Source organism: Pseudomonas sp. AC169 (genome assembly GCF_979258515.1).
In genome coordinates this window covers 6560241-6616363 of record NZ_OZ409866.1, presented here as the reverse complement: position 1 = coordinate 6616363, position 56123 = coordinate 6560241, and the positions used below count along the sequence as shown (strand labels likewise).

Here is a 56123-nt window from a genome sequence, read left to right as displayed (position 1 = left end):
CGGCCGGCGACCGGCAAGCACCACGGTGTAACCGTCGGCCAGCAAGCCAAGCGCTACGGAGCGGCCGATGCCGCTACCGGCGCCGGTGACCAGCGCGACTTTCAAAGGTTGAGGGATGGACATCTTATTGTTCTCCTGTCTTCAAATCACTGAGGTATGCAGGGCGTTCAGGCTCGTGGGCCGACGCGCATTTCCAGTTGGCCGATACCGTCGATGCCGGCGTTGATCACATCGCCCGGTTGCAAGCCGTCGACGCCGGCCGGGCTGCCGGTCATGATCAAGTCGCCGGCCCTCAGCGCCACTGACCGGGAGATCCGGCTGATCACTTCAGCAACCGACCAGATCTGGCTGTCGAGACTGTCGCGCTGACGCTCCTCGCCGTTGACGTTCAGCCACAATTCACCCTCGGGATGGCCGGCGCGGGTCACTGGCACGATGGCGGTCATTGGTGCGGCGCCGTCGAACACCTTGGCACCTTCCCACGGCAAACCGTTGCTCTTGGCTGCGCGCTGAACATCACGACGGGTCAAGTCGAGGCCGGCGGCGTAACCCCAGACATAGGCCAACGCCTCGTTTTCAGGAATATCGGCGCCACCTTCGCCGATGGCCACCACCAACTCGATCTCGTGGGCGAAATCCTCGGTCAGCGAAGGGAATGCCACCTCACCGATGGCGTCTACGACGTTGCTCGCCGGTTTCATGAAAAACACCGGTGGCTGGCGCGACTGGCCGACGGCATCTGGCCACGGGTAATTGCGGCCGACACAAAATACCCGGCCGACGGGAAAGCGTTGCTCACTGCCGACAACGGGCAAGGTTACGGGCAGATCCGGCGTGAAGACGTATTCGGTCATGTTCATCCTGTTATGCGTCCTGTTGGTAACGTCAGCGTACGGCGGCAGTCGTTGGTGAAGTTGGACGAAAGCCGCCTGCAGTTGGAGAAAACGGTGCTGTTGGCTTCAGCGCACCTTCAATTCGATGCGGTACAAGCGGCCGAGCAGCAGTGAGTAGGAAAGGGTGCCGATCAGGGCCACGCCGCCGATGAACCAGAAGGCCCAGGCGAATGAACCGGTGGCGTGAACAATCGCGCCAATCACGATCGGCGTGACGATGCCGCCAATGTTGGCGGCCAGGCTGGTGATCCCGCCGGTCAAACCGATCAGCTCTTTGGGCGCCACTTCCGACACGGCGGCCCAAGAAGACGAGGCGATGCCTTGGGCGAAGAAGGCAATGGTCAGCACGGCGATGCAGATCGTGTTCGAGTCGGTGAAGTTCACCAGCACGATGGACATGCCGAGCATCGAGCCGATCACCAGCGGCAACTTGCGAGCGAAGGACATCGAGTAACCACGGCGGATCAACAAGTCCGACACGATGCCGGCGAGGAGGATGCCGACTGTTGCACCGACGAAGGGCAACACGGCGAAGATCCCGGCCTTGATCATGGTCAGCTTGCGTTCTTCAATCAGATAGGTGGGGAACCAGGTCAGGAAGAAGTACAGCGCCGAGGTGCTGGCGAATTTGCCGATGCAAATCGCCCAGATCTGCCGGTAGCTGAACAACTCGGCGATTTGCCGCCAGTTGAAGCGAGTGCGTTCCTGACTGCTTTTGACCAGACCGCCGCCGGCCTCGATGTACTTCAATTCTTCTTTGCTGACCTTCTTGCAGTTCAGCGGATCGCGATACAGGTACAACCACAACACCCCGAACACGATGCCGAGTACGCCGGTGCTGTAGAACACGTGACGCCAGTCGAAGGTGGTCGCCAGCCAGAGCAGGGCGCCGGTAAACAGCGCCGTCCCCAGGTATTGCCCGCAGACGTAGATACTGCTGGCCAGACCGCGCTCCCGTGCCGGGAACCACACCGTGACCGCGCGACTGTTGGCCGGGAACGCCGGTGCTTCCATGGCGCCGACCGCCAATCGCAAGCCGAACAAAGATGCAAATCCTGTGGCAAAGCCCTGACACACGGTCACCGTCGACCAACTGATCAGGGACACCCCGTAAGTGAAGCGCGAACCGAAGCGGTCAGCGATAAACCCGGCAGGGACCAGAGCCAGCGCGTACGTCCAGGCAAATGCCGAGAAAATCAGGCCCATTTCGATCTTGTCCAGACCCAGATCCTTGGCCATGAACGGCGCGGCAATCGAGATGTTGACCCGGTCGATGTAGTTGATGATCGTCGCAATCAGCAGTAGCGAGAGCATGAACCAGCGTCGCCGCGAGGGCAGGCGTTGTGGCACGACGGCGTCCCGGGCAGCGTCTATTACCGGCGGCACGGTGGCTTGGGAAGCATGTGAATTCGACATGAAGAGACCTCGTTATTGTTAGAAGAATCGAGATGTTTTCGCGCAGCCGAAAGCGTTGCCCGCATCGGACAGGGCATGGCAATCGAGACTGAAATGAGCGGCTGCGTCAGACGTTCAGGTACGTCTTCCGGGCGGCGTGATCGGGGAGCAATCGGGCGGGTCAGCGAGGGGCAATAGCAGGATCATGACGTGCACACCTTTGATTGTTTTTGGAAGAGGTTGGGCTGCGTTGGTTGTTACAGTGGTCGTACAACCTCTTCTAATCAACTGCGGTGTTAGATCATTTTTTCCATATGAAAATGGCTTTGATAAACCTGTCCAAGAAAATCAAACGCCAGACTTTTGATTTTATAGATGATGAATATCTCTCAACATACTGAAAATAAGAGCAAAAAAGTTTTTGTTCTTTCATGGTTTTTTTGGACAGGCTAAATGCCACCCTGCGGCGAAATAATTTCGCCTCGACAAAGTCATCGTATGACGTCTTGATGCGTTGGCCGCATGGCTGCAAGATGACGGTCGCCCGTTTACGCCCCAACGTAGCTGTCGAGGATCCTCAGCCGATGTCGTCACCGCACCGCATTCCCACCTATGTCATGCAGCAACGCAGCGAATTGACGGACTTCTACATCCGCGACAAAAAGGGTCGCCGTGCCGAGACCAGTCCGCATCGGCACGAGTATTTCCAGATTCAGATCAACCTTGGTGGCGACACCGTGCAGCACATCGGCAACGTCGAGCGACCGTTCCCGCGCAACACCCTGGCATTCATCCTGCCGCACCGGGTGCATGTGATTCCGCATCCGGCGGACAGCAACTTTATAGTGATCAATTTTTCCCAGACCTTTCTGCTGCCGCATTTGCAGTGCGACCCGATGGATCTCGAAGAAGTGTCGATCCTGCTGGCGCCGGAGTTGTCGCCGTTCCGTTTTCAGGAGCATCTGGATTTCATTCTGGGCGATGAGGATTTCGCCAAGGTCTGCGCCCTGATCGAACAGATGCGCGCGCTGGACGAGAACCGTCAGTTCGGTACGCGCGAGATGCTCAAGGGCTTGCTGTTGCAACTGATCGGCAGCGTTTGTTTTCTATACGCCGAGCCGCTCAAACGCCTGGCTGAAGAGAACGCGGCCGAGGCCAGCCGGCGGGATGCAATGAGCCGGATGTTCGAGTACTTGCGCAAAAACATCGCTGACCCCGATCTCAATCTGATCAAAGTGGCAGCAGCGACTTACCTGTCACCGACGTATCTCACGCACTGGTTGCGCAAGGAGATTGGCAAGACTTTCACCGAACTGGTGCTCGAACGCAGAATGCACGCGGCACGCAATTTCCTGCTCAACAGCACGCGCTCGGTGGGCGAGGTCGCACGCTTGTGCGGCTTCGCGGACGAGGCGTATTTCTCTCGACGTTTTCGACAGATTCATGGCCAGCCGCCCGGGCAATTCCGTCGTCGGCAACTCAATCCCGATACGCCGCAAACGCCGTTGGACACCTGAGCCAGGACCGGGGCGTTTAAGGTTCGAGCATCAAAGGTCGCCAGACGACAGGCGCCGTGCTGAGCATCGTGCCTTGCAATGCAGGCGTGGGCGACGCCTGCTCAGTGTCCTTTTGGTTTTGCACGTCGTGTTGTTCACCGGCGGCAGGCTCTTCGGTGGTGCAGGTTGCGTTATCCATATGTCTTTCGCCAGATGATGACCGATCTGCCGCTATTTGATCCGAACGATGACTTTGCCTTTTGCGCGACCCTGTTCAACGTACTTCAGGGCTTCACTCGTCGACTCGAAGGCAAAGGTGCGGTCCAGCACCGGCGTGATCTCGCCAGCCTCGATCAGGGCGGTGATGTCGTTCAGTTGTGCACCGTTCGCCCGCATGAACAGAAAGCTGTAACGGACATCCTGCTTGCGCGCCTTGCGCCGAATACTCAGGCTCAACAAACTCATGACTTGCCGCAGTGGCCAGGCTAATCCTTGCGCCTTGGCGAACTCTGCGGTTGGCGGGCCTGAAATGGAAATCAGCTGGCCGCCTGGCTTGAGCACCTTCAATGAATGCGCCAGAACATCAGCGCCAAGGCTGTTCAGCACCACATCGTAGTCGCTCAGTTCTTGCTGGAATTGCTGGTGTTTGTAATCAATCACCACGTCTGCGCCCAGCGCCTTCACCCACTCGACATTCGCGGTGCTGGTGGTGGTTGCGACAACAGCACCGAGGTGTTTGGCCAGTTGAATGGCGATGGTTCCGACACCGCCGGAACCGGCGTGAATCAAGATCTTTTGGCCCTTTTGCAAACCGGCGATATCGACCAGCGCTTGCCAGGCTGTCAGGGCAACCAAAGGAACAGCCGCGGCTTGCTCCATGCTGAGGTTGGCGGGCTTCAAGGCCACCGCGTTTTGGTCGACGGCGATTCGCTCGGCAAAGGTGCCGATTCGCTGTTCGGGCACGCGCGCATACACCTCGTCTCCGGGCTTGAATCCCTTGACCTCAGCGCCTGTCTGAATCACCACGCCGGCTAAGTCGTTGCCCAGTACCAAGGGGAATGAATACGGCAGAATCAGTTTGAATTCGCCGCTGCGAATCTTTGAGTCGAGTAGGTTGACGCTGGCAGCATGCACTTCAATCAGCACGTCGTGGCTGCCTGGCACAGGTTCGGGTATCTCGCCGATACCGCCGTTCTGCTTGCCGTAGCGATCGATCAAAAATGCTTTCATGGGGACGGTTCTCACAGTGTTGGGGGAGGGCTGCGTTGCCCGAGCGGATTGCCTCAGCGATCGAGAAACGCCTGCGCCTTACTGACAAAATCAGCGTAGTTCTGGAAGATTGCACCGTGTCCGGCGTCTTCATAAATGATCAATTGCGCGTGGGCAATCCGGTTCGCCAGATCAATCGAGTTGACCGTGGGCACCATGATGTCGTTGTCCCCGTTGACCACCAGTGTCGGAATTTGCAGGCCGCCAAGGTTCTGCGGCGTCTGTTTCCCCCAGGCCTTGATGGCTTTCAACTGACGCAGAAAAGCGCTGGGTGTCGGGCGCTGGTCGCGATCCTTGCGGCGCTCTTTCAAACGGTGCAGAAAATCTGTCGCGGCCCGTCGTCCGTTCGCAGTTGTGGTGAAAAACAAGTAGAACTTGGGATCGCGCAGGGTCAACACGCCCTTGAACATCAGTGGCCAGGAAACCGCACCAACCTTGTCGATACCGACGCCGCCGGCAGGCCCGGTGCCGGTCAGAATCAATCGACGCACCAAGGCGGGGGTTTTGAGCGCGATCTCCTGAGCAACGAATCCGCCGAGGGAAAAACCCAGCAGATCGACGCTGGTGAATTCCAGCGCAGCGATCAGGCTGATAACGTCGTCGGCCATTTGCGCGACGGTCAGGGGCGCGGTGCCGCCTGAGCCACCGACACCGCGATAGTCAATGGCGATCACACGTCGGGTTCGCGCCAGACCATCGACTATCCGTGGATCGAAATCGTCGAGTGTCGCGCCCCAATGATTGAGCAGGATCAGCGGCACCGCCGACTTGAGGCCGAGGTCTCGATAGGCGAAGGCCGTGCCGCCAACCAAAATCGATTGGTTGGCGGCTTTGACGAAAGGCATTGGTTGCATCGGACTCACGCCAGGTAACGCTGCGCGACCGCAGACTGGCGGATTTGCGACAGCAGGCCCTGCCGCGCGGTTTGCAAGGCATCCCAGCGCTCACCTTCATGCAGCGGCGGAATGGTCACCGGCTCGCGACGATCGAAACCGACCAGTGCCGCATCGACCAGATCGGTGACTTCCATGATCTCGCTCAAGGTGTTGATGTCGATGCCCGCGCGATCCCAGATCTCGGTACGCGTAGCGGCCGGCAGCACGGCTTGTACGTAGACGCCCAGTGGCGACAGTTCCAGGCTCAGGCCCTGAGACAGGAACAGGACAAACGCCTTGGTCGCGCCGTAGACCGACATGCCGAACTCCGGGGCCAGTCCGACTACCGAGCCGATATTGATAATGGCGCCGTCACCGGCCTTCGCCAGACGGGGGGCGATGGCGCTGGCGAGCCGCACCAGTGCCGTGGTGTTGAGGGCGACCAGATTGGCCACTTTGTCGGTGCTCTGCTCGATGAAGTTGCCGGACTGCGCGGCACCCGCGTTATTGACGAGGATGCCGATGCGCGCATCGTCGCGCAGGCGTGCTTCGACGGTGTGCAGATCGCTGAGTTGGGTCAGGTCTGCCTGCAGCACGTCCACGGCGACGCTGTGTTCGTTACGCAACTTCGCTGCGAGTGTTTCCAGGCGATCAAGGTCGCGGGCGACCAGCACCAGATCATGCCCGCGTTGGGCAAAGCGTTCGGCGTAAACCGCGCCAATGCCGGTAGAGGCGCCAGTGATCAGAACAGCAGGGTGGGCGTTCATAGGGTCATCTCTTTTCAAAAACATCGTTAACGAGAGGCAGTAAATGCGCTGGTGCTCGGCTTATTGGGCAGCAGCGCTCCATTCAGCCAGGGTCGGATAGTCGATGTAGCCTTCTGCGCCGCCGCCATACAGGGTGGCGGGGTTGAAACCGGCCAACGGTGCACCGGCCGCCAAACGCTCGACCAGATCGGGATTGCCAATGAACGGGCGACCGAAGGCGATCAGGTCGGCCTGGTCTTCGGCGATCCGCGTGTTCGCCAGGTCCAGGTCGTAGCCGTTGTTGGCGATGTAGGTGTTTTTGAAACGCTGGCGCAGCGAGCCGAAATCGAACGGCGTGACATCGCGCGGCCCACCGGTTGCGCCTTCGACTACATGCAGATAAACGATGCCCAGCGCATCGAGTTGCTCGACGATGTAATCGAATTGCCCTTGCGGGTCGCTGCTCGACACCCCGTTGGCCGGCGACACCGGCGAGAGGCGAATGCCGGTGCGATCAGCGCCGATCTCGGCGACGACCGCGGCCGTCACTTCCAGCAACAAGCGCGCACGATTTTCAATCGAGCCGCCGTAGGCATCGGTGCGCACGTTGGCGCCATCCTTGATGAATTGATCGAGCAGATAGCCGTTGGCACCGTGGATTTCCACACCATCAAACCCGGCAGCGATAGCGTTGACCGCTGCCTGACGGAAATCATTGACGATCCCCGGAAGTTCGCTGATATCCAGGGCGCGCGGCGCGGAAACGTCTTCAAAACGGTTGTTGACGAACACTTTGCTCGCCGGGCGTATCGCGGAGGGCGCTACTGGTGCGGCGCCGTTTTCTTGAAGATCAACATGTGAAACACGACCGACATGCCACAGTTGCAGAAAGATCTTCGCGCCTTTTTCGTGAACGGCGGCGGTCACCTTGCGCCAGCCATCGATCTGCGCCTGCGTGTAAATCCCCGGGGTGTCCTGATAGCCCTGGCCCTGTCGGGAGATCTGCGACGCCTCGGAGATCAGCAGGCCTGCGGAAGCGCGCTGACCGTAATAGGTCGCGGCGAATTCACTGGGCACGAAGCCTTCGCCCGCTCGATTGCGGGTCAGCGGCGCGAGAACGATTCGACTCGTCAGCGTCAGGGAGCCAAGCGTGTACGGCGTGAACAGATTTTGATCGGTCATGGGTTGGATCCGTGCCTGTGAATGAGCTGCGATAACTTCTGCAATTAGGATGATGATCGAAATCTAAACTGTCAACGGTTTTGATTATGGCTGACATCTATGTATCATCGACGCATGAATTTCAGCGGAGGTATTGCACGTGAGAGTCACCAAAGCCCAGGCGCAGGCAAACCGCGAGCACATCGTCGAGACCGCATCGGTGCTGTTTCGTGAGCGAGGTTTTGACGGTGTCGGCGTCGCCGATCTCATGGCGGCGGCCGGGTTCACCCACGGCGGTTTCTACAAACACTTTGGCTCGAAAGCCGACCTGATGTCCGAAGCTTCGGCCAACAGTCTTGCGCGATCGTTGGTCGGTGCCGAAACGCTCGATGTTCAGGGCTTTGTCGACGTCTATGTGTCGAGGGAGCATCGGGACGGGCGGGGCAGCGGTTGCACCATGGCCGCTCTGTGCGGAGACGCCGCGCGCCAGTCTGACGACGTGAAAGCAGCGTTTGCCGATGGCATCGAGCGCACGCTGCAGACGCTTGGCGACAAGTACCCGACAGGGCCAGACGCGGCGCCTGACGCGGGGCGAGTGAAAATGATCGACATGCTGGCGCGGGCGGTGGGAGCGATTATTCTATCGCGTGCCTGCCCGGATGATTCCGCGCTGGCCGATGAAATCCTTGCGGTGTGCCACGCTGAAATGACCGCCTCATTGTCGCTTTCTGCCAACAGTGAAGCAGAGGGTGGTTGATCGGTATTGTCCCTTTTGAGTTGACGGTGAAACGCGTTTCAGCCGATTTATCCCGTCCGTGTGCGTCCGTAATCTGTACCCAACTTGAACGCAACAACAAATTCAAAACTCAAAAGGGAAGCAGACCATGACCACTCCAACCTACAACCGCCTCAACAAAGACGACGCCATCGTGCTGCTGGTCGACCACCAGACCGGCCTGATTTCCCTGGTGCAGGACTTCTCGCCGAACGAGTTCAAGAACAACGTGCTGGCCCTGGCTGATCTGGCCAAGTTCTTCGAACTGCCGACCATCCTCACCACCAGTTTCGAACAAGGCCCGAACGGCCCGCTGGTCCCGGAACTGAAAGAGATGTTCCCGGACGCGCCGTACATCGCTCGCCCAGGTCAGATCAACGCCTGGGACAACGAAGACTTCGTGAAGGCAATCAAGGCCACCGGCCGCAAGCAGATCATCATTGCCGGTGTCGTGACCGATGTGTGTGTGGCGTTCCCGACCTTGTCGGCGCTGGCGGAAGGCTTTGATGTGTTTGTGGTGACCGACGCTTCCGGCACCTTCAACACCACCGTGCAACAAGCCGCGTGGAGCCGCATGACTCAGGCCGGCGCACAGATGATGAACTGGTTCTCGGTGGCGTGTGAGCTGCACCGTGACTGGCGCAACGACATTGAAGGCTTGGGCAACCTGCTGTCGCAGCGTATCCCGAACTACCGCAACCTGATGAACGGCTACTCGGCGCTGACCGCTCAGCAGAAGTAAGCCTGCGCGATTGAAACGAAAGCCTGCCCTGAAAAGCAGGCTTTTTTGTTTTTCTGCTGCAGCGCCTATCAGAGAGGCGTTTCTAGACGGTCGATGGCACCCCATCCTTTTCGCCTCTACGGCCTTTGAACGCCAGCGCGAAACACAGCAGAACCACCACCGAAAATCCTGCCGGGAACAGCCATATACTTCTCCAGTCGTGGCTGTTTTGCGCGGTGAAATGGTCAGTGATCTGACCCGCCACCCAGAATCCGATCAGCATGCCCACCCCATAAGTCGCCAAGGTTATCAAGCCTTGAGCTGAGCTACGAAAGCGCTCGGGGGCTTTGGCATCGGTGTAGATCTGCCCACAGACGAAGAAAAAGTCATAACACACACCGTGCAGAGCAATCCCGATCAGCAGCATAAACGCTTGGTCACCATTGTTGCCGTAGGCGAACAATACATAGCGCAAGGCCCAGGCCAGCATGCCGACCAGTAAGGCAATCTTGATGCCGAAACGCTGGATGAACAGCGGTAGCAGCAGCATGAACAACACTTCGGAGACCTGACCCAGAGCCATCTTCGCGGTGGGGTTGGTGACACCGATTTCGGCCAGGAACGGATTGGCATTCTGGTAATAAAACGCCAGCGGAATGCAGATCAGGATGGACGCGAGAAAGAACACCAGATAGCTGCGATCCTTGAGCAAGCCCAATGCGTCCACCCCCAGCATCTGTTTGATGCCTGGCGAGTCGCCCGTCGGCTTCAGCGGCGCTGTGTTCGGCAGGCTGAAGCTGTAGAGTCCCAAGATCAGCGAGGCCACGGCAGACATCAGGAATGTGTTGCGCAATCCGCCCGCAGCGATCGCCTGTTGAGCGTCCCAGGCAAAGCCGAAACTGATCACGATGCCGGCAACGATCCAGCCAATGGTGCCCCACACACGGATACGGGAAAACTCCCGGGCCGGGTCTTTGATCTGTCGGAAGGCCACGGCGTTGACCAAGGCCAGCGTTGGCATGTAGACCAGCATGTACGCCAGCACGTAGGGATAAAAGGCACTGAAATCAGTTGCCCGATAAAGCTGAAAAAGCAGCACCGCGCCCAGCAGGTGCAACACCGCCAAGATGCGTTCGGCATTGAAAAAGCGATCAGCAATCAGACCAACGACAAAAGGCGCAATGATCGCGCCCCACGACTGCGTCGAGAACGCCATTCCCACTTGACCGCCGCTTGCTGCCAGTGTCGTGGTGAGGAAAGTGCCGAGGGTGACGAACCAGCCGCCCCAGATAAAAAACTGCAAAAACATCATGACGCTGAGTCGCGCATTCATTACGTTCATTTCAATCACCGTATTATTTTTATATCGGTAACAGCGTGGTAATCAGGGTTCGCCAAGGCCCAGCAGACGCCGGTTGGATTGCTCGTCAGCGCTCACACTGGCGAAATCGTCGAATGCCTTGCGGGTTCGGCTGATCATGTGTCGTTCGATGAAGGCCGCCCCTTCGGCAGCGCCTTGCGCAGCGTCTTTCAGACAGCATTCCCACTCCAGCACGGCCCAGCCGTTGAAGTCGTATTGAGTCAGTTTGCTGAAGATCGCCTTGAAGTCGATCTGGCCATCGCCCAGTGAACGAAACCGGCCCGGACGATCAACCCAACCCTGATAGCCGCCGTAGACGCCGGATCGCGCGTTGGCGTGAAACTCCGCGTCCTTGACGTGGAACATGCGGATGCGCGCGTGGTAGCGATCGATGAAGCCCAGGTAGTCCATTTGCTGCAGCAACAGATGGCTCGGGTCGTACAGAATCGCCGCGCGCGGATGATGATTCACCGCTTCGAGGAATTGCTCGAAAGAAGCGCCATCGTGCAAGTCTTCGCCGGGGTGGATCTCGTAGCAGAGGTCAACACCGGCCTCCTCGAAGCACTCAAGGATCGGCAACCAGCGTTTCGCCAACTCGGCAAAGCCCTGTTCCACCAGACCGGCAGGGCGTTGCGGCCACGGGTAAACGTACGGCCAGAGCAGGGCGCCGGAAAAGGTCGCGTGGGCGGTCAGCCCCAAGCGCTGACTGGCGCGCGCCGCCAGTTTCAACTCGTTGATCGCCCATTCGGTGCGCGCTTGCGGATTGCCACGCAACGCTGCTGGGGCAAAGTCGTCGAAAAGTGCGTCGAACGCCGGATGCACCGCGACCAGTTGGCCTTGCAGGTGTGTCGACAGCTCGCTGATCACCACGCCAGCCTTGGCGCATATGGCGATGAGTTCGTCGCAGTAATCCTGACTGTCGGCGGCGCGTTCAAGGTCGATGAAGCGCGTGCCGAGGGTCGGTAATTGAATGGCTTTGTAGCCTTGAGAAGCGGCCCATTGCGCGATGTTGGCCAAGGTATCGAAGGGCGCCTCATCGGCGATGAATTGGGCGAGAAAGATGCCGGGGCCGCGCATCCCGATCGGAGGCTGTTGATCAACGCTCATTGGCGGTTGCTCCATTGGCAAGGTCTGGTATTGCAGTCCATTTGGCTTCGCCACAATGATTGGCGATGGCGGACTCGATGAAGGCCATGCCGCGCAGCCCGGTAGTTATGCCGGGAACGCCCGGTGCGTCGGGACCGCTCGCACCGTTGAAAATGGCCTGCGCGAGGTCGCCGTAGAGGTTGGCCATGGCCTCCAGGTAGCCTTCCGGATGTCCGGCGGGCAAGCGCATGCGCCGCGTGGCGTTTGCGCACAGCCAAGGTTGACCAAGGCCCGAGCGCAGCACACGCATCGGTTCATTCAAGGGTCGATGGATCAGACTCGCGGGTTCTTCCTGCCGCCATTCCAGCCCGCCCTTGTCGCCATACAGACGAATCTTCAGCGGGTTCTCTTCGCCGGCGCACACTTGGCTGGCGATCAATACGCCGCTGGCGCCGTCGGCCATTTTGAACAGCATCGAGGCGTCGTCATCCAGTTGGCGACTGCTCAAATGTGACCCGAGCATCGCGCTGATGAACTGAATGGGTTGACCGGCGACAAACTCCGCGAGGGAGAACGCGTGCGTGCCGATGTCACCGATGCAGCCACCGATGCCGGATTGTTCAGGATTGTCGCGCCAGCCCGCCTGTTTGTTGCCTTCGCCAGCCACATCGCTGCTGAGCCAGCCTTGGGGGTATTCGACGAGGACTTTGCGCAATCGTCCGATGACACCGCTGGCGACCATCTCACGTGCCTGCCAGACCATCGCATACCCCAGGTAGGTATGCGCCAAGGCGTAAATCCGCTGGCTGCGTTTGACCACGCGGGCCAGGTCCTGCACCTGCGCCAGATTGAGCGCAGCAGGCTTTTCACTGAATACATGGAAACCCGCACTCAGTGCTGCACTGGCGATAGGGGCGTGCAGATGATTGGGCGTGACGATCACCAGCAGTTCCATGCGCTGATCGTCCGGAAGCGCGTGTTCGGCGGCCAGCATATCTTGCCAGTCGTCATAGCAGCGTTGCGCAGGCAGCCCGAGCGCCGCACCACTGCGTTGATTGTTGTGCGCGTCGCGGCTGAACGCGCCGCAGACCAGTTCGAAGCGTCCATCGAGACCGGCGGCTTGCCGGTGCGCCTGGGCGATGAAGGCGCCTTCACCGCCGCCGACGAAGCCCATTCTTATTTTTCTACCTGCTGCAATCATGGCAATTGTCTCAGTGGATTCATGCGGATCATTGATGATGTAACCGGTTACATCGTCGGCGAAATCTAGGCCTGAAATCAGCGGGTGTCAAACCGTGTCTGACGAATGCCAACGTTTCGGCGTGTGACGCCGTGCGGTAAGCTCGACGGCCGATTTGAGTGAAAGAGCGAGGCAGTCTTGTCCAATATTCGCGAAGTGGCACGGCTGGCGGGTGTCTCGGTGGCAACGGTGTCGAGAACATTGAAGTCCCCCGAGCGTGTGCTGCCCGATACCCGCGAGCGGGTCATGGCCGCCGTCCAGCAAGCCGGGTATCGACCGAATTTGATGGCGGTGCAGTTTCGCTCGCGCAGAACGGGAAACCTGGTGATTCTGGTGCCGACCATTGCCAACACTTTTTTCGCCAAGGTGATCAGCGGCGCACAGAAAGCCGCGCAGGCCGCCGGTTACCGGTTGCTGTTGTGCGACACCCAGGGCCAGGAATCGCTTGAGCGCCAATTCGCTCATCTGGTCTACGCCCATCAAGCCGATGGCGTCATTCAGTTGCGTGCCTATGACCCCTTCGATGAATCTGCCGCCGAGCCGGTACTGACCCCGATCGTCAATGCCTGCGAAGTCATCCGGCACGGACGGCATCCAACGATCAGTCTGGATAACGTTGCGGCGGCCAAAGCCATGACCGAGCACCTGATCGCGCTGGGGCATCAGCGCATCGGACTGATCAAAGGACCCAAAGGCAGCCCGCTCACGCGTGATCGTCTGGCGGGGTATGAGGCGGCCCTGCGCGATGCCGGTCTCGAGTTGGACAACACGCTCATCTGTCACGGCGATTTCACTCTGGACGCGGGCTACTCGGGTGCAGGGAAGCTGCTCGCGCTCAACAACCGACCGAGCGCGCTGTTTTGTGAAAATGACGAAATGGCCATCGGCGCGCTCAAGCGAATCAAGGAGCAGGGCCTGCGCGTGCCGGAGGATATTTCCCTCGCGGGATTTGACGATATTCCAATGGCCGCGTACTGCGATCCACCGCTGACGACCATTGCCCAACCCGCCGAGATGTTCGGCGAGAAAGCTGTGGAAATGCTGATTGCGCTGATCGAGAAACAGCCGTTGCCGCAACGGCATGTGGTGTTGCCGTTCGCGTTGACGAAGCGCGACAGCACGGCGCGGGTTGATCAAGCGGGTAGGTGAACCTCTGAATTCCAAGCCGACGCAACCAAGCGATAGAGCTGGCGAAAAAAAACTGTGGCGAGGGCGTTTGCTCCCTCGCCACAGTCATGTGTCATCCTCATGGCTCTGAAAAAACAGGTGCCTATCGAACCGCGTAAACCTTGCGCACATAGCGCGTACTCTTCCATGCGCAGTACGCGCCGCGTGGTACGAACACGCTGTCGCCGGTATCGACTGTAACGCTCGATCCGTCCGGCGCGAGTAATGCGACACTGCCCTCGATCAGGTGCATCAACTCATTGAGTGTGTGTGCTCGACCGTGGCGTTCGTAGGGCGTCGAATCCCACACACCGACACGCAGATCAGTTACCGGATCTTCGAAGGCATTGCGGGAACGGCATTGTGGTGTCGCGCCAATCAGAATCTGCTCTTGCGGTGCCGCCGACGGCGATAGCATCGCCAACGGATCGAGGCCGGTTAGGCCGGGTGTCGGGGTGTCAGTGGTCATTGCACAGAAAGCCCATTGCGTTCCGACCTGAGCCTCTATTCGCAGCGAGGTGCCACGGCCGATCACTGCGCTGCTGCCGACAGCCAATGCCAATGTCTGTTCGCCGGCTTTCAGCCGCACGTGCCCGGCATGCACGACAATGGTTTCTGTGTGCGGAAAATCCTCGATTTGCATCGACTCGCCAACCTCAACGATGCCTGCACTGATGCCGTCAGTACCGTGCCAAGCGACGTGTCGGCCGGCGGCAAAAGGATCTCTGGCGCTCAACGCCATCTGTTCGAAAGACGTAGCGATGCGGCCACCGTCGGCGCGAGCCAACAGCAGAACAGTAGGTTGCGACATACGAAGAACACTCCATTAGAAAACGTTGAGGCAATGCAACAGCGCAATCAACCGATGGCTTGGGTAACCAGAGCAAACTGGCGCATCCCGTTGGCGGCCGCAGGAGGGGTGCCTCGGGCCATTTGCGCGACGGTGTCGATCTGCTTGAGTCCGGCTGTTTCCAGCCATTCGGCGAGGCCACAATCGGCCGGAATGTCGATGCGCACAAAGGCGTCCGGCACTTGGTTCAACAATGTGCCGATCAAGTACTCTGCTTGTGCGAGGTTTTCAGCAACCACCGGGCCTATGCAGCGGCCGCGTCCGAACGGGCGCATCAGCGCGAAGGCGCGCAACTGGCCGTCGCGTTGAATGCCGACGGACTGTTCCACCATCGGCGCCAGGTCGTCCAGCACAGCGCGCCGATCCAGGCCGCTGGCAGCGTTCGCCAGCGTCACCAGTTGTTGCTGATCCGCAGCCGTCAGCGCACGACATGCTTCGCCCTCGGCCAGCGCGGTCAGCGCCGGTGCGTGCGCCTGGCCCTGATGTTGCTGGATCCTGCCAAACTCGACAAAACCCTGACTGGCATACAGCGGCGCACCGGCAAGGGTCGCATTCAACATGGGCGTTCGCGCCTGGCAGGCATCGAGGGCTTGCTCCATCAACTGGCGTCCGATGCCTTTGCCTTGATAGTCGTCGCTGACGATGACCAGCCCGATGGTGGCGAAATCACCTTGCGGGCAGGCGAATGCCGTACCGATCAACCGTTCGCCATCAAGCACGACGAAACCGGCACTGACCCGTTGCAGCATCGCCCAGTCGTCCAGTCGATGCGGCCATTTCAGCTGCACGGACAAGGCGTGGGCGGCGGGGAGATCGGCGGTGGTCATCGGGCGATAAACATAAGCGGACGGGTGTGAGGCGGACATGGCGAGACTCCGTTGAACAATGTGCGCGAGCGCCCGGTTTGACGGCGCGATGGTGCCTGTATCCCATCTGTGTGAAGCGCTGACAAGGGGCGATCGCGCATTCGGCAGATTCGGCGAGACGATGCCCGCAAGACCACACTTACTACTTATTTGCACGGCAAGGTCGGCAGCAAATGCTTGGGCTTTTTTTCTACGATGGAGGCCTGAGTAATGACTCGCCGGCCCCTCTTCTGGAGTGCTCCATGAATAGCTTCGATCCCCGCCTTATCGCTGTTCGCAGCGCCCACTTCATTGACGGTCAATACCGCGATGCGCATTCAGGGCTGGAAGTGGTTCGCCCCTCCGACGGCCAGGTCTATGCCGAACTGCCGGTGGCGGATGCCGACCTGGTGGACGAAGCCGTCAATAATGCCTGGCAGGCCTTCAATCGCAGTGACTGGGCCAGCCGTCCACCGCGCGAGCGGGCGCGGGTGATGCGGCGCTGGGCCGATCTGATTGAGGCGGACGTGGAGATTCTTGCGCCTCTGGAAGCCGTCGGCTCAACCCGCCCGCACAAAGATGTGATCGCCTGGGATATTCCCTATGTGGCCGAAGGCATTCGTTTTTTTGCCGAGCTGGCGGACAAGCATGGCGGCCAGGTCGCCGCCACCCAGACCGATCGCCTGGGCATGCAGATTGCTGAACCCTACGGGGTGATCGCCGCCATTGCACCGTGGAATTTTCCGCTGAGCATGGCGTCCTGGAAGGTCGCGCCAGCCTTGGCTGCGGGCAATGCCGTGGTGCTCAAGCCTTCAGAGCTGACGCCGTTCTCCAGTCTGCGCTTTGCTGAGCTGGCGTTGCTCGCGGGGCTGCCGGCCGGCATCTTCAACGTCGTGCAGGGGGATGGCCGTGTGACGGGCGACGCACTGTGCCGGCATCCGCGCGTGGGTAAAGTGACCTTCACCGGCTCCACGGCAACCGGTTCGAGCATCATGTCGACGTGCGCGCTGGTCGGGCCCAAACCGGTCACACTGGAGCTCGGTGGCAAAAGTCCACAATTGGTCTTCGCCGATATCCCCGACATTGCCAAAACCGCGCGCACGGTGGCCTTGGCAATTACCGGTAACGCTGGTCAGGTGTGCGTCTCCGGCTCACGGCTGTTGATTGAACGCTCGATCATGGAACCCTTCCTGGCGCACTTGCAGGCTTACTTCGAGACCCTGCGTCCCGGTCCTACCTGGTCGTCGCAAAGCACGCTGTCACCGATCATTTCGCGCCTGCAGGCCAGTCGTATCGATGGCATCGTCCAGCGTTCGCGCCAGGCCGGCGCCGAGGTGTTGACCGGCGGCGGACTGTTTGAAGAGATGGGCGGTGCTTACTATCAACCGACGTTGCTGACCGGGGTCGACAATCAGAATCCGGCGGTCTGCGAAGAAATCTTCGGGCCAGTGCTGACGGTGCAGGCGTTCGATGACGAGGAGCAGGCACTCAGTCTGGCTGCGCACGCCACTTACGGTCTGGCTGCGGGCGTACACACTGCTGATATCAATCGCGCCTTGCGCCTGGTGCGCAAACTCGAGGCGGGGACGGTGTGGGTCAACCGTTACGGGCGCAGTAACGACTACATCCTGCCCACCGGTGGCTATAAACGTTCCGGTATCGGCAAGGACCTGGGGCGCGAGGCGTTCGAGGCCAATCTGCGCTTCAAGAGTGTGCTGATCGATATTGTTCAGTAATGCCGATCAAACGGAGTGAGCGAGTTTGCTCGCGAAGAGGGCGTCTCAGGCGACATTGATATTGCCTGACACAGCGCTTTGCGAGCAGGTTCGCGCTCGCAGAGATCGGTCAGGCCAGTGGCATCAGTAACGCTTGAATCAACCGCCAAACGGGCGCTTCCTTAGGGACGCGCCCGTTTTCGTTTTGCTCGGCGCAGTTTCTGCGGTGAATGCCGGAAAATCAGCGCGCAAACAGCCAAAAGAGGTCCATAAGGGCGCACAAATACAGGGTTTGCCCAAGGCTGGAGCGAGCCGCAAAGTCTGCTGAGGCAGGTGGCGAAAACGGTGGTTTGTATCGAGCAGAGGTCGCTTTTAACGCCATCTGCTGAATTCACAGTGTTGTAATGACGGTGTGCTGCAGCGTTGCATCACCGCTTGCCAATCAAGCGAATGCTGGCCGCGCCATGACCTCAACGAACTTCAGGATCGCACCCAATGAGCTTTCTTCGTCCCAAATTCATTACGTTCGACTGCTACGGTACGCTGACCAATTTCCACATGGGCACCATGACGCGCGAACTCTTCGCCGATCGCGTGCCAGCGGAGCAGATGGACCAGTTCGTCAAGGATTTCTCGGCTTATCGCCTGGATCAGGTCATGGGCGACTGGATGCCTTACGACGAGATTCTCAAGACAGCACTGGCGCGTACCTGCAAGCGTTGGGGCGTCGAGTACCGCGACGAAGGTCAGCTGTACTACGACGCCGTGCCAACCTGGGGCCCACACGCGGATGTGCCGGCCGGTCTGTCGAAAATTGCCGACAAGATCCCGCTGGTGATTTTTTCCAACGCCAGCGACAGCCAGATCATGTCCAACGTCGACAAACTCGGCGCGCCGTTTCACAAGGTCTTCACCGCTGAACAGGCACAAGCCTACAAGCCACGTCTGGCGGCGTTCGAGTTCATGCTCGACAACCTTGGCTGCGGCCCGGAAGACATCTTGCATGTGTCCTCCAGCTTCCGTTACGACTTGATGCCGGCACACGACATGAAGATCAAGAACAAGGCCTTCGTCGCCCGAGGTCACGAAGTCCCGGGCAATGCGTTTTACGGCTATCAGCAGATCACTGACATCGGCGGGCTGCCGGCGCTGGTCGGTCTCTGAGTCGCATCGGCATCGGCATTTTTTCTGGCATAGGCGAATCAGACATGGGCAGTGAATCCTACTGGCTCGACACCGCGCCGGCCTTCACCGGTGGGCAACTCGGCGCATTGCCCGCGCAGGTTGATGTGGCCGTCGTGGGGGGTGGTTTCACCGGGTTGGCGGCGGCCCGCGCGTTGGCGCTCAAGGGTGCCAGTGTGGTGGTGCTCGAAGCCGGGCGAGTGATCGGCGAAGCCTCGGGGCGTAACGGTGGGCAATGCAACACCGGGGTGGCCCAGGATTACGCCGGCCTTAGTGCCAGCCTCGGTGCGGACAAGGCGCGCGCCTATTACCAGGCGTATGAGCGAGCAGTGCAAAGTGTTGTTTCGCTGGTGGAGCAGGAGCAGATCGCCTGCGACCTGATCCGCAACGGCAAGCTGAAACTGGCCGCCAAACCAATGCACTACGAAGGGCTGGCGCGCACTTGTGAGCTGATTCGTCGTGAGGTCGATGCCGATGTCGAGTTGTTGTCCGCCGAGCAGACCCGCGCTGAAGTGAATTCGGCACAGTTTCACGGCGCTCTGCTGCAACGCAACGGCGTGCAAATGCACGTCGGCCGCTTCGGCGTCGGTCTGGCCGAAGCGGCGGCGTGGCACGGTGCGCTGATCCATCAAGGCACTTCGGTGCTGGACTGGAAGGCCAAGGCGGGCGGCTATCAGGTCAATACCAGCAAGGGTTCGCTGCACGCCGGGCAGGTACTGCTCGCCACTGGCGCCTGTCAACACGGCGGCTTGAGCTGGTATCGGCGGCGCATCGTTCCGGTCGGCAGTTTCGTCATCGCTACCGAGGTATTGCCAGACGCGTTGATCGAGCAATTGCTGCCGTGTCGTCGGGCCTATGTCACCAGCCGCATGATCGGTAACTACTTTCGCCTGACCCCGGACAACCGTTTGCTGTTTGGCGGCCGCGCGCGGTTCGCCATGTCCGACAGCGTCAACGACGCCAAGAGCGGCAAGGTTCTGCAAGCCGCCATGGTGCAGATGTTCCCGCAATTGGCCGAGGTGAAGATCGACTACTGCTGGGGCGGACTGGTCGACATGACCTCCGATCGGCTGCCTCGGGCCGGTCAGCATGGCGGGGTTTTTCACTCCATGGGTTACAGCGGCCACGGTGTACAGATGTCGGTACACATGGGCCAGGTCATGGCCGAGGTGATGGCGGGTAACGTCGAGGCCAATCCGTGGCGCGAACTTGAATGGCCAGCCATCCCCGGGCATTTCGGCAAGCCGTGGTTCTTGCCGTTCGTGGGCGCGTATTACCGCTTTCAGGATTATCTGCATTGAGTTGCTGTTGTGGCGTCACCGTCGTTTGCGTTTCAGGACGTTCCGGTCACCCGGAACACTCGAGCCTTCTCATCTTCGACAGGTAGCACTGATATGACTGACAACAAGAACGACTCACCCCTGATCTCCGGCGAAGAAAGCCTGCGGGTTTTCGAGGGCCTCAATCGTGGCATGTCACGCCGTCATGCCCTGCAAATGCTTGGTGTCGCAGGGGTCGCCGCAGCGGGCGCCGGCAGCCTGTTTGGCGCCGCCGGCAAGCTGTTCGCCGATGAAGCGGCAACACCGGGCAAAGGCAAACCGGGCGGGCGCATTCGTGTCGCCGGGATGTCCAGTTCCACGGCGGACACCCTCGACCCGGCCAAAGGCGCGTTGTCCACCGACTATGTGCGCCACTACATGTTCTACAACGGCCTGACCCGATTCGACTCGCATCTGGTGCCGCAGCTGGAACTGGCCGAGCGTATCGACAACACCGACGCCACCGTGTGGACCATCACCCTGCGCAAAGACGTGAGCTTCCACAACGGCAAGACCCTGACCGCCGCCGACGTGGTGTTTTCGTTGTCGCGACACAAGGACCCGCTCACCGGCTCGAAAGTCATGCCGCTGATGGAGCAGTTCGTCGAGATCAAGGCTACCGGCACCAACGAAGTACAGATTCGTCTTAGCGCACCCAACGCAGAGCTGCCGTCGATTCTCGCGGTGTCGCACTTGCTGATCGTTCCCGAAGGCACCACCGACTTCAATCAGGGCATCGGCACCGGGCCGTTCAAGGTCAAGGAATTCAAACCGGGCGTGCGTTCGGTGGCTGCGCGCAACACCGGTTACTGGAAACCAGGCCTGCCGTACCTCGACGAAATCGAGTTCATCGCCATTGGTGACGAACCGTCGCGCGTCAACGCGCTGCTTTCCGGCGACGTCCACATGATCAACGAGGTCAATCCGCGTTCTACCACCAGGATCAAGGCCAGTGCCAAGCATCGGGTCGTTGATGCGCCGTCGGGCAACTACACTGATTTGATCATTCGTCAGGATCAGATGCCCGGCAAAAGCGCCGAATTCACCCAGGCGATGAAGTATCTGCTCGACCGCGAGCAGGTCAAATCGGCGGTGTTCCGTGGCTTTGCCGTGGTCGGCAACGACCATCCGATTGCGCCGGGTTCGCGCTATTACAACGCCGACCTGCCACAAACCGTCTATGACCCGGAAAAAGCCCGGTTCCTGCTGAAGAAAGCCGGGATGGAAAACATCAGCATGCCGCTGGTCGCATCGCCGGCCGCCACCGGTTCAGTGGACATCGCGGTGCTGTTGCAGCAATCGGCGAAACAGGCCGGGCTCAAACTCGACGTCAACCGTCTGCCGAGCGACGGCTATTGGTCCAACCACTGGATGAAGCACCCGCTGAGCTTCGGCAACATCAACCCGCGGCCGAACGCCGACGTGATGTTCTCGCAGTTCTTCCAGTCGAAAGCGCCGTGGAACGAGTCCGGTTGGCAGAACGATCAGTTCGACCAATTGCTGATGCTCGCCCGCGCCGAAACCGACGACGCCAAGCGCAGCAAGATGTACGCCGATATGCAAACGCTGGTGCACGACCACAGCGGTATCGGCGTGCCGGTGTTCATCAGCAACATCGATGGCGTTGACCAGCGCATCAAAGGCTACAGCAGCAATCCGCTGGGCGGCTTCATGGGTTACATGTTCGCCGAGCAGGTCTGGCTGGACGCTTGATAAGCCGTCGGTTTGAGCGGCAGTAACAGTGCAGGAGGACAGGCGATGAACAGCAACACCTTGTGGTTGATCGGCCGGCGCATGGGCGCCGCGATCGTGACGTTGTTGATTGTGTCCATGGTCGTGTTCGCGATCACGGCGGTATTGCCGGGCGACGCCGCGCAACAATCGCTCGGGCAGTTCGCCACGCCGGAGCAGGTCGCGGCGTTGCGCCTGAAACTGGGACTCGATCAGCCCGGCGTGTTGCGCTACTTGCACTGGCTGATGAACTTGCTCAGCGGCGACATGGGCCTGTCGGTTTCCAACGCCATGCCGGTGGGTGAGTTGATGGCCGGGCGCGTCCCCAACACCTTGATGCTGGCCGGCGCTACCGCACTGGTTTCGGTACCGGTAGCGCTGATTCTGGGCATCGGTTCGGCGATGGGAAGGGGCGGGCGACTCGACAGCCTGCTGAGCTTTCTCACCCTGGCCATGGTCGCCGTTCCGGAGTTTCTGGTGGCGACCCTGGCGGTGCTGATCTTCGCGGTAAACCTGGGTTGGTTATCGGCGCTGTCTTATGCCAGCGACATCACTTCACCGTGGCAATTCATGCGCACTTATGCGTTGCCGGTGATGACCCTGTGTTGCGTGATCGTCGCGCAAATGGCCCGCATGACCCGCGCCGCGGTGATCGATCAACTCGACAGTCCTTACGTGGAAATGGCCCGGCTCAAAGGGGTCAGCCCGATCCGAATCGTACTGCGGCACGCCTTGCCCAACGCGATCGGGCCGATTGCCAACGCCATCGCCCTGAGCCTTTCCTACCTGCTGGGCGGGGTGGTCATCGTCGAGACCATCTTCAACTATCCCGGTATCGCCAGCCTGATGGTCGATGCCGTGACCAACCGTGACATGGCACTGGTTCAGGCCTGCACCATGTTGTTCTGTACAGCGTACCTGGGGCTGGTGCTGCTCGCCGACCTGTGCGCCATTCTGTCCAACCCGAGGCTGCGAAACCAATGAACAATCTCATTGTGAAATCGACGCCTTCAGCGCCCGACCTGTCGGTGGGCAAGGTGTCCCATGGCCCGGCCTGGCTGGGTCTGATCGGTGCTGCGATGTGCCTTCTGTGGTTGCTGGTGGCAATGTTCGGCCCGTGGCTGGCACCCCATCCGGTGGGCGAAGTGGTGTCGGACAATGTCTTTGACAGCATCAGTGTCCTGTACCCGTTCGGCACGGATTATCTGGGCCGTGACATGCTCAGCCGCGTGCTCGTCGGCGCCCGCTTCACGGTGGGCCTGGCGTTGATTGCTGCGATATTGGCCAGTGGCTTGGGCACCAGTTGTGCGCTGCTGTCGGTGGTGTCGCCAAAATGGCTGGACGAAGTGATCAGTCGCCTGATGGACGCGTTCATCTCGATCCCGAGCAAGATGCTCGCACTGATCATGGTCTCGGCGTTTGGTTCGTCGGTGATGTTGCTGGTATGCACCGCCGTGCTGAGCTTCGCTCCCGGGGCCTTTCGCATTGCCCGCAGCATGGCAGTGAACATCGAGGCTTTGGAGTACGTGCAAGTGGCGCGTACCCGTGGCGAACGGCGTCTGTACATTGCCTGTGTGGAAATCCTGCCGAACATGCTCAACCCGGTGCTGACCGATCTGGGCCTGCGCTTCGGCTTTATTGTGTTGCTGCTCAGTGGCATGAGCTTCCTGGGCCTGGGCGTACAACCACCCGACGCCGACCTTGGCTCGCTGGTGCGCGAAAACATCGGTGGACTCAATCAGGGCGCGCCGGCCATCGTCATTCCGGCACTGGCAATCGGCACCCTGACCATTGGCGTGAATCTGTTTATCGACAGGCTGTCGTCTCGCCGCAGTCGCCGTTCGGGAGGTCATTGAAATGAGCCAATTGATTCGAGTCGAAGACCTGCGGGTGGTCGCGTGCGGCGAGCGCGGTGAAAGCGAAATCGTCAAAGGCGTGAGTTTCGCCTTGGAAAAGGGCGAAGTATTGGCGCTGATCGGTGAGTCCGGGTCTGGCAAAACCACCATCGCCCTGGCCTTGCTCGGGTACGCCCGGCGTGGCTGCCGGTTGTCCGGCGGGGTGGTGCAGGTCGGTGAGCACGACATGCTGGCCCTCAGCGAAAAAGAACTGCAAAAACTGCGCGGCAACCGTGTGTCGTACATCGCGCAAAGCGCGGCGGCGGCGTTCAATCCGGCAAAAAGACTGCTCGATCAAGTGGTGGAGGGCGCATTGATTCACGGTTTGGGCACCCGTGCGGTGCTCGAGGCCAAAGCCATCGCGTTGTTTCGCGACCTCGCATTACCGAACCCTGAGCGCATTGGCCAACGTTATCCGCATCAGGTGTCGGGCGGGCAATTGCAACGGGTGATGGCGGCGATGGCGCTGATCAGCGATCCGTTGCTGGTGGTCCTCGATGAACCGACCACCGCCCTCGATGTGACCACCCAGATCGACGTGTTGCGGGCCTTCAAGCGAGTGGTTCGCGAACGGGGTGCGACCGCTGTCTACGTGTCCCACGATCTGGCGGTGGTGGCGCAAATGGCTGACCAGATTGTGGTCCTCAATGGCGGCCAGATATTCGAACAGAGCGCTACCGCGCCGTTGTTGAAGGGGCCGTCCCATGAATACACCCGCAGCCTGTTGGCCGCCGCGCGCCCGGACACCTCGATCCGGCCACCCTGCGGCATTGCTGAAGAGCAACCGCTGCTGACCATCAAAGGCCTGACCGCAGGCTACGGCAACAAGAACACGCACGGCATGCCGGCGATCCGCGTACTGGAAGACATCGATCTGACCGTGCGTCGCGGGCAGGCCATCGGCGTGATCGGTGAGTCCGGTTCCGGCAAGTCGACGCTGGCGCGCGTGGTGGCGGGGTTGCTGTGTCCGGCGCTGGGCGGGTTGACCTTCGATGGTCAGCCACTTGGCGGCTGCCTGTCCGAGCGCACCGATGAGCAGTTCCGACGGATACAGATGGTCTTTCAAAACGCCGATACCGCGCTTAACCCGATGCACAGTGTCAGCACTATCCTCGGTCGACCCCTGAAAATGTATTTCGGCCTCAAGGGCGCGGCGTTGCACGAACGAATCGGCGAACTGCTCGATCTGGTGCGTTTGCCCCGAACCCTGGCCGAACGTCGGCCGAATGAACTGTCCGGCGGGCAAAAACAACGGGTCAACCTGGCGCGTGCGCTGGCGGCAAAACCGGACTTGATCCTGTGTGATGAAGTGACCTCGGCACTGGACACGGTGGTGGGTGCGGCGATTCTCGAACTGTTGCGCGATCTGCGTCAGGAACTGGGCGTTTCGTACCTGTTTATCAGTCACGACATTTCCACTGTGCGCGCGCTGTGCGACGACATTGTGGTGATGTACAGCGGCCATAAAGTTCAGGCCGGAACGCGTCAGGCGTTTGCCCAGCCGCCGTTTCACCCCTACACCGACTTGTTGATTCATTCTGTCCCGGAACTGCGTCAGGGCTGGCTGGAGAACTGCGGCACGACGTGTGGGGAACTGCCGCCGGTGGGGGCCAGATCCGACGAACCGGAACTGTGTACGTTTTTGAACCGCTGTCCGGTTCGGGTCGATGGTCTGTGCAATCGCAGCGCGCCGCCGCGTCGCAGCATTGACGGCGGCAGTGAAATTCTCTGTCACCACGACAGCGTCGAACTGCTGAAAACCCAGCGGGATGTCATCAATCTGAGTCAGGGAGCCTACGCATGAGCGGGCGTTTTGTAAGGCTGGCCGAACAGGGGCGACCTAGCGTCAACCTGACGGTGGATGGTGCGCAGGTGCAAGCGTTGCAAGGTGACACGTTGATGGTTGCCGTACTGACTCAGGGCAATGCCTTGCGTCAATCGGAGTTTGATTCAGGTCGGCGCGCCGGGTTTTGCCTGATGGGCGCCTGCCAGGATTGCTGGGTCTGGACGCGCAGCGGCGAGCGTTTGCGCGCCTGTTCCAATGAAGTGCGTGAAGGCCTGGACATTGTCACCACGCAACCGGAGGCAAAATGGCCATTGCACGCATAGTCATTGTCGGCGCCGGGCCTGCGGGCATTCGTTGTGCCGAAACGCTGGTGGCGGCCGGTTTCAAACCGACGCTGATCGATGAAAATCGCCGCGACGGCGGACAAATCTATCGGCGCCAGCCCGAGGGTTTCACCCGCGACTACGCCACGCTGTACGGTAGCGAAGCGCATAAGGCGCAAGACCTGCATGAGAGCTTTGATCGCCTGCGCGAGCAGATCGACTATCGCCCGGACACCCTGGTGTGGAACCTCACGCCGGGACAATTGTGCTGCGTCAGTCAGGGCCGGCACTCGACGCTGGATTACGACGCGTTGCTGCTCTGCACGGGGGCCACTGACCGGCTGATGCCGATCGAAGGCTGGCAACTCGCGGGCACTTACAGCCTTGGCGGTGCGCAGATTGCGCTCAAGTCTCAAGCGGTGTCGATTGGTCGCAGCGTTGTGTTCATGGGCAGCGGGCCGTTGCTGTATCTGGTTGCCAGTCAGTATGTGAAAGCCGGGGCGACGGTGGCCGCGGTTCTGGACACCTCGCCGCTGCACAAGCGCATCGGCGCACTGCCGAAATTGCTCGCGCGCCCCGGCGTGCTGTTGACCGGGATGAAATTGTTGACCCAGTTGTACCGGGCAAAGATACCGGTGCATCTCGGCGTCGAGCCGTTGCAGGTACTGGGTGATGCAGCCAGCGGCGTCAGCGGCGTGCGGATACGCACCGGTAAAGGTGAAACGCTGAGTCTGGATTGCGACGCCGTGGCGTTGGGTTATCACTTGCGTCCGGAAACTCAGCTGGCGGATCTGGCGGGATGCCGGATGGCGTTTGACCAAGCGTCCGGCCAGTGGTGGCTGGAGGTCGACGAAGCGGGGCGCACGTCGGTCAGCGGTGTCTACGCTGCCGGCGACGGCGCGAAAATTCGCGGTGCCGATGCGGCTGAGCACGCCGGGCGACTGGTGGCCATGGCCTTGCTGGAAGATTTGAACCAACCGGTAAACGCCGGTCTGCGTGACCAGCAACGGCAGGCGCTGGTGGTGATGGATCAGTTTCGTCTTGGCTTGGCGCAAGCCTTTCCCTGGCCTGCGCAGCAAGCCGCAGCGTTGCCGGACGCTGCCATTGTCTGTCGGTGCGAAATGATCAGCGCCGGTGAGCTGCGCCGCACTGTCAGCGAGAAGGGCGCCTGTGAGGTCAACCGTGCCAAAGCGTTCAGCCGGGTCGGCATGGGCCGCTGTCAGGGCCGTTATTGTTCCCAGGCCGGGGCCGAGGTGATCGCGGCAGCGGCGGGTGTGAGCGTGCAGCAGGTCGGTCGACAACGCGGCCAGGCGCCGGTCAAACCGCTTTCGATGTTCACCGAGGAGGTGTCGCCATGACTGTTGAAAAAGCTGATGTGGTGATTGTCGGCGGTGGCTTGATGGGCTCGGCGGCAGCGTTTTTCCTGCGTCGTCGCGGGCACTCGGTGATCCTGCTTGAGCGTGACCAGATCGGCCAGTACGCCAGCGGTGTCAACTTCGGCAACGTCCGTCGTCAGGGCCGCTATCTGGGGCAACTGGAACTGGCCAACCGTTCATGGGCATTGTGGAAGCGCTTGCCGGAACTGATCGATGACGACCTGGAGTTCATCGCCAGCGGGCACATGCGCGTGTGTTATCGCGACGACGAAATTGCCGAACTGGAGGCGTATGCCGACGCGCCGGAAGCAGCGCAACTGGATCTGCAAATCTACCGTGGCAAAGCGTTGCATGAGCGCTTTCCCTTCCTTGGCCCGGACGTCAAGGGTGGCTCTTACGCCCCGCACGATGGCCACGCCAATCCACGCCTGGCGGCACCGGCATTTGCCCGGGCAGCACGGCGTCTGGGGGCGCGGATCGAAGAACAGACTGAAGTGGCCGAAGTGCAAAAGGTGGCTGGCGATTTTCGCGTCAGCACCACCGATGGCCGCCAGTTCAGCGCGGCACAGTTGTTGATTACTGCCGGTGCGTGGGGGCAGAAGCTGTCGCAACAGTTCGGCGAGCCGGTGCCGCTGGACACCCACGGCCCGCAAATGGCCGTGACCGAGCCGGTGCCGTACGCGTTGCCGACGGTGATTGGCGTTTACACCAAAATCGCCGAGGAAGTGATCTATTTTCGGCAGATTCCGCGCGGCAACATCGTCATCGGTGGCGGCTACCGCAGCAAGCCGGACATGCTCAATCGCCGCGCCTATTTCGAGCCGCGCAGTCTGCTCAATCAGATGGAACAGATGCGGCGCCTGCTGCCAGGTGTCGGCAATCTGAACATCATCCGCGTCTGGAGTGGCATTGAAGGTTACCTGCCGGACTCCTTGCCGATCATGGGACCGAGCGGCACGGTTGACGGTTTGTTCTATGCCTTCGGGTTCTGCGGTCACGGCTTCCAGCTCGGCCCTGGCGTGGGTGACGTCATGGCCGAACTTATCAGCACCGGCAGCACCAGCACTTCGATTGAACCGTTCTCCATCCGCCGGTTCGCCACCCTGACCGAGCAACGGAGCAAAGCCTCATGAAGCCGCGCGTACTGGAAATTCTCAAGCGTCTGTTGGCGTTCGACACAGTCTCTTCGGAGTCGAACATGGCCCTGATTGATTACGTCCGCGAATTGCTGCTGAGCAAGGGCATCGAGTCGCTGATCGTCAAAGACCAAACCGGCAGGAAAGCCAACCTGTTCGCCAGCACCGGCCCGCAAGCCTTGCCGGGTATTCTTCTGTCCGGGCACACCGACGTCGTGCCGGCGGCAGGGCAGGCGTGGACGCTTGAGCCGTTTCAGGCGACGCTCCAGGACGGGCGAATTTACGGGCGCGGCAGCTGCGACATGAAAGGGTTCATTGCCTTGGCCATCGACGCGATGCTCGACGCTGCCGACCATTCGCTGAACCGGCCTTTGCAACTGGCATTGTCCCACGACGAAGAAACCGGCTGCGTCGGTGTGCGGCGCTTGCTCGACGTTTTGCATCTGGCCCCGGTGCGCCCGTTTCTGTGCCTGATTGGCGAGCCGACCAACATGCAGTTCGTACTCGGGCACAAGGGCAAGGGCTCCTATCGCACCTACTGTCGTGGCCTGGAAGCGCATTCCTCACTGGCGCCTCGCTCGGTCAATGCGATTCACGTGGCTTGCGACTTTATCGCCGCACTGCGCGACAGTCAGCGCCAATTGCAGGAGCAGGGCGCACAGGATACCGATTACGACGTGCCTTACACCACGGTGCATGTTGGTCAGATCGGTGGCGGGCGCGCCCTGAACATCGTGCCCAATCTGTGCACTCTGGACTTCGAGGTGCGCAACTTGCCGGCCGATGATCTGGACCAGTTTCTCGCGCAGATGCAGGAGCGTGCCGAGCTGATCGTGCGCGAGGCGCGTTTACTGTCGAGCGTCGCCGCCATCGAGATCGAAACGCTGAACGTCTATCCTGGGCTCGACACGCATCCGAGTGTAGAAGCCGTGCGTTTTCTGAAAAACTTCGCCGCGCCGGGTACCGGTGTGTCCAAGGTGTCTTTCGGCACGGAAGGCGGTTTGTTCAAACAGCGTCTGGATGTGCCCGTGGTGGTGTGCGGGCCGGGTTCGATCGAGCAGGCGCACAAGCCCGATGAGTTTATCGAGGTCAGTCAGATGGAGGCTGGGGAACGCTTTCTTCAGGGATTACTGGGGTCGCTGAAACAATGACGGTGCCTGTAGGTGCGAGCCAGCTCGCGCCTACAGGGTTTTGTGTTGATCTGCTGTTGCGGCGAAAATTTCAGCATCCGACGCCGTCCTCAAAGCGCTTTCAGCATCCTCCCCCGCAGTACCTCCCTAGACTGGAGCATGTCTCGAATCAGGACTCGACCATGCTCACGAATCGTTTGAAAGACCCCAGCCTTTTGGCAGAACTCGCTTATATAGACGGGCAGTGGATCGGCGCCGATGACGCCGCGACCCTCGACGTTATTGATCCGGCCAGCGGTCAGTTGCTTGCCCGGGTGCCGGCCATGCAAGGCACGGAAACCCGCCGCGCCATCGAGGCCGCCGACAAGGCCTGGCCAGCCTGGCGTGCGCGCCCGGCCGCCGAGCGCGCCACTTTGCTCGAGCGTTGGTATCAGGCCATGGTCGACAACCTCGATGATCTGGCACTGATCATGACCTGCGAACAGGGCAAGCCGCTGAACGAGGCTAAAGGCGAAATCCGCTACGGTGCCGGGTTCGTCAAGTGGTTCGCTGAAGAGGCCCGCCGTGTCTACGGCGAAACCATGCCGGCACCTGGCGGCGACCGTCGGCTGCTGACCTTGAAACAACCGGTCGGCGTCTGCGCGGCGATCACACCGTGGAACTTCCCCAATGCGATGATCACCCGAAAATGCGCGCCGGCGCTGGCGGCGGGTTGCCCGATCATTGTCAAACCGTCGGACCTCACACCGTTGTCGGCGCTGGCGCTGGCGGTATTGGCAGAGCGTGTCGGTATTCCGGCCGGTGTGTTCAATGTGGTGACCGGAATGCCCGCCGGCATTGGCGAAGAGCTGACCGGCAACCCGACAGTTCGCAAGATTTCCTTTACCGGCTCGACCCCTGTAGGCCGTTTGCTGATGCGCCAGAGCGCCGAGCACATCAAGCGTTTGAGTCTGGAATTGGGCGGTAACGCGCCCTTCATTGTCTTCGATGACGCCGATCTGGAGCAGGCCGTGGCCGGGGTCATGCTCAGCAAATTTCGCAATGCCGGCCAGACTTGCGTCTGTGCCAACCGCATCCTTGTGCAAAACGGCATCTATGAACGCTTCGCTCAGCGACTGGTGGAAGAGGTCGGCAAGCTCAAGGTCGGTAATGGCCTGGAGGCTGACGTCACGATTGGCCCGCTGATCAACCCGGCCGCGGTAAACAAAGTCGCGCGGCACATCGACGATGCGCTGACCCAGGGCGCGCGCTTGCTCTGTGGCGGCATGCCGGATGCCAGCAGCCAGTTCGTGCAACCCACCGTTCTGGGTGATGCCCATGCCGGCATGCTGCTGGCCAACGAAGAAACCTTCGGCCCGGTGGCGCCGTTGATGCGGTTTGACGATGAGGCGCAAGCGCTCGCCCTGGCCAATGCCACGCCGTATGGCTTGGGTGCCTACTATTTCACCCAGGATCTGCGCCGCTCCTGGCGGTTTGGCGAAGCGCTGGAGTTCGGCATGGTCGGCCTCAATACCGGAATCATCTCCATGGAAGTCGCGCCGTTCGGCGGTATCAAGCAATCGGGGCTAGGCCGCGAGGGCAGCAAGTACGGCCTGGATGAATACCTTGAAGTCAAAGCCTTCCACATCGGCGGGCTGTAATTCACATGCATGGGGAGGCAGGTTCAATGAGCAAGGCATTCAAGATCGCCGCGATTGCCGGCGACGGCATTGGCAAGGAAGTGTTGCCCGAAGGTTTGCGTGTGCTGGAGAAGGCTGCGAGCAAATGGCAGTTGGACTTGAACATTGAAGTTCTTGAATGGGCCAACTGCGATTACTACCTGGAGCATGGGCAGATGATGCCCGATGACTGGTTTGAGCAGCTCAAGGGCTTCGACGCGATTTATTTCGGAGCGGTCGGCTGGCCGGACAAGGTGCCCGATCACATTTCGTTGTGGGGATCACTGCTGAAGTTTCGCCGTGATTTCGACCAATACGTGAATATCCGTCCGGTGCGCCTGTTTCCCGGTGTCCCGTGCCCGCTGGCCGGGCGCGAACCGGGCGACATCGACTTCGTGGTGATCCGCGAGAACACGGAGGGCGAGTATTCCTCGGTAGGCGGAAAAATGTTCGAAGGCACCGAGCATGAGTTCGTGCTGCAAGAGTCAGTGTTCACCCGTCGCGGTGTCGACCGAATTCTGAAATTTGCCTTCGATCTGGCCCAGACCCGCCCGCGCAAGCGTCTGACGGCGGCGACCAAGTCCAACGGCATTTCCATCAGCATGCCCTACTGGGACGAGCGCACCGCGTTGATGGCGGCGAACTACCCGCAAATCACCTGGGACAAGCAGCACATCGATATCCTCTGCGCACGGTTCGTCTTGCAACCGGATCGGTTTGATGTGGTCGTGGCCTCGAATCTGTTTGGCGACATCCTGTCCGATCTGGGGCCAGCGTGTGCCGGAACCATCGGCATTGCGCCTTCGGCCAACCTCGATCCTGAGCGCCGTTTTCCCTCGTTGTTCGAACCCGTGCATGGTTCGGCGCCGGATATCTACGGGCAGAACATTGCCAATCCGATTGCGATGATCTGGTCCGGTGCGTTGATGCTCGATTTTCTCGGCAACGGTGATGAGCGTTATCGGGCCGCGCATGACGGGATATTGCGGGCAATCGAGCAGGTGATTGCCGACGGCCCGATTACCCCGGATCTCGGCGGAAAAGGCGCGACGCAAGACGTCGGTAAAGCTATCGCCGACATCCTTTAAGTCCACATCAATTCAGCTTGGGGGGGAGCGAGCCTGCTCGCGAAAGCGCTGTCAGCCCAGAGACGATCAACTGACGATGCGCATTCGTGAGCAGGCTCGCACACCGGGTTATTGATGTTTTCAGTAACCCTGCTGGCGGTCGATCTGGCCCGCCATTGGCTCCCCGCGCTCAAACCGGCGAATGTTTTCCAGCAACACCGCAAATGCGCTTTGCGGTTGCGTCATCGCCGCAATGTGCGGCGTCAGCAGAATCTTTGGATGCGCCCAGAACGGATGATCTGCCGGTGCTGGTTCTTCCTGTAATACATCAAGCACCGCGCCACTGAGCTGTCCGCTGTCCAGTGCTTGCAACAGATCCTTTTCCACCAGATGCCCACCACGGCCCATATTGATCAGCGCCGCACCGTGCGGCAGTTGCCGGAACACGTCACGATCAAGAATCCCTTGGGTCTGTTCGGTCAGCGGTAACACGCACAGGAGAATGTCGCACTGGCTGAGAAACGCCGACAGTTGTGCGTCACCCGCGAAGCAATCCACCCCGGCAATTTGATGGCGGCTGCGTGCCCAGCCTTTCAACGCGAACCCCAGCGGCTGCAACGTTGCCAGAATCTGTTGCGCCTGCGCACCGAGCCCCATTACCCCGACCCGCCGTGTGTGCGCCGGTTGCAGCATGTGCGCCTGCCAACAACGCGCGATTTGTTGCTGACGGTAACGCAGCATGTCGCGGTGCAGGCTGAGCACGGCGAAACTGGCGTACTCGCACATGCCACGGGTGATGCCGGGATCAAGCAGGCGCACCACCGGCAGGCTGGGTGGAATGCGGCTCAGATCCAGTTGGTCGACACCGGCCGACAGCGCGAACAACACTTTCAGGTTTGGCAACAGCGCAGCCAGATAGTCCGGCGCTTGCCACGCAGCCAGGTAATCAATGTCGGCTGGATCGCCGATATTAGGCCAGGCGCGCCATTCGATGTCCGGGGCGTGTTCGGCGAACAACGCTTGCCACTGTTCGCCGCGTACAGGGTCAGCTTTATAAAGCAGGGCCATGAGCAATTCCTGAAAGGGGTAGGTGCTTTCATGATCGCGCAATGCCGGCGCAGGATCTGTCGAAAGCGTCAGTGCAAACGGTCTGCGTCACGCTCGATGAACGCCACGGCGGCAGATTCGGCGGGCTGAAGGAATCTGCCGTTTGGCAGGGTCAAAACAGTCGATCCGAATTTCTCAGGGGGGAAGTTCGGCGTAGTTCGTTTCGCGCAAGCCTTAATCTGAACACCATCGCAACCACCTCCAGGTTGCCGGACTCACGATGGGAAATGCCATGAATAGCAAAGTCGACGACACCCCTCATTTGCTCCGTCAGCGCGATCAATTCGTGCCGCGTGGCTTGGTTACCGCTCACCCATTGGTGATCGATCGCGCCCAGGGCGCCGAGTTGTGGGACGTGGACGGCAAGCGCTACCTGGATTTTGTCGGCGGCATCGGCGTGTTGAACATCGGTCACAACCATCCCAAAGTGGTGGCGGCGGTGCAGCAGCAATTGCACAAGATTTCGCACGCCTGCTTCCAGGTGGTCGCCTATCAACCTTATCTGGATCTGGCCCAGCGCCTGTGTGAAATGATCGGCGGCCAGCAGGCCTGTAAGGCCGCGTTTTTCACCTCCGGCGCCGAAGCGGTCGAGAACGCAGTGAAGATCGCCAGGGCTCATACCGGCCGTTCGGCGGTGATTGCCTTTCGTGGCGGCTTCCATGGTCGTACCTTGCTGGGCACCACGCTGACCGGCATGAGCCAGCCTTACAAACAGAACTTCGGCCCGTTTGCACCGGAAGTTTTTCACACGCCTTACCCGAATGCCTATCGCGGCCTGACCAGTGACATGGCGCTCAAGGCCCTCGAGGAACTGTTCGCAACGCAAGTGGCGCCTGAGCGGGTGGCTGCCATCATCATCGAACCCGTGCAAGGCGACGGCGGCTTTCTTGCGGCACCGGCCGAGTTCCTCCAGGCCCTGCGCGCGCTGACCGAAAAACACGGCATCGTGCTGATTCTCGATGAAATCCAGACAGGGTTCGGCCGCACGGGCAAATGGTTCGGTTTCCAGCACGCGGGCATCCAGCCTGATCTGGTAACCGTGGCGAAAAGTCTGGCCGGTGGTTTGCCGCTGTCGGGGGTGGTCGGTAAAGCGGCCATCATGGACGCGCCGTTGCCCGGAGGTCTGGGTGGTACTTACGGCGGCAACGCGTTGTCATGCGCAGCGGCGCTGGCCGTGATCGAGGCCTTTGAAGAGGAGCAGTTGCTGGCACGCGGCGAGGCGCTGGGCGAGCACTTGCGTCAGGGCTTGTTGCAGTTGCAGAGCCGTTACGCGCAAATCGGCGACGTGCGCGGTACCGGTTTCATGCTAGCGATCGAGTTGATCAAGCCTGACGACGCGCGTACCCCCGATGCGGATCTGAATCAACGCTTGATCGATGAGGCGCGCAAGGGCGGCTTGCTGGTGATCAAGTGCGGTGTGCACCGCAATGTTCTGCGTTTTCTCGCGCCACTGGTGGCCACGCCGACGCAGATCGACGAGGCCTTGCAGATTCTCGAAAGCGCCTTGGCACGCGTCTTGAACTGAGTGCCTGTGCGCCCGCAGCGGTGCGCCAGCGCATCGCTTGTGAGCATTTGTGGAGCATGGACGGATGGAATGCATCATTGGAGGCTTCGCACGCCATGGGACTGATTGATTATCGAGCGTTGCTCATTGATTGCGATGAAGCGCTGGTCGACCGCGACTCGGGGGTCTGGACGGCATTGCTACCGCTGCTGGTCAGTCGGGGTGGTCATCCGGACAAGGATCAGGTGCTCGCTGAATACCGTGAAGTGCTGCATGTGCTGTATCCGCGTTTCGCTGAGCTAGGCTTCAGTGGCATGTTGTGTTTCGCCCATCGTCAACTCGCCGAACGCTGGGGCTTGAATGCCAGTTGGGAGGAGGGCATGAGCTTTGCCCGGTCGGTCGCGGCATGGTCATTGTTCGAAGACGCGCCAGGTGCGATGTTGTACCTGCGCAAGTTCTACCGCCTGCTGGTTCAGGGCGACCGCGATGCCGAAGATCGTGGTCCGCTGTGCGAGCGTTTGGGGATCAATGCCGACGACTTCATTTCATTGGCCGACGCACCTTTGCAGGATGCCAATTGGCTGAGCGCCAACGCACTGGCACCGGGCGACATTCTCCATATCACGCGCGCCGGTGCGCGCCGAGGGGCGGAGAATGACGTGTGCCTGATCAGTCGTGATCGCGGCAGGCAACCCACGCCCTGCTCGGCGCAATACTGCATCAACAGCATGGCGGACCTGGTGACTCAGCATCAGCTGTCATTACGGCGCTGATTTTGCTAGAAGATTGTCCTACAAATGGCAGTCAGAGGTATGCAATGGAAGGGATAGTAAAACTGGACCGCATCGACATCAGCATTCTGGTCGAGTTGCAGAAGGATGGCCGCATGACCAACGTCAGCCTGGCCGATGCCGTCGGGCTGTCGGCCAGTCCGTGTCTGCAACGGGTCAAGCGACTGGAATCGGCGGGTTATATTTCCAGCTACAAAGCGCACCTGAATCTGGCGAAGATCACCGACTCGGTCACGGTGTTTACCGAAATCACCTTGAGCGATCACAAACGCGAGGATTTCGCCAAATTCGAATCCAATATTCGTTTGGTCGACGAAGTGCTTGAATGTCATCTGATCAGCGGCGGCTACGATTATCTGGTGCGCTTCATGACCCGCAGCATCCAGCATTATCAGGAAGTGATCGAAAGCTTGCTGGACAAAAACATCGGCATTTCCAAGTACTTCAGTTACATCGTCATCAAGTCGCCCGTACTCAAGGATGGCGTGCCGCTGCGCAAGTTGCTGCGGCATTGAACAGCAGTGACTGCCATCAAGTGGGCCGCAGCGCTAAGTCCCGGCCCACTCATCACGAAACTGCAACAGAAAATCAACAAACGCCCGCACCCGTTGCGGCACATACCGGCCGTGCGGGTAGAGCAAGGTGTAAGGTCGCGAGCGCCCGACATACGGCTGAAGGACTTCGACCAAGCTGCCGTCCGCCAGCTCCTTTTCGACAATGAACTTGTAGGTCTGAAAGACCCCGGCACCATGCTTGGCCAGCGTGACGCCGCCGAGCACATCGTCTGAGCACGAGTAGCCGCCGTCGGAGATCACTTCACGGTCCTCGCCGTTTTCCTGGAACAGCCAGGAGATCCGCCGCCCGCTGCTGGGCAGTTCGAACTGAATGCATTCGTGTTGCACCAGGTCTTCCAGCGTCTTCGGTGTGCCAGCCTTTTTCAGGTACTCGGGGGAGGCGACCACCACCAGTTTTGCGTCCTCCAGCAGCCGCGCGACCATGGTCGAATCCGGTTGCGCGCGGACGCGGATCGCCAGATCGTAGCCTTCGCCAACGAAGTCGATATTGCGGTTGCCCAAGTGGATGTCGACGGTGACGTCGGGATACAGCGCGCGAAATTTCGGCAACAGCGGCAGGATGCGGTGATGTCCGTAGGTGGTGGGCAGGCTGATGCGCAACTGTCCGGACGGTGAGGTCTGCGCGCCCATGACTTCCTGTTGCGCTTCGACCAGTTGGGTCAGTGCCTGACTGCACTGGACGAAAAAGTTTCTGCCGGCATCGGTCAAGCGAATGCTGCGGGTGGTGCGGGCAAACAAGCGGGAGCCCAAACGCTTTTCGAGGCGAAGAATCGACCGGCTCACGGCTGCCGGCGTCACACCCGCGAGTTGCGCGGCGGCGGTGAAGCTGCCCGCCTCAGCGGCAAGACAGAAGAGTTCGATACTGCCCAATTGCAAGTCATCAAAGTGGCGCTTCATGTAAGTACACCGAGGATCAACTGACGGTTCATTCTCAGGCTTATCTCATGAAGCGGCACTGCCGGTACATACCGGCAGTGCTGCGGGGAGGTGTCAGTGGCCAGCGCTTTGACCACCGTCGACATGGAGGATTTCGCCGGTCACGAAGTTCGCACCGTCCAGGTAAAGGATCGCTTGCACGATGTCATCGATCTCGCCCATATGACCCACCGGGTGCAGGCTGCCGAGGGCGGCGTGAGTCTCTTCACCGTGCATCGGCGTTTTGATGATGCCCGGTGAAACCGCGTTGACCCGAATGCCGCGCTTGGCGTACTCGATGGCCAGGGACTTGGTCGCTGCGTTGATGCCACCCTTGGTCAGCGAAGCGAGCACCGACGGTACGCCGTCAATCGCGTGGTCGACGAGGCTGGTAGTGACGCTGACGATGTGGCCGCTGGCGTTTTTCTCCATTTCGGCAATGGCCAGTTGCGAGATGTGGAAGAAGCCGCTCATGTTGGTCGCCACCACTTGTGCGTAGTCTTCCTTGCTGTATTCGGTGAAAGGCTTGGCGACGAATATCCCGGCGTTATTGACCAGCGTGTCGATGCGTCCGAAACGTGCGACGGCTTCGCGAATCACACGTTCGGCGGTCTGCGGGTCGGCGATGTCACCGGCGACGGCGAGAATATCCGGGTCGGTGGACGGTTTGATCGAGCGGGAGGTCGCGACAACCTGATAGCCGCGCTCACGGAACCCCTTGACCAGGCCTGCACCAATGCCTTGCGAGGCGCCGGTAATCACTACAACTTTCTTGGACGTGCTCATGATGTTTCCTCTGCAATCTGAATGGTTTGAAAAACGAAGTTCGGGTGTCAGGCGTGAGCCGCAACCTGTGCTGCCTGACGTAACGCTTGCTCGTAATAAGCGACGGACTGGGAACCGGGGATGACCTGTTTGTCATCGAGGACCATGGCCGGAACCGAGTCGATGCCGCGCTGCTGGTAAAACCGTTCAAGTTCGCGCACGGCCTGGCTGAACTCAGCGTTGGCCAGCACCTCTTGCGCACGCTGACTGTCGAGCCCGACTGCGCCTGCCAGCATCACCAGCGTGGCGTGGTCATTCGGGTTCATGCCGTCAGTGAAGTAGGCCTTGAGCAAGGCTTGCTTCAACTCACGCTGACGTCCTTGTGTGGCGGCCCAGAACAGCAGTCGATGGGCATCGAAGGTGTTGTGGAAATGGCTGCGTTTTTCCAGGTCAAAGTGAAAGCCGATCTGTGTGCCGCGTTCGATGATCATCGCGTTGCGATCCGCCACTTGCTCGGCACTGCGCCCGTATTTGCGCATCATGTGCTTGATGGCGTGTTCACCTTCGGCGGGCATGTCCGGATTCAGCTCGAACGGTTTGTAGGTCAGTTCTACGTCGACTTCGCCTGCCAGGTTCCGGATCGCTTGCTCCAGAGCAGTGGCGCCCAATGCGCACCAGGGGCAAACGACATCCGAGACGAAATCGATTTTCACTGTACGGCTCACGACTGCGAATCCGTTAACTGTTGGCGATACTCGGTGGTGGTGATGCCGGCGTAACCCCAGTTATCGGTGTCGACTTCCTCGATCACGATGTGGGTGAGTTTTGGATCCTTGTGCAGCACCCGCTCCATCGTTTCGGTGATTTCCTTGATGACCTGGGCTTTCTGCTCCCGGGTCACGCCGTCACGGGTGATACGTACGCTGATGAAAGGCATTTGGGGTATCTCCAGTCGCTGGCCCATCGGAGTGATGGGCGGCTGTTGGAGAGGACTTTAGGGGGAGGGCGGGAATTGATAAATGGGGCTTGAGGTACATCATTTGTGATGTGGTGTATCAAATGCAGATGTGACAACCCACTGCATTTCTGTGTGAAACGCTGGCGCTCAGGCCAGCAGTTCGCTAATCCAGCGGGCCTGTCGGGTGATGTCTTGCAGCTTTTGCTCGGGCAGGTTGTGCTGCGTGCGGGCGAGGTGGCTCAGCGTCTTTTGCTTGTGGCGAAGCTTGTGCTGCCACTTGCTCAGGAACGCGGGGCTGCGGGTCTGCATCTGCAAGGGGCCGAAGTACAGCTCCTTGTCGGTATAGCTCACCGGTTCAGCACGTTCGGCGACGATGATTTCGTAATCGAAACGGTTTTCCCGCAGTACTTCTTCGCTGAGGATGCGGTAGCCGTTTTCCATCAGCCACTGGCGCAAGGGTTGTTCGCCGCCGTTGGGTTGCAGGATCAGACGTTCCTGGCCGCTGAGGTGGACTTTGCCGCTGTCGAGGATGTCGCGGATGGTCTCACCGCCCATGCCGCAGATCGTGATGGCGGTGATCCCGTCGTCAGGTTTGATCGCCGCCAAACCATTGGCCAGGCGCACGCTGATGTGCTGTTGCAGATCATTCTCGCGCACGGTGCGTTCAGCCGCGTGGAATGGCGTCACCGCAACCTCGCCAGCCACCGCCGCTGTAATCAAGCCACGACGCATCAGCGCCACCGGCAGATAGCCGTGATCCGAGCCGATATCCGCCAGCCGTGCACCGGCCGGTACGTGGGCAGCCACGCGCTCAAGGCGCATGGACAATGTCTGTTCGTTCAACGGCAACCCCTTGATGGCAGGCAAAGGGGTGCGACTCTGGCGAGCAACGCCGGGCCTGTCAAATCCCGGCGACGGAATTGAATAGCCAACTGGCAACACCAGGCTGCCAATCGGCGTTTGGGCTCAGCCCGCCAGTGTCGCGTTGTCGATCACGAAGCGATATTTCACGTCACCCTTGAGCATGCGCTCGTAGGCGTCGTTGATCTGGTCGGCGCGGATCAGTTCGATGTCGGAGACGATGCCGTGCTCGGCGCAGAAATCCAGCATCTCCTGGGTTTCAGGAATGCCGCCGATCATCGAACCGGCAATCGCGCGGCGCTTCATGATCAGGTTGAACACGTTCGGCGACGGGTGCGAGGTGGCCGGCGCCCCGACCAGGGTCAACGCACCGTCACGCTTGAGCAGTACGAGGAAGGCATCGAGATCGTGCGGCGCTGCGACGGTGTTGAGGATCAGGTCGAAACTCTTGGCGTGTGCGGCCATTTCTTCGGCGTTGCGCGACACCACCACTTCATCGGCGCCTAGCGCTTTGGCCGCTTCGCGTTTGGATTCGGAGGTGGTGAAGGCTACAACGTGGGCGCCCAAGGCGTGGGCCAGCTTGATACCCATGTGGCCAAGGCCGCCGATGCCGACCACACCGACTTTCTTGCCGGGGCCGGCGTTCCAGTGGCGTAGCGGTGAGTAAGTAGTGATGCCGGCACACAGCAGCGGCGCGACGGCGGCCAGTTGCGCTTCGGGATGACGGATGCGCAGCACGTAGCGTTCATGCACGACGATGTTTTGCGAATAGCCGCCCAGCGTCCAGCCCGGTGCATCCGGGGTCGGGAAGTTGTAGGTGCCGATCATGCCGTCGCAGTAGTTTTCCAGACCGCTTTCGCAGTCATCGCAATGTTTGCAGCTGTCGACGATGCAGCCGACGCCGACCAGATCACCGATTTTGTAGTCCGAAACATGGGCGCCAACAGCCGACACGCGACCGACGATTTCGTGCCCCGGTACGCAAGGGAATTGTGTACCGGCCCATTCGGCGCGCACCTGGTGCAGGTCGGAATGGCAGATGCCACAGAACGCAATGTCGATCTGCACATCATGGGCGGCCGGCGCGCGGCGGTTGATCTGCATCGGTTCAAGGGGTTTGTCGCCCGCGTGGGCACCGTAGGCTTGTACAAGCATGGGAACATCCTCGATCGGTTTGTCGTAAGGCATTGTTTCTTTTCCGGCGCTGCGGGCACTAGTGCATTCCTGTGCAATCCTTGCCTGATCCTGTGCGTTGTTGTGACATTGCGCGGACAGACGCTCGTGGCGTTTGCAGGTAATCTCCCGGTTCACTGACGACAACAAAATCAAAACAGGAGTCATTGATGCAACCAATCCGTCTCGGTCTGGTGGGCTACGGCAAGATTGCCCAGGATCAACATGTCCCGGCAATCCTCGCCAATCCCGCATTCCGCCTGGTCTCCGTCGCCACCCAAGGCAAGCCTTGCGCTGGCGTGGAAAACTTCCAATCGTTGAGTGAGTTGCTGGAAAACGGTCCGCCGGTTGACGCGATTGCCTTCTGCACGCCGCCGCAAGGTCGTTTTGCGCTGGTGCAGCAAGCGCTGGCCGCCGGCAAACACGTGCTGGTGGAAAAGCCACCGTGCGCCACGTTGGGCGAGGCAATGGCCTTGGTCGATCAGGCTACAGAGCAGGGCGTCAGTGCCTTGTTTGCCTGGCATTCACGCTACGCGCCCGGTATTGAAGCCGCTCGCGACTGGCTCGCCACGCGCACCCTGCAAAGCGTGCAGATCGACTGGAAAGAAGACGTGCGCAAGTGGCACCCCGGCCAGACCTGGATCTGGCAACCCGGCGGCCTCGGGGTGTTCGATCCGGGCATCAATGCCTTGTCGATCGTCACTCATCTGCTCAAGTTGCCGCTGTTTGTCGAATCAGCTGAGCTGCGTGTCCCGAACAACTGCCAGTCGCCGATTGCCGCTTCGATCAGAATGTCTGACGCCCGCCGCCTCGATGTGCGCGCGGAGTTTGATTTTGACCATGGGCATGATGAGCTGTGGAGTATCGAGGTCCGTTGCGCTGAAGGCGTGTTGCGCCTGGACAACGGCGGAGCGTTGTTGAGCATCGACGGTGTCCGCCAGGCCGTGTCGGAGGAGAGCGAGTACGCGGCGGTGTATCGGCACTTTCAGCAGTTGATTGGCGACAAGGCCAGTGATCTGGATGTCCAACCGTTGCGCTTGGTGGCGGACAGTTTTTTTGTCGGCAGTCGGGTGTTGGTCGAGGCGTTTTACGACTAGTACAGCTTCAGCGCTCACCGCCACCCAAATCGAAAAAAGCCTGCCCTCAAAGCAGGTTTTTTCGTTTGTGGCTTGTCCGTTAATGCGACGAAACATACTCCGACGCTGTGGTCGGCAATGGCAGTGCATACGTCGCTTTCATCCATTCGATCTCGGCTTGTGGCGTCCTGCCGAAGAAGCGTTTGAACTCACGACTGAATTGCGAAGCACTTTCGTATCCCACGTTGAAGGCTGCTGCTGACGCCGACATGGTTTGGCGCAGCATCAACAGGCGCGCCTGATGCAACCGCGTCGACTTCAGGTATTGCATGGGCGAAGTATCGGTGACGCTGCGAAAATGCAGGTGGAAACTCGGCACGCTCATGCTGGCTTCATGGGCCAGTTGCTCGACATCGAGTCGCTGCTGATAACAGCTATGGATCTTGCGGATCGCGCGAGTGACTTTGCCGAAATGTCCCTGCCGGTTGAGCGCCGCGCGCATGGAGCCACCTTGCTCGCCGGTGAGGATGCGGTAATAGATCTCCCGCAGCAGCGACGGCCCGAGGATCTGCGCTTCGCCGGCAATGCTCATTGCTTCCAGAAAACGCAGGGTTGTCGCCCGCAGCGAAGCGTCCATGGGCGAGGCGTACATGCCTTTGGGCGGGGCATCGCTTGGGCCATGCACATCATCCACTTGCAGCATCAACTCGCTGGCCAACTGAAAGTCGAGGTGCATGTAGATGGCAAGCATCGGCTCGGCCTCAGTAGCGTCGGTCTCCATGGTGAAAGGAATAGGCACCGAGACCACCAGATAGTGCTGTGCGTCATAGACGTAGGTGTCCTCTCCCAGATAGCCGCGTTTACGGCCCTGGCAGAGAATCACGATGCCGGGGTCATACAGCACCGGCGTGCGCGTCAGTGGCCGATTCGAACGCAGGAAACGTACGCCGTCGAGGGCGCTGAGGTTGTAGCCCTCAACCGGGGCGAGGGCCTTCATGAGCTGCACCATGCGCGCGGTGCTCGCATCGACCTGCGTCATCACGTCCTCTCTCAATGATCGGTGGACCGGCTCAGCGCTTCCCACTGGTCAATCTCGCTGGCTGCATTTTTCAGTTTGTCACGGACCAGATTCAAGGCGTCGCTCCCCAGAAGCAAGTGGGCTGGTGGTGCGGGGCTGACGATGATTTGCAGCATTGCTTGGGCCGCTTTTTGCGGATCGCCCAGTTGCTGGCCGCTTTTCTCTTCGCGGGCTTTGCGGATCGGGTCGAAACTGGCGTCATAGTCGCCAATGCTGCGCGCAGTACGTTGCATCGAACGGCCCGCCCAATCCGTGCGGAACGAACCCGGTGCCACGGCAGTAACGAAGATATTGAACGGCCGCAGCTCCTTGCTCAAGGTATCGGAGATTCCTTCCAGCGCAAATTTGCTCCCGCAGTAATAGGCGATGCCCGGCATGGTGATGGTGCCGCCCATGGAGGTGATGTTGAGGATGTGCCCCGCACGGCGTTGGCGGAAAAAGGGCAGGAACGCTTTGATCATCGCCACCGCGCCGAACACATTGACGTCGAACTGACGACGCATGTCTTGCAGCGGTGATTCTTCGAAAACGCCTTCGTGACCGTAACCGGCATTGTTGACCAGCACATCGACGGGGCCATGAGTGGCTTCGACCTGCGCCACGACGCTGTCGATCCGCTCAAAATCAGTGACGTCCAGCAGCACGCCGTAAGCGTTGTCCGGGGCCAGCGCCTGGAAGTTTTTCAAATCGGTTTCATTGCGCACAGTGCCGATCACGCGGTGGCCGTTGGCAATGGCTTCTTTGGCCAGCGCATGGCCGAAACCGCTGCTGACGCCGGTGATGAACAGGGTTTTAGCGTGAATCATGTTGAGCTCCCATTGGGTCAGGTCTGAGTCCATGGTAGCGATCAGCGAACGAGGCACCTATGCCGGTTTATCTTCGAACATTGCCTATTCCTATTGGGCTGAATTTCTACAACGGTTGCCATTAAATATAAAACAGGCTGCCTTGGCGCAGACGCCTCGATACGAGGTCAAGAGTGACAGGATCGGCTCCCAAAGATAGTAACGGCGTACTCATTTCAGCCTGTGCGAGGGAATTGTCTCGCAACAGACACCGGCTTCACATTCCTTCGAGGCTGGTCGACAATGCGCGCTCTGTTCCGGGGTAGTTCAGCGGTGGAACACTCGGCTCTTAACCGGGTGGGCGCTGGTTCGAATCCAGCCCCCGGACCCATTACATTGCAGGGTCACAAGGAAGTATGTCCAGGCACGACAGTGAGTTCGGCGAGCACGGTGGCGTGGGTGCCGGTTATGCGGCGTTCCAGCTCTCCCGAGCGTTGACCGCTTCACAGCGAGATGCTGACCAGCAAGCACGCGATCGAGTCGAGCGCTGGTTGCGGGTATTCGAACATCTGAAGCAGGGCAGCGCACAGTACGGTTCACGCGTGCCATTCGCCGATTTGCCGCAGTGGGTCACGCTGGACGTGGCGACGGGTGGATTTGCCACCGGGCAACTTCTGGCCGGTGGCGCTTTGACTGACTACGAGCGCCAGTTAGTCGCGTCGATCCCCGGCATTCGTGCCGGTCATGAACGGTTCGATCTCAACGTCTGGCACCTATCGGATGCGGGCATCGCAACGCTGCAAGAGCGTTTGATTAACGGCACCTATCAAATTGATGTTCCGGAGGAAGCCGCCCTGCTGGCAGTGTCATGGCTTTTGCGGCATCAGCGTGCTGACGAGGCGCGAACGCTGATCGAGCAGATCGCGCCTTTCTTTGATCGCCTACGCTTCTTCCCGAGTGCCTTGGACGAGCCGCCGATTTCTACGGCTGAGGTGCATGTTTTTGATAGCGCCAGTGTCAGGCAGCGACTGGCCCGGCAATTGCCTCAACCGCGTGTGGCCGTTCAAAAGCATGTGGTTGAAAATCGTCTGCCTCTCTACGACGCTGCGGTATCACTGTTTCTTTTGACCTATCAGGATGGCTGGCCTTGCCGACACTATCCTGAAGGCTGGTTCGAACGCGCAACGGCACTCGACGAGCAGATCGCTCTAACCTGTAGCGCTGAACGTCGCAGCAACAGTCCCTTCGAGACCCGGGCGGCGGAACTGTTTGCGTTGCTCGATCATTGTTTGCGCGATCAAGCATCATTGACGGGTCGCCAAGTCGGTCGCATCCGACGCATCGTTGATGACTTTGTTGCCAAACACGGGCATCCCGAATCTGTCGCACATTCCCTTAAACGGGCAGATCAGCGCCATCATGTGGCGGCCCCCGGGCATCATTTGATTGCCCGTGCTGTCTCGGAGCGTTTGGCAAATTATCCGGGGTCGGACGGCGTCAGTGACTTTTCGCCGCTGCTTGAACCGATCACCGATGAAGAGGCGAAGCGTCATCGGCTGCCCTTTGGCTGGATGATCCCGCCTGCTGTGCGTCGCCGCCTCGAGCGTTGCCGCAAGGGAACAATCGCCGAGTTGATTGACCATGGTTTGATCTCATCCGCGGATACCGTGGCGCAGGTTCTGCCAGCAATGACGGCGCAAATCTGTAGTTCCGTATACCGGGACGGGATACTGCAGTCGTTGGCGGGGGCGACGTATCGTGCTTTCCGTCGTCGGCGCTCGTTACTGCTGCTCAACCTGCAAAGTCAGGTCAAAATTGCCGAGCTACCGTGGGTCGCGGCTTTAGAGGGTGAGCGTGAGGCGAGTGCTATCTCCGCCGCGGGTGCCAGACAGGCGTTGGTCGAGGCCTCTGCAATGACCCTGTCGGCGTTTCCGCAGGCCATTCTTCCGAACAAGCTACTGCAGGAGTTTGTTTCACTGGCTGAAACGGCGAAGCTGAATCTTCCTTTCGTCGATGAGGTGGCGGCTGACATTTTTATGGGCGCGTTCTCCAACAAGTTCACGAGAGCGGCCAGGCAATCGGCCAGATTTGTAGCCGGAACGCTTTACGCTCGTTATTACGACATTGATACGGATGGCCTGGCAGGCCTTCCCGATCAGCGCCGATCTCGGCGCAGAAGCAACAGCCGTGATGCGTTGGCGACGCTGTGCGCACAGCGGGCAAACGCCACCTTTGGCACGTGGCGGCCAGCGGTCAACGGTACGATCCTCGAACAGCAGCAGATTCTGACGACGCAAAACCTCGCGCTCCTGTTCGGCGAACTGAACCTGAAAACACTGCTGCATCATCGTTTAGGCGCGCTGGCGCGGGCGTGCTTCGAGTGGATTTGCAAGCGGCAACAAATGCACATCACGTATTACCATGCGCGTCTGGTGATGTTGAAGAACACGGCGTATGCCTGGCGTCAGATGATGTTTTACTTGTCGATGCTGGATGGCGAACTGTTGCGTGCTGCGCTCGACAGCCTCGAGTCGCATTTCGCAGCGCAGTCCAGCGAATTCCGCGAAAGGTTTCTGCCTGCCATGATTGGGTTGCGTATTGCCGCTGCCGGGCATCGGCTGACCTTGAGCCGTCAAAAAGATGAGGGCGCGAGGGTTTTTCTGGGATGGACCATTGAGCGACATTGGTTAATGCCTTTGTAACGTCTGCCGATCTGCCCGTGCGCGGCCACAAGCCTGCGCCGGAAAGCAGACTTGTGGATCAGAGACTTTCATTCAGAAACGATCGAGCTTGTACCGTTCGTTGAGTGGCAGCCTACAGGCCTCTTTTGCAGTCGCTGGCAAAACCATCCGCACCACCATCTCCGCCGTTACCGCCGCCTGCGTCAGCCCCAGATGCTGATGCCCAAATGCAAGCAACACCTTGCCCTCACAGACCTGATCAATCACCGGCAGCGAATCCGGCAATGACGGCCGAAAGCCCATCCACGGCGTCGCCGCTTCAGCATTCAAATTCTTGCGAAACAAGCCCTGACTCAACCGGTGCAACTGCCACGCGCGCTCCATGCTCGGTGGCTTTTCCAGTCCGGCAAACTCGACGGTGCCGGCCAGGCGCAAGCCTTCGGACATCGGCGTCATGATGAACTTGCGCTCCAGCGAGGTCACGGGGAAGGGCAGTCGGTTGTGCTCCTGCGGCAGCATCAGGTGATAACCGCGCTCGGTGTCCAGCGGTACTTTTTTGCCGGTGAGGGCGGCGGTGAGTTTCGCTGAGTGGGCGCCGCAGGCGATCAGCACGCGGCGAGCAGTCAGACCACCATTGCCGGTGATCAGCGAAACGCCGTGTTCCTGCACGTAACCGCCCTGAACCTGTTGCTGGACAAAACTCACACCACTGGCCTTGGCTGCTTCGACCAGTTCACACACCACGCGATACGGATCAATGAAATGCCCGGTGCGCGGGAAGAACAAGCCGCCCTGAGTCTGTTCGCTGAGTTGCGGCGCGGTTTCGCGTATGGCGCCGGCCTGCCAGAGGTCGACCGGCACCTGCTGCTGATGCAGTCGAGCCTGTAATGCCTGGATTGCCTGACGCGATTCGGGACGTTCGAACACCAGCAACGAGCCATCGATCTTCAGCAAGTCTGGCCGCTGGATATCGGCGAGCAAGCGCTGCCAGGCCTCAAGACTGCTTTCATTGAGCGCGCGCAAGCCTGCCACGGTGTTTTGAAAAGGCGCCGCGCGCAGATTCAGCAGTAGCCGGGTGAACCATGGCAAGGCGCGCGGCAGGTACTTCCAGTCCAGCCGCAACGGTCCCATCGGGTCCATCAGCATGGCTGGCAGACGTTTGAGGATGGACGCGTCGGCAATCGGAAACACCTGCTCGGTCGCCAGATGCCCGGCGTTGCCGAACGAGGCGCCGTGGCCGGGTTGCTGCTGATCGATCACCACCACGCGCAAACCCTGGCGAGCCAGACGCAGTGCGCAGGCGACGCCGATGACCCCGGCGCCGACCACGGCGATGTCGTGGGAGACGTTATTCGCCATGGCGCTGCGCTTCCCTTTGCCCATCCAGCAGACGCCGCAGTTGCAGCGGATTGGCCTGTTTCAGTGCGGCGGGCAACAAGCGGTCGGGGAAGTCCTGATAGCACACCGGGCGCAGGAAACGCAGGATCGCTGCTGTGCCGACCGAGGTCGTGCGCGCGTCGGACGTGGCCGGGAATGGTCCTCCGTGCACCATCGCGTCACACACCTCGACCCCGGTAGGCCAGCCGTTGACCAGCAAGCGGCCGGCCTTGCGCTCCAGGGTCGGCAGCAATGCGCGAGCCTGCTCCAGGTCTTGGTCATCCAGATGCAATGTCGCGGTCAACTGGCCTTCCAGATGTTCGGCGACCTGGTGGATTTCCGCCTCACTGCTGCATTGCACCATCAGCGCTGCCGCACCGAAGGCTTCGGCTTGCAGGTGGTGATCGGCGAGAAAGTCAGCGGCCTCGGTCACGAATACATGGGCCTGAGATTGGTTCGGGCCATTGCCGATCTGACCAACGCCCGCGATGTTTGCATTGGCATTCTCGGTCAGCGCATTCACGGCAGACTCATAAGCACTGAAGATGCCCGGTGTGAGCATCGTTTGCGCGGGGCTGCGTCGAATGACTTCGGCGGTGGCGGCGATGAACTTGTCCAGCGCTGGTCCTTTCAGCGCGATCACTAATCCCGGGTTGGTACAGAACTGGCCCGCGCCCAATGTCAGTGAAGCCACAAACCCTTCAGCCAATGCCTGGGTGCGATTGTCCAGCGCCGCTGGAAACAGCAGTACCGGATTGATCGAACTCATTTCCGCGTACACCGGAATCGGTTCGGGCCGCGCTTGCGCCGCTTGAATCAGCGCCAGACCGCCGTTGCGCGACCCAGTGAAACCCACTGCTTTGATTCGTGGATCAGTGACCAGCGCAATGCCCACTTCGCGGCCGGAACCGTACAGCAACGAGAACACGCCTTCCGGCAAACCACAGGCTTTTACCGCCCGAGCGACCGCGCGGCCGACCAGTTCGCTGGTGCCGGGGTGCGCACTGTGCGCCTTGACGATCACCGGGCAACCGGCGGCGAGTGCTGAGGCGGTGTCACCGCCCGCCACCGAAAACGCCAATGGGAAGTTGCTCGCGCCGAAGACCGCGACCGGCCCCAGCGCGATCTGACGCTGACGCAGATCCGCACGCGGCAGCGGTTGGCGTTGTGGCTGCGCGCTATCGACGCGCACATCCAGCCATTCACCAGCGCGGACCGTGCGAGCAAACATCCTTAATTGCTGGCAGGTACGCCCGCGTTCGCCTAGCAGGCGCGCGCGCGGCAGGCCGGTTTCGGCGTGGGCACGGTCGATCAGTTCATCGCCGAGGGTTTCGATTTCATCGGTAATGCTTTCCAGGAATTCGGCGCGGACATTCAGGGTTGTCTCGCGATAAACGTCGAACGCTGCCCAGGCCAGGGCGCAGGCCTGTTCGACATGCTCGGCCGCTCCACCGGCGTACGCCGGTTCCAGGGTTTCATTCGTGGCCGGATTGATCCCTCGAATGGCGCTGCGATTGCCGGCAATCGTGTGCTGTCCGATCAGCATGTGGCCCGTCAAAGTCATGGTGTCTTCCTGATAAAAAAGAGGGGTGCCTGCCGCGAATCACAAAGCTTCGCGGCAGGCGAGGAGCGCTGTCAGGCGAGGTTCTGTTGCGCCGACCAGTTCTCGTACCAGTGACGGAACAGCGAATACTGCTTCTCGGCATAACGCCGCTGTGAGTCGCTCAACGCATCGGTTTCATTGAAGTGCAGGGTGTATTCCTTGTCACCGTTAAGCACCATCAGGTGTTTGTAATACAGCACCAGATCGCAGCCCTCATCGAACGACGACAACACGGCCAGTGCCGATTCCAGCTCCCGCGCCTGACGACGGGCCTTGGCATCACCCTTGGCCGCTTGCTTGCTCAGGGCGACCAGTTGCAGAACTTCGCGGGGCAGGGCGTTGCCGATGCCGGTGATAGCGCCGGTGGCGTTGCAGTTGACGAAACCGTGCACCACTTGCGTATCGACGCCGACCATCAAGGTCACGTCATCGTCTTTGGACGTGATGTTTTCGGCGGCGTAACGCAGGTCGGCAGCACCGCCGAATTCCTTGAAGCCGATTAGGTTCGGGTGCTCGCGACGCAGTTCGAAGAACAGATCGGCGCGGGTGGCGAAGCCGTAGTAGGGACTGTTGTAGATCACCGCCGGCAGGTTCGGCGCCGCTTGCAGAATCGCTGCGAAGTGGGCTTTTTGCGCGGCTGGCGAAGCACCACGGGACAGCACACGTGGAATCACCATCAAACCTTGCGCGCCGACTTTCGCCGCGTGCGCTGCGTGGGAAACCGCTTCGCGTGAGTTCACTGCGCCGGTGCCGACGATGGTTGGAATCCCGGCGGCCACCAGACGCGCCACGCCTTCCTGACGCTCGGCCTCGGTCAGCAGCGGCCAGTCGCCCATTGAGCCGCAATAAACCACGGCGCTCATGCCGATATCGATCAGTTCGCGACCCTTGGCCACCAAGGCATCGAAGTCCGGTTTGCGCTGGGCGGTGCATGGGGTCATCAGGGCCGGCATGCAACCGGTGAAGATGTTGTCGCTCATTGTTTTAACTCCTTGGCACATCGTTCAAATTGAGGTGAAAAGTCAGCGTGGCGGTTCAGATGCCCCACGCGAACGGGTCTGCTTCGTCGATCAGCAAGGTGCTGTCGGCGGTGATGTAGGCGCGGCCAGTGATGTACGGGCGGATGCGCTCGCCATGCCATTCGAAGCGGCCTTCGAATTGGCTGCCGGTGATGCTCGCCTGCAGCCAGGTCGCGCCGGGTTGCAGCTTGTCGTCGGCGGCCAGACAGGCGAGTTTGGCGCTGGTGCCGGTGCCGCACGGGGAGCGGTCGTAGGCTTTGCCGGGGCACATGACGAAGTTGCGGCTATCGGCAACGGCGTCGTCTGCGAACAGTTCGATGTGGTCGATCACCGCGCCGTCCTCGCCGTAAATGCCTTGGTCCTCAAGAGCTTTGAGCATCGCCCAGGTGTACGCCGTGAGGTGTTCGACGTTGTCCATCGTCAGCGTCTGGCCGTGCTCGGAAACGAGGAAAAACCAGTTGCCGCCGTAAGCGATATCGCCGAATACGCGGCCGAATCCCGGCACGTCCACCGGTACCTGTTTGCGATGCCGGTAAGCGGGAACGTTGCCCAGCGTGACTGAGCCGTCGTCATGCAACGTGGCGCTGACCGGGCCGACCGGGGTGTCGATTTTGTGTACCCCAGGTTCGATCTGCCCCAGGTATTGCAGCGAGTTGATCAGACCGATAGTGCCGTGGCCGCACATGCCGAGGTAGCCGGCGTTGTTGAAGAAGATCACCCCGCAGGTGGCGTCCGCCGAGACTGGCTCGCAATACAGCGCGCCGACCAGCACATCGTTGCCGCGCGGTTCCAGCAGGCAGGCGCGGCGCCATTGGTCATGCTGAGTGCGCAGGGCATCGCGTTTTTCTACCATGCTGGTGCCGGGCAGATCGGGGAAGCCGCTCATCACCAGGCGCGTCGGTTCACCGCCAGTGTGGGAATCAATGACATGTACTCGTTTCATGAATAAGTCCCGTTGGGTGATTTCAATAGGCGCCGGCAGGGCGCGCAGACACGGTCGAGGCGGGGGCGGCGACTTCGCTTTCCTCGTCGTCCTCTTCCAGGCGCAGCAGATGCGCCGGTACACCGGTCGCCGCGCCCCAGTAATAAATACCGGTGGCGCAAGCGGCGACGACGATCGTGTCGAACGGATGAGCAAGAATGCCCAGACCACCAAAGGTGCCGAGTTTCGACAACACGATGGTCACCGCGTAGAAGGCGATCAGCCACGCCGAGGAGCGCACCTGGCGGGCCAGATTGAGGTGAGCGGTCGGCACGAAACGGCCGCAGAGCAGATAGACGACGAACATCAGGATCTGCAGGCCGAGCAGCCACGACACAGTGTTCCAGCCCGACCAGTAGACGATCAGCGCGGCGATGATGAACGACACCGGCCCGAGCACGCCCATGCACTTGACCCGGAACGGCCGTGGCATGTCTGGCGCATTGCGTCGCAGCGCGGCCACCGACACCGGCGCCACGGCGTAGCTCAACACCAGGGCGGCGGAGACCACGTTGATCAACGCTTCCCACGACGGGAATGGCAGGGTCCAGAACACCGACAGGGCAAACGTCAGCCACAGCGCCGGGCGCGGGATGCCGGACTTTTCATCGATGTGGGTGAAGACCTTGAAGAAGGTGCCGGTCTGCGCCCAGCCGTAGATCACTCGCGGGGTGGCGTTCATGTAGATATTGCCGCAGCCGCTCGGCGAGATCACTGCGTCGGCGACCACCAGATACGCCAGCCAGCCGACGCCCAGCGCCAAGGCGATGTCACGGTACGGCAGGGCAAATTCCTTGCTGATCCCGGCCCAGCCGTTGGCGAGCATTTCCGTCGGGATGCTGCCGAGAAAGGCCATTTGCAACAGCACATAAATCAGTGTCGACAGCAGTACCGAGAGGATCAACGCAATGGGAATGGTGCGCTGTGGATTCTTCACTTCACTGGCCACCGAGATGATCGGCGTCAGGCCCAGATACGCGAAAATGATGCCGCCCGCTGACACGGCCATTTCCACACCGGAGAGACCAAAAGGCGCGAAGCCCTGCACCTCGAAATTGGCGGGTTTGAAGAAGGTGAACAGCACGCCGATCACCAACAGCGGCACGATGAACTTGAACACGCTGACCAGATTGTTGGCCTTGGCGAAGGTCTTGACGCTGCGGTAGTTGAGCAGGAAGAACACGCAGAGCAGACCGAACTGCACCATCCAGCCGAGAATCGTCGGGTCGCCCGTGCCGGCCTTGGTCAGCCCGGGAAACCACGCTGCGGCGTATTGGCGCGAAGCGACCACTTCAATCGCCACCAGACTGGAAAACGCAATCAGGGTGATGAAGCCCATCAAGTAGCCGAGCAGCGGGCCGTGGGAATAAACCGGATAACGCACCACGCCGCCGGCACGCGGTAATGCCGCGCCTAGTTCGCAGTAGACGATGCCCAGCAACAACACGGCAAAACCGCCCAGCAGCCAGGAAAAAATCCCCGCCGGCCCGGCGATGGCGGACACATGACTGGCCGCGAACAACCAGCCGGAACCGAAGATCGCCCCCAGCCCGATAAATGTGAGGTCGATCAATGAAAGCTGTTTTTTGAACTTGCCTTGGCCTGACATGGCATCGCCTTCTTGTGAGTTATTGGATAGGCAGTTGTGTCACTGGGACGGCCAGACTTTGAACTCATCGACCTCGCGGCGATTGATGTTTTTTGCAGGGTTCGATGACGAAATCAGCACAGTTTTTCAGATGAAACACGGCCCTCAACACGCCGGGAACGATGCTGCAATCTGCACGCGAGCGCCGCATGGCGGGCACGCGGTCGATCCACGTTACGAGAGGATTGTTTGATGCAACAGGCGTTTTCGATTCTGGCTCAAGGCATGGAGGGCAATCGTCCGCAGACGCTGGAAGAACTGGTGGCCGGCGCCACGCAGCTGTTGCCGATGCTCGACGTGATCCCCAACGCGGCGATTTTCATCAAGGATGTGCAGGCCCGTTACGTGCTCGCCAATCGCACGCTGGTGCAGCGCTGTGGCTTGAAGGGTTTGCGTCCGTTACTGGGCAAGACCAGCGCGCAGGTGTTCCCGGCGCAACTCGGGCCGGGCTACACCGAACAGGATCGCAAGGTGCTGGAGGAGGGCTTGGTGCTGGAGGATCAGCTCGAACTGCATCTGTACGGCAGCCGCGAGCCGGGCTGGTGCCTGACGCACAAGCAGCCGTTGTATAACCGTGACGGGGTGATTATTGGTCTGGCGGGGATTTCGGTGGACCTGCAATCGGCCAGTGAAACGCACCCGGCATTCGAGCGGTTGGCGGCTGTCGATGAACATATCCGCGCGAACTTCAATCGCCGCGTCACCCTCGGTGAACTGACCCGCATCGCCGGCATTTCCGTGGCGCAACTGGAGCGTTACTGCAAACGGGTGTTCCACCTGACGCCACGGCAGATGATCCAGAAAGTGCGCCTCGAACATGCGCACCGGTTGTTGCACACCGATCTGCCGATAACCGATGTGGCCCTGCAATGCGGCTACACCGATCACAGCGCCTTCACGCGCCAGTTCAAGGCCTCGACCGGGTTTACTCCGCGCGAGTATCGGCAGGCTACGGGGCACTAGGCCAGGACGGTCAACCATGCCGAGAGCAGCAGCAACAACGCGAGTGTTGCGTTCATGCGCTTGAACGCCTTGGGCGATCCCATCAAGCGAGCACTACCCACACCCAGCAACGCCCAGAAAGTCATGCACGGCAACGACACCAGCAGAAATGCCAACGACAACACCACCAGCCGCAGGGTCTTGTCACCCCCACCAACAAACACGCTGACCACCGCCACCGCCATCATCCACACCTTGGGATTGACCAGTTGCAGCATGGCGGCGCCCAGCACGCTGAAACGTTCTTCCTGCGTATCCGTCGGGTCGAGCGACGGCGGCGCACTGCGAAAAATTTGCCACGCCAGCCAACTCAACCAAATCACACCGCCCCAGGCCATGGCTTGTTGTACGCGCGGATAGCGCAGTAAGGTTTCGCCGGCACCGAGGCCGACCACCAGCACGATCAACGCCGCCGCCGCGCAGGCGCCAAAAATGATCGGCAGCGTGGCAAGCAAACCTTGGCGCGAACTGTGGCTCAACGCCAGAATATTGGTCGGCCCCGGGGTGATCGAAGCGACGAAAGCAAACAGCAGAAAGGGCAGTAATGACGCCATGATCCGGATTTCCTGAAAATTAAAACAGGCATCCATGATCGCCAGTCGGCGTGCGTCAGTCTGGAAGGTTTGAGCAGCGCTTGCGGTAGTCGGCGGGGGTGAGTTGGTAGGCGCGACGGAACCAGCGACCGAGATGACTCTGATCAGCAAAGCCGAGCACGCTGGCGACCTGCGCCGGCGTTTCACCGCGCGCCAGCAACTGTCGCGCCTTGGCCAGGCGCAACTGGATCAGGTACGCGTGCGGCGCCAGGCCAAAGGCTGTCTTGAACGCGCGGCTCAATCGAAAGCGATCTACCCCGCAGACCCGGGCGAGGTCATCGAGACCGATGTCTTCATAGGTATGCGCGTGCAGATAATCCCGCGCCAGTTGCGCCACCAACGGTAGACGCGGATCGAGATCCTGGTGTTTACGCCACGCGAGATGGCGCGTGATCGAGCCCAGCAAACCATCAATGGCAGTTTGGCGGACGATGCGTAAATCACCGTCATGCAGCGCATGGAAAGCGTGACTGATCGCGGTAGCCAGACGCGGATCCTGGCTCAGCGTGTCGGCAAAACCGGGTTGGCTGTCGGACGGTGCGTCTTCGAACAGCGCGTGCAGTTCACGCTCAAGCCAATGCGGATCAAGGTAGAGCATCGAATAGGTGAAGCCTTCCTCGGTCGGCGCCTGCCCATCGTGAATTTCCCCCGGCTCCAGCAGGAACACATTGCCCGGCGTGCTGCGATGGCGCACGCGGCGGCAATTGAACTGCTGCACACCTTGCTCGGTAACGCCGACGAGAAAACTGTCATGCCAGTGCGGATCGTAGGCGTGCCCCTCGAAGTGAGCGCGAATCGATTCAATCCCGGTGTCGACATCCTGGGACAGTTCGAGCCAGTTGCGTTTATCCACGAAGGCTCCAGTGTTCGCCGTTGAAAGGTGCGGCCCCATAAAATACCGCGCAATGATCATCGACGTTTAGAAGATTTGTGCAGGTGAGGGGGCTAGACTCAGCAGATTACGACCCCTTTGCGGCAGGTGAAATGCAATGATTAACCGATGCTCGCGTGGGGTTTTTCTCACCTTGATTGCCCTCAGCCTGGCGCTGACGGCAGGCTGCTCAAGCCGCCAACACTATCCGCCTTCCGGCGTCGGTGACGCCTGTTACGCCAAAGCCTTGCCGTCGGTCGGCGAGGGCGGTCTGGCTTGGGGTTCCAGTTTGAATATGGCCCGACAGAAATCGATGAACAACTGCATCCGTTATGCGGGGCGCTCCGGGGGCACGCCTAACACCTGTCAGGTGGTGTTGGCCAAATGCAAATAGCTTTCTGTTGACATGGTTGCTTAAGGCAAATATATAGTTGCCTTAAGCAATTAACTGAGCATTTACCATGTCCAGCACCGATCTTCTTGAGCAAGCCGACGTCGTGCGCGGCTTCAACCGCTTCTACACCCATCAGATCGGCGTACTGCAGGAGCATCTGCTGCAAAG

54 protein-coding genes and 1 tRNA gene (2 of these 55 cut by a window edge) are annotated in these 56123 nt (G+C 60.2%); 26 read left to right on the top strand and 29 right to left on the bottom strand.

All coding sequences use genetic code 11. The features are described from left to right. From ACZZ0G_RS29505 to ACZZ0G_RS29495, 3 genes are all read right to left on the bottom strand, one after another. Positions 1–117, bottom strand: the start of a protein-coding gene (locus ACZZ0G_RS29505) for an SDR family oxidoreductase (protein WP_463558915.1). 642 nt of this gene lie to the left of the window's left edge; 117 of the gene's 759 nt are visible here — the first part of the coding sequence; it begins with the start codon at positions 115–117; the stop codon falls past the left edge of the window. Between the two features lie 50 nt (positions 118–167). Further along, entirely contained in the window at positions 168–860 is a 693-nt protein-coding gene (locus ACZZ0G_RS29500) for a fumarylacetoacetate hydrolase family protein (RefSeq protein WP_463558674.1), read from the bottom strand. Positions 861–959: 99 nt separating this feature from the next. Then, complete coding sequence (locus ACZZ0G_RS29495; RefSeq protein WP_463558673.1) at positions 960–2309, bottom strand: MFS transporter; 1350 nt, start codon at positions 2307–2309, stop codon at positions 960–962. Between the two features lie 563 nt (positions 2310–2872). Between ACZZ0G_RS29495 and ACZZ0G_RS29490 the strand changes: the two genes are divergently transcribed. Next, the gene (locus ACZZ0G_RS29490; RefSeq protein ID WP_242207337.1) at positions 2873–3805 is read left to right on the top strand and encodes a helix-turn-helix transcriptional regulator; all 933 of its coding nucleotides are present in this window, start codon (positions 2873–2875) and stop codon (positions 3803–3805) included. 16 nt (positions 3806–3821) lie between these two features. On the opposite strand, the gene ACZZ0G_RS29485 is transcribed toward ACZZ0G_RS29490, so the two are convergent. From ACZZ0G_RS29485 to ACZZ0G_RS29465, 5 genes are read right to left on the bottom strand one after another with little or no spacing between them, the layout of a single operon-like run. Next, complete coding sequence (locus ACZZ0G_RS29485; protein WP_463395875.1) at positions 3822–3983, bottom strand: hypothetical protein; 162 nt, start codon at positions 3981–3983, stop codon at positions 3822–3824. A 32-nt stretch (positions 3984–4015) separates the two neighbouring features. Further along, complete coding sequence (locus ACZZ0G_RS29480) at positions 4016–5014, bottom strand: NADP-dependent oxidoreductase (RefSeq protein WP_463558672.1); 999 nt, start codon at positions 5012–5014, stop codon at positions 4016–4018. A gap of 53 nt (positions 5015–5067) precedes the next feature. Continuing rightward, complete coding sequence (locus ACZZ0G_RS29475; protein WP_463558671.1) at positions 5068–5907, bottom strand: alpha/beta fold hydrolase; 840 nt, start codon at positions 5905–5907, stop codon at positions 5068–5070. 5 nt (positions 5908–5912) lie between these two features. Next, positions 5913–6695 carry an SDR family NAD(P)-dependent oxidoreductase gene (locus ACZZ0G_RS29470; RefSeq protein ID WP_463558670.1) on the bottom strand — a complete coding sequence of 261 codons (783 nt, stop codon included), beginning with the start codon at positions 6693–6695 and terminating at the stop codon, positions 5913–5915. Positions 6696–6755: 60 nt separating this feature from the next. Then, entirely contained in the window at positions 6756–7856 is a 1101-nt protein-coding gene (locus ACZZ0G_RS29465; protein WP_463558669.1) for an alkene reductase, read from the bottom strand. A 139-nt stretch (positions 7857–7995) separates the two neighbouring features. On the opposite strand from ACZZ0G_RS29465, the gene ACZZ0G_RS29460 reads away from it, so the two are divergent. Together ACZZ0G_RS29460 and ycaC are read left to right on the top strand one after the other, a co-directional pair. Continuing rightward, positions 7996–8592 carry a TetR/AcrR family transcriptional regulator gene (locus ACZZ0G_RS29460; RefSeq protein WP_463558668.1) on the top strand — a complete coding sequence of 199 codons (597 nt, stop codon included), beginning with the start codon at positions 7996–7998 and terminating at the stop codon, positions 8590–8592. A 127-nt stretch (positions 8593–8719) separates the two neighbouring features. Continuing rightward, the gene (gene ycaC / locus ACZZ0G_RS29455) at positions 8720–9352 is read left to right on the top strand and encodes an isochorismate family cysteine hydrolase YcaC (protein ID WP_463558667.1); all 633 of its coding nucleotides are present in this window, start codon (positions 8720–8722) and stop codon (positions 9350–9352) included. 82 nt (positions 9353–9434) lie between these two features. Here ycaC and ACZZ0G_RS29450 read toward each other — a convergent pair whose 3' ends face one another. Genes ACZZ0G_RS29450 through ACZZ0G_RS29440 form a run of 3 tightly spaced genes read right to left on the bottom strand, consistent with a single transcriptional unit; the run spans position 9435 to position 12951 of the window. After that, positions 9435–10673, bottom strand: coding sequence for a nucleoside permease (locus tag ACZZ0G_RS29450; protein ID WP_463558666.1), 1239 nt, complete (start codon positions 10671–10673; stop codon positions 9435–9437). Between the two features lie 42 nt (positions 10674–10715). Continuing rightward, positions 10716–11798 (bottom strand): sugar phosphate isomerase/epimerase family protein, encoded by a 1083-nt coding sequence (locus ACZZ0G_RS29445; protein ID WP_463558665.1) that lies wholly within the window; start codon positions 11796–11798, stop codon positions 10716–10718. Next, positions 11788–12951, bottom strand: a complete 1164-nt coding sequence (locus ACZZ0G_RS29440) for a Gfo/Idh/MocA family protein (protein ID WP_463558664.1) — start codon at positions 12949–12951, stop codon at positions 11788–11790. Before ACZZ0G_RS29440 ends, ACZZ0G_RS29445 begins: the two co-directional genes overlap by 11 nt. Positions 12952–13155: 204 nt before the next feature. Here ACZZ0G_RS29440 and ACZZ0G_RS29435 point away from each other — a divergent pair, with 204 nt between their 5' ends. After that, on the top strand, positions 13156–14166 hold the full coding sequence (locus ACZZ0G_RS29435) for a LacI family DNA-binding transcriptional regulator (RefSeq protein ID WP_463558663.1): 1011 nt from the start codon (positions 13156–13158) through the stop codon (positions 14164–14166). A gap of 121 nt (positions 14167–14287) precedes the next feature. On the opposite strand, the gene ACZZ0G_RS29430 is transcribed toward ACZZ0G_RS29435, so the two are convergent. Beyond that, entirely contained in the window at positions 14288–14995 is a 708-nt protein-coding gene (locus tag ACZZ0G_RS29430) for a cupin domain-containing protein (protein ID WP_463558662.1), read from the bottom strand. 47 nt (positions 14996–15042) lie between these two features. Beyond that, the gene (locus ACZZ0G_RS29425) at positions 15043–15900 is read right to left on the bottom strand and encodes a GNAT family N-acetyltransferase (protein WP_463558661.1); all 858 of its coding nucleotides are present in this window, start codon (positions 15898–15900) and stop codon (positions 15043–15045) included. Positions 15901–16142: 242 nt separating this feature from the next. Here ACZZ0G_RS29425 and ACZZ0G_RS29420 point away from each other — a divergent pair, with 242 nt between their 5' ends. The 13 genes from ACZZ0G_RS29420 to ACZZ0G_RS29360 all read left to right on the top strand — a co-directional run bounded on the left by ACZZ0G_RS29420 (position 16143) and on the right by ACZZ0G_RS29360 (position 32218). Then, positions 16143–17615: an aldehyde dehydrogenase family protein gene (locus ACZZ0G_RS29420; protein WP_463558660.1), complete on the top strand. Its 1473-nt coding sequence runs from the start codon at positions 16143–16145 to the stop codon at positions 17613–17615. 474 nt (positions 17616–18089) lie between these two features. Beyond that, positions 18090–18758: a haloacid dehalogenase type II gene (locus ACZZ0G_RS29415; RefSeq protein ID WP_016987768.1), complete on the top strand. Its 669-nt coding sequence runs from the start codon at positions 18090–18092 to the stop codon at positions 18756–18758. A gap of 44 nt (positions 18759–18802) precedes the next feature. Beyond that, complete coding sequence (locus tag ACZZ0G_RS29410) at positions 18803–20077, top strand: NAD(P)/FAD-dependent oxidoreductase (RefSeq protein ID WP_463558659.1); 1275 nt, start codon at positions 18803–18805, stop codon at positions 20075–20077. A gap of 93 nt (positions 20078–20170) precedes the next feature. After that, on the top strand, positions 20171–21808 hold the full coding sequence (locus ACZZ0G_RS29405) for an ABC transporter substrate-binding protein (protein ID WP_463558658.1): 1638 nt from the start codon (positions 20171–20173) through the stop codon (positions 21806–21808). A 45-nt stretch (positions 21809–21853) separates the two neighbouring features. After that, positions 21854–22810 (top strand): ABC transporter permease, encoded by a 957-nt coding sequence (locus ACZZ0G_RS29400; RefSeq protein WP_463395887.1) that lies wholly within the window; start codon positions 21854–21856, stop codon positions 22808–22810. Continuing rightward, positions 22807–23682 (top strand): ABC transporter permease, encoded by an 876-nt coding sequence (locus tag ACZZ0G_RS29395; RefSeq protein ID WP_463395888.1) that lies wholly within the window; start codon positions 22807–22809, stop codon positions 23680–23682. The genes ACZZ0G_RS29400 and ACZZ0G_RS29395 overlap by 4 nt, the downstream gene beginning before the upstream one ends. A gap of 1 nt (position 23683) precedes the next feature. Beyond that, a complete protein-coding gene (locus ACZZ0G_RS29390; RefSeq protein ID WP_463558657.1) occupies positions 23684–25525 on the top strand; it encodes an ABC transporter ATP-binding protein in 1842 nt (613 codons plus the stop codon). Next, entirely contained in the window at positions 25522–25830 is a 309-nt protein-coding gene (locus ACZZ0G_RS29385; protein ID WP_463558656.1) for a (2Fe-2S)-binding protein, read from the top strand. The genes ACZZ0G_RS29390 and ACZZ0G_RS29385 overlap by 4 nt, the downstream gene beginning before the upstream one ends. After that, positions 25812–27188 (top strand): FAD/NAD(P)-dependent oxidoreductase, encoded by a 1377-nt coding sequence (locus ACZZ0G_RS29380; RefSeq protein ID WP_463558655.1) that lies wholly within the window; start codon positions 25812–25814, stop codon positions 27186–27188. Before ACZZ0G_RS29385 ends, ACZZ0G_RS29380 begins: the two co-directional genes overlap by 19 nt. Next, on the top strand, positions 27185–28339 hold the full coding sequence (locus tag ACZZ0G_RS29375) for an NAD(P)/FAD-dependent oxidoreductase (protein WP_463558654.1): 1155 nt from the start codon (positions 27185–27187) through the stop codon (positions 28337–28339). The genes ACZZ0G_RS29380 and ACZZ0G_RS29375 overlap by 4 nt, the downstream gene beginning before the upstream one ends. Continuing rightward, the gene (gene argE / locus ACZZ0G_RS29370; RefSeq protein ID WP_463558653.1) at positions 28336–29493 is read left to right on the top strand and encodes an acetylornithine deacetylase; all 1158 of its coding nucleotides are present in this window, start codon (positions 28336–28338) and stop codon (positions 29491–29493) included. The genes ACZZ0G_RS29375 and argE overlap by 4 nt, the downstream gene beginning before the upstream one ends. Positions 29494–29654: 161 nt before the next feature. Beyond that, positions 29655–31112, top strand: coding sequence for an NAD-dependent succinate-semialdehyde dehydrogenase (locus tag ACZZ0G_RS29365; protein WP_463558652.1), 1458 nt, complete (start codon positions 29655–29657; stop codon positions 31110–31112). A 26-nt stretch (positions 31113–31138) separates the two neighbouring features. After that, positions 31139–32218: a tartrate dehydrogenase gene (locus ACZZ0G_RS29360; RefSeq protein WP_463558651.1), complete on the top strand. Its 1080-nt coding sequence runs from the start codon at positions 31139–31141 to the stop codon at positions 32216–32218. Between the two features lie 120 nt (positions 32219–32338). Here ACZZ0G_RS29360 and ACZZ0G_RS29355 read toward each other — a convergent pair whose 3' ends face one another. Next, a complete protein-coding gene (locus ACZZ0G_RS29355) occupies positions 32339–33265 on the bottom strand; it encodes a 2-hydroxyacid dehydrogenase (RefSeq protein ID WP_463558650.1) in 927 nt (308 codons plus the stop codon). Positions 33266–33536: 271 nt separating this feature from the next. On the opposite strand from ACZZ0G_RS29355, the gene gabT reads away from it, so the two are divergent. The 3 genes from gabT to ACZZ0G_RS29340 all read left to right on the top strand — a co-directional run bounded on the left by gabT (position 33537) and on the right by ACZZ0G_RS29340 (position 36114). Continuing rightward, a complete protein-coding gene (gene gabT, locus ACZZ0G_RS29350) occupies positions 33537–34829 on the top strand; it encodes a 4-aminobutyrate--2-oxoglutarate transaminase (RefSeq protein WP_463558649.1) in 1293 nt (430 codons plus the stop codon). A gap of 95 nt (positions 34830–34924) precedes the next feature. Then, entirely contained in the window at positions 34925–35581 is a 657-nt protein-coding gene (locus ACZZ0G_RS29345) for an HAD family hydrolase (RefSeq protein WP_463558648.1), read from the top strand. A 44-nt stretch (positions 35582–35625) separates the two neighbouring features. After that, positions 35626–36114 (top strand): Lrp/AsnC family transcriptional regulator, encoded by a 489-nt coding sequence (locus tag ACZZ0G_RS29340; RefSeq protein WP_016987783.1) that lies wholly within the window; start codon positions 35626–35628, stop codon positions 36112–36114. 33 nt (positions 36115–36147) lie between these two features. Here the strand turns inward: ACZZ0G_RS29340 and ACZZ0G_RS29335 are convergent, their stop codons facing one another. From ACZZ0G_RS29335 to ACZZ0G_RS29310, 6 genes are all read right to left on the bottom strand, one after another. After that, positions 36148–37071, bottom strand: a complete 924-nt coding sequence (locus ACZZ0G_RS29335; RefSeq protein ID WP_463558647.1) for a LysR family transcriptional regulator — start codon at positions 37069–37071, stop codon at positions 36148–36150. A 93-nt stretch (positions 37072–37164) separates the two neighbouring features. After that, on the bottom strand, positions 37165–37875 hold the full coding sequence (locus ACZZ0G_RS29330) for an SDR family NAD(P)-dependent oxidoreductase (RefSeq protein WP_150694962.1): 711 nt from the start codon (positions 37873–37875) through the stop codon (positions 37165–37167). A 47-nt stretch (positions 37876–37922) separates the two neighbouring features. Then, a complete protein-coding gene (locus ACZZ0G_RS29325; protein ID WP_463558646.1) occupies positions 37923–38579 on the bottom strand; it encodes a DsbA family oxidoreductase in 657 nt (218 codons plus the stop codon). Further along, a complete protein-coding gene (locus ACZZ0G_RS29320; RefSeq protein WP_463395899.1) occupies positions 38576–38791 on the bottom strand; it encodes a tautomerase family protein in 216 nt (71 codons plus the stop codon). Before ACZZ0G_RS29320 ends, ACZZ0G_RS29325 begins: the two co-directional genes overlap by 4 nt. Positions 38792–38959: 168 nt before the next feature. Continuing rightward, complete coding sequence (locus ACZZ0G_RS29315) at positions 38960–39655, bottom strand: tRNA (adenine(22)-N(1))-methyltransferase (protein WP_463558645.1); 696 nt, start codon at positions 39653–39655, stop codon at positions 38960–38962. Between the two features lie 123 nt (positions 39656–39778). Next, entirely contained in the window at positions 39779–40828 is a 1050-nt protein-coding gene (locus tag ACZZ0G_RS29310; RefSeq protein WP_463558644.1) for an NAD(P)-dependent alcohol dehydrogenase, read from the bottom strand. 188 nt (positions 40829–41016) lie between these two features. Here ACZZ0G_RS29310 and ACZZ0G_RS29305 point away from each other — a divergent pair, with 188 nt between their 5' ends. Then, positions 41017–41943: a Gfo/Idh/MocA family protein gene (locus tag ACZZ0G_RS29305; RefSeq protein WP_463558643.1), complete on the top strand. Its 927-nt coding sequence runs from the start codon at positions 41017–41019 to the stop codon at positions 41941–41943. A gap of 79 nt (positions 41944–42022) precedes the next feature. On the opposite strand, the gene ACZZ0G_RS29300 is transcribed toward ACZZ0G_RS29305, so the two are convergent. After that, positions 42023–42961 (bottom strand): AraC family transcriptional regulator, encoded by a 939-nt coding sequence (locus ACZZ0G_RS29300; RefSeq protein WP_463558642.1) that lies wholly within the window; start codon positions 42959–42961, stop codon positions 42023–42025. Positions 42962–42972: 11 nt separating this feature from the next. Beyond that, positions 42973–43806 (bottom strand): oxidoreductase, encoded by an 834-nt coding sequence (locus tag ACZZ0G_RS29295; RefSeq protein ID WP_463558641.1) that lies wholly within the window; start codon positions 43804–43806, stop codon positions 42973–42975. Between the two features lie 295 nt (positions 43807–44101). Between ACZZ0G_RS29295 and ACZZ0G_RS29290 the strand changes: the two genes are divergently transcribed. Both ACZZ0G_RS29290 and ACZZ0G_RS29285 read left to right on the top strand, forming a co-directional pair. Further along, positions 44102–44176: transfer RNA gene (locus tag ACZZ0G_RS29290), tRNA-Lys, on the top strand. A gap of 25 nt (positions 44177–44201) precedes the next feature. Beyond that, positions 44202–46487, top strand: coding sequence for a hypothetical protein (locus ACZZ0G_RS29285; RefSeq protein ID WP_463558640.1), 2286 nt, complete (start codon positions 44202–44204; stop codon positions 46485–46487). A gap of 72 nt (positions 46488–46559) precedes the next feature. Here the strand turns inward: ACZZ0G_RS29285 and ACZZ0G_RS29280 are convergent, their stop codons facing one another. From ACZZ0G_RS29280 to ACZZ0G_RS29260, 5 genes are all read right to left on the bottom strand, one after another. Continuing rightward, positions 46560–47825 (bottom strand): NAD(P)/FAD-dependent oxidoreductase, encoded by a 1266-nt coding sequence (locus ACZZ0G_RS29280; protein ID WP_463558639.1) that lies wholly within the window; start codon positions 47823–47825, stop codon positions 46560–46562. After that, a complete protein-coding gene (locus tag ACZZ0G_RS29275) occupies positions 47815–49407 on the bottom strand; it encodes an aldehyde dehydrogenase (NADP(+)) (protein WP_463558638.1) in 1593 nt (530 codons plus the stop codon). The genes ACZZ0G_RS29280 and ACZZ0G_RS29275 overlap by 11 nt, the downstream gene beginning before the upstream one ends. Positions 49408–49478: 71 nt before the next feature. After that, positions 49479–50426 carry a dihydrodipicolinate synthase family protein gene (locus tag ACZZ0G_RS29270; RefSeq protein ID WP_463558637.1) on the bottom strand — a complete coding sequence of 316 codons (948 nt, stop codon included), beginning with the start codon at positions 50424–50426 and terminating at the stop codon, positions 49479–49481. A 55-nt stretch (positions 50427–50481) separates the two neighbouring features. Further along, positions 50482–51408: a 4-hydroxyproline epimerase gene (locus tag ACZZ0G_RS29265; RefSeq protein ID WP_463558636.1), complete on the bottom strand. Its 927-nt coding sequence runs from the start codon at positions 51406–51408 to the stop codon at positions 50482–50484. A gap of 22 nt (positions 51409–51430) precedes the next feature. Next, positions 51431–53056, bottom strand: a complete 1626-nt coding sequence (locus tag ACZZ0G_RS29260; RefSeq protein ID WP_463558635.1) for an APC family permease — start codon at positions 53054–53056, stop codon at positions 51431–51433. A 231-nt stretch (positions 53057–53287) separates the two neighbouring features. On the opposite strand from ACZZ0G_RS29260, the gene ACZZ0G_RS29255 reads away from it, so the two are divergent. Next, on the top strand, positions 53288–54058 hold the full coding sequence (locus ACZZ0G_RS29255) for a PAS domain-containing protein (RefSeq protein WP_463558634.1): 771 nt from the start codon (positions 53288–53290) through the stop codon (positions 54056–54058). On the opposite strand, the gene ACZZ0G_RS29250 is transcribed toward ACZZ0G_RS29255, so the two are convergent. Both ACZZ0G_RS29250 and ACZZ0G_RS29245 read right to left on the bottom strand, forming a co-directional pair. Further along, entirely contained in the window at positions 54055–54651 is a 597-nt protein-coding gene (locus tag ACZZ0G_RS29250) for a LysE family translocator (protein WP_463558633.1), read from the bottom strand. The genes ACZZ0G_RS29255 and ACZZ0G_RS29250 overlap by 4 nt on opposite strands. 55 nt (positions 54652–54706) lie before the next feature. Further along, positions 54707–55543 carry an AraC family transcriptional regulator gene (locus tag ACZZ0G_RS29245; protein WP_463558632.1) on the bottom strand — a complete coding sequence of 279 codons (837 nt, stop codon included), beginning with the start codon at positions 55541–55543 and terminating at the stop codon, positions 54707–54709. A gap of 136 nt (positions 55544–55679) precedes the next feature. On the opposite strand from ACZZ0G_RS29245, the gene ACZZ0G_RS29240 reads away from it, so the two are divergent. Then, positions 55680–55955: a hypothetical protein gene (locus ACZZ0G_RS29240; RefSeq protein WP_463558631.1), complete on the top strand. Its 276-nt coding sequence runs from the start codon at positions 55680–55682 to the stop codon at positions 55953–55955. A gap of 67 nt (positions 55956–56022) precedes the next feature. Next, on the top strand, positions 56023–56123 hold the start of the coding sequence (locus ACZZ0G_RS29235) for a bifunctional helix-turn-helix transcriptional regulator/GNAT family N-acetyltransferase (RefSeq protein ID WP_463558630.1). The gene runs 823 nt beyond the window's last position; 101 of the gene's 924 nt are visible here — the first part of the coding sequence; it begins with the start codon at positions 56023–56025; its stop codon lies beyond the right edge, outside the window.

Excerpts from the sequence above, each read along its gene's own strand:
- ACZZ0G_RS29500 (WP_463558674.1), bottom strand. The coding sequence starts at position 860 with ATGAACATGACCGAATACGTCTTCACGCCGGATCTGCCCGTAACCTTG.
- ACZZ0G_RS29495 (WP_463558673.1), bottom strand. The coding sequence starts at position 2,309 with ATGTCGAATTCACATGCTTCCCAAGCCACCGTGCCGCCGGTAATAGAC.
- ACZZ0G_RS29490 (WP_242207337.1), top strand. The coding sequence starts at position 2,873 with ATGTCGTCACCGCACCGCATTCCCACCTATGTCATGCAGCAACGCAGC.
- ACZZ0G_RS29485 (WP_463395875.1), bottom strand. The coding sequence starts at position 3,983 with ATGGATAACGCAACCTGCACCACCGAAGAGCCTGCCGCCGGTGAACAA.
- ACZZ0G_RS29480 (WP_463558672.1), bottom strand. The coding sequence starts at position 5,014 with ATGAAAGCATTTTTGATCGATCGCTACGGCAAGCAGAACGGCGGTATC.
- ACZZ0G_RS29475 (WP_463558671.1), bottom strand. The coding sequence starts at position 5,907 with ATGCAACCAATGCCTTTCGTCAAAGCCGCCAACCAATCGATTTTGGTT.
- ACZZ0G_RS29470 (WP_463558670.1), bottom strand. The coding sequence starts at position 6,695 with ATGAACGCCCACCCTGCTGTTCTGATCACTGGCGCCTCTACCGGCATT.
- ACZZ0G_RS29465 (WP_463558669.1), bottom strand. The coding sequence starts at position 7,856 with ATGACCGATCAAAATCTGTTCACGCCGTACACGCTTGGCTCCCTGACG.
- ycaC (WP_463558667.1), top strand. The coding sequence starts at position 8,720 with ATGACCACTCCAACCTACAACCGCCTCAACAAAGACGACGCCATCGTG.
- ACZZ0G_RS29450 (WP_463558666.1), bottom strand. The coding sequence starts at position 10,673 with ATGAACGTAATGAATGCGCGACTCAGCGTCATGATGTTTTTGCAGTTT.
- ACZZ0G_RS29445 (WP_463558665.1), bottom strand. The coding sequence starts at position 11,798 with ATGAGCGTTGATCAACAGCCTCCGATCGGGATGCGCGGCCCCGGCATC.
- ACZZ0G_RS29440 (WP_463558664.1), bottom strand. The coding sequence starts at position 12,951 with ATGGGCTTCGTCGGCGGCGGTGAAGGCGCCTTCATCGCCCAGGCGCAC.
- ACZZ0G_RS29430 (WP_463558662.1), bottom strand. The coding sequence starts at position 14,995 with ATGTCGCAACCTACTGTTCTGCTGTTGGCTCGCGCCGACGGTGGCCGC.
- ACZZ0G_RS29425 (WP_463558661.1), bottom strand. The coding sequence starts at position 15,900 with ATGTCCGCCTCACACCCGTCCGCTTATGTTTATCGCCCGATGACCACC.
- ACZZ0G_RS29420 (WP_463558660.1), top strand. The coding sequence starts at position 16,143 with ATGAATAGCTTCGATCCCCGCCTTATCGCTGTTCGCAGCGCCCACTTC.
- ACZZ0G_RS29415 (WP_016987768.1), top strand. The coding sequence starts at position 18,090 with ATGAGCTTTCTTCGTCCCAAATTCATTACGTTCGACTGCTACGGTACG.
- ACZZ0G_RS29410 (WP_463558659.1), top strand. The coding sequence starts at position 18,803 with ATGGGCAGTGAATCCTACTGGCTCGACACCGCGCCGGCCTTCACCGGT.
- ACZZ0G_RS29405 (WP_463558658.1), top strand. The coding sequence starts at position 20,171 with ATGACTGACAACAAGAACGACTCACCCCTGATCTCCGGCGAAGAAAGC.
- ACZZ0G_RS29400 (WP_463395887.1), top strand. The coding sequence starts at position 21,854 with ATGAACAGCAACACCTTGTGGTTGATCGGCCGGCGCATGGGCGCCGCG.
- ACZZ0G_RS29395 (WP_463395888.1), top strand. The coding sequence starts at position 22,807 with ATGAACAATCTCATTGTGAAATCGACGCCTTCAGCGCCCGACCTGTCG.
- ACZZ0G_RS29390 (WP_463558657.1), top strand. The coding sequence starts at position 23,684 with ATGAGCCAATTGATTCGAGTCGAAGACCTGCGGGTGGTCGCGTGCGGC.
- ACZZ0G_RS29385 (WP_463558656.1), top strand. The coding sequence starts at position 25,522 with ATGAGCGGGCGTTTTGTAAGGCTGGCCGAACAGGGGCGACCTAGCGTC.
- ACZZ0G_RS29380 (WP_463558655.1), top strand. The coding sequence starts at position 25,812 with ATGGCCATTGCACGCATAGTCATTGTCGGCGCCGGGCCTGCGGGCATT.
- ACZZ0G_RS29375 (WP_463558654.1), top strand. The coding sequence starts at position 27,185 with ATGACTGTTGAAAAAGCTGATGTGGTGATTGTCGGCGGTGGCTTGATG.
- argE (WP_463558653.1), top strand. The coding sequence starts at position 28,336 with ATGAAGCCGCGCGTACTGGAAATTCTCAAGCGTCTGTTGGCGTTCGAC.
- ACZZ0G_RS29365 (WP_463558652.1), top strand. The coding sequence starts at position 29,655 with ATGCTCACGAATCGTTTGAAAGACCCCAGCCTTTTGGCAGAACTCGCT.
- ACZZ0G_RS29360 (WP_463558651.1), top strand. The coding sequence starts at position 31,139 with ATGAGCAAGGCATTCAAGATCGCCGCGATTGCCGGCGACGGCATTGGC.
- ACZZ0G_RS29355 (WP_463558650.1), bottom strand. The coding sequence starts at position 33,265 with ATGGCCCTGCTTTATAAAGCTGACCCTGTACGCGGCGAACAGTGGCAA.
- gabT (WP_463558649.1), top strand. The coding sequence starts at position 33,537 with ATGAATAGCAAAGTCGACGACACCCCTCATTTGCTCCGTCAGCGCGAT.
- ACZZ0G_RS29345 (WP_463558648.1), top strand. The coding sequence starts at position 34,925 with ATGGGACTGATTGATTATCGAGCGTTGCTCATTGATTGCGATGAAGCG.
- ACZZ0G_RS29340 (WP_016987783.1), top strand. The coding sequence starts at position 35,626 with ATGGAAGGGATAGTAAAACTGGACCGCATCGACATCAGCATTCTGGTC.
- ACZZ0G_RS29335 (WP_463558647.1), bottom strand. The coding sequence starts at position 37,071 with ATGAAGCGCCACTTTGATGACTTGCAATTGGGCAGTATCGAACTCTTC.
- ACZZ0G_RS29330 (WP_150694962.1), bottom strand. The coding sequence starts at position 37,875 with ATGAGCACGTCCAAGAAAGTTGTAGTGATTACCGGCGCCTCGCAAGGC.
- ACZZ0G_RS29320 (WP_463395899.1), bottom strand. The coding sequence starts at position 38,791 with ATGCCTTTCATCAGCGTACGTATCACCCGTGACGGCGTGACCCGGGAG.
- ACZZ0G_RS29310 (WP_463558644.1), bottom strand. The coding sequence starts at position 40,828 with ATGCTTGTACAAGCCTACGGTGCCCACGCGGGCGACAAACCCCTTGAA.
- ACZZ0G_RS29305 (WP_463558643.1), top strand. The coding sequence starts at position 41,017 with ATGCAACCAATCCGTCTCGGTCTGGTGGGCTACGGCAAGATTGCCCAG.
- ACZZ0G_RS29300 (WP_463558642.1), bottom strand. The coding sequence starts at position 42,961 with ATGACGCAGGTCGATGCGAGCACCGCGCGCATGGTGCAGCTCATGAAG.
- ACZZ0G_RS29295 (WP_463558641.1), bottom strand. The coding sequence starts at position 43,806 with ATGATTCACGCTAAAACCCTGTTCATCACCGGCGTCAGCAGCGGTTTC.
- ACZZ0G_RS29285 (WP_463558640.1), top strand. The coding sequence starts at position 44,202 with ATGTCCAGGCACGACAGTGAGTTCGGCGAGCACGGTGGCGTGGGTGCC.
- ACZZ0G_RS29280 (WP_463558639.1), bottom strand. The coding sequence starts at position 47,825 with ATGGCGAATAACGTCTCCCACGACATCGCCGTGGTCGGCGCCGGGGTC.
- ACZZ0G_RS29275 (WP_463558638.1), bottom strand. The coding sequence starts at position 49,407 with ATGACTTTGACGGGCCACATGCTGATCGGACAGCACACGATTGCCGGC.
- ACZZ0G_RS29270 (WP_463558637.1), bottom strand. The coding sequence starts at position 50,426 with ATGAGCGACAACATCTTCACCGGTTGCATGCCGGCCCTGATGACCCCA.
- ACZZ0G_RS29265 (WP_463558636.1), bottom strand. The coding sequence starts at position 51,408 with ATGAAACGAGTACATGTCATTGATTCCCACACTGGCGGTGAACCGACG.
- ACZZ0G_RS29260 (WP_463558635.1), bottom strand. The coding sequence starts at position 53,056 with ATGTCAGGCCAAGGCAAGTTCAAAAAACAGCTTTCATTGATCGACCTC.
- ACZZ0G_RS29255 (WP_463558634.1), top strand. The coding sequence starts at position 53,288 with ATGCAACAGGCGTTTTCGATTCTGGCTCAAGGCATGGAGGGCAATCGT.
- ACZZ0G_RS29250 (WP_463558633.1), bottom strand. The coding sequence starts at position 54,651 with ATGGCGTCATTACTGCCCTTTCTGCTGTTTGCTTTCGTCGCTTCGATC.
- ACZZ0G_RS29240 (WP_463558631.1), top strand. The coding sequence starts at position 55,680 with ATGATTAACCGATGCTCGCGTGGGGTTTTTCTCACCTTGATTGCCCTC.